Source organism: Dyadobacter sp. 22481 (assembly GCF_052044875.1).
GTDB lineage: Bacteria > Bacteroidota > Bacteroidia > Cytophagales > Spirosomataceae > Dyadobacter > Dyadobacter endophyticus.
The window spans coordinates 1,958,376-2,016,046 of sequence record NZ_JBQENV010000002.1 but is presented as its reverse complement, the minus strand read 5'-3'; the positions used below and the strand labels follow the sequence as shown (position 1 = coordinate 2,016,046).

Here is a 57,671-nt window from a genome sequence, read left to right as displayed (position 1 = left end):
TCATTTTTGATAATGGCCTTGCGGTGAATGGCTTCTAATCTGTAACCGGCCTTTTCGAGCACCCGCATCGAGGCAGGATTCGTTTCAAATACCCCTGCATAGAGACGGGTAATGGTCGTGTTTTCAAAAATCCAGTCGGTCATCTGCACTACGGCCTGGGTGGTAATGTTCAGGCCCCAGTAAGGTTCGCCGAGCCAGTAACCGATCTCAGCATTATTACGGTGGATATCCTCCTGCCGGAGCACGCCTATCCCGCCTGCAAATTCATCATTATAATAGATCGCGCGGTGAAAGCTCTCGCCACTATACCGACCGTTGCAGAAGTCAATCCAGTAGTGGGCGTCGGAGAGTGTATAAGGCGAGGGGAAATTGTCCCTCACCTGTGCTACCACCTTCTTGTTGTTGGCCAGCTGCGCCAGCCTTTCGGCAATATTTCTTGTGAACGGCCTGAGTGTTACCTGATGGTCCATACGAAACTACTGGTCTTCGAGCAGGAAGATCACCATACTGCGCGCTCCGTGCGCGCCGATGACCAGCGATTGCTCAATATCAGCAGTTTTTGACGGACCTGCAATAAAACAGCCCCAGCCCAATGTGTCCTGCAAGCGCACGTAAGCCTGATGCATGTTGTCCACGAGTGCATTACGCGGGATCACAAACGCGAGGTTTTGTGTAATGAACGGCAAAACCCGGTGCGGCAAATATTGGTCGGAAATCCAGACAGCCCCATTCTCGGCCACGCCAAACTCTGCTTGCACGATGGCTATTTCCACGGTTTCCAACTCATGCGGATCGGAAACGTTGAGGCTGAAATCGGCCCAGGCACTCAACGCGGGAATCGTCGTAGCCCGGTTAACTATGCCTTGATATAGTGCTTCCGCTTTCTGCGCAAGCTCTTCCAGGTTTTTAACTACGATTACCTCCGTGTAAATCGCGGCCAGCATTTCGCGGAATTTATCTTCCGTATTTGCAAAATTGCTGGCAAAAGTCGTAACCGCCGGCAAAGCGACTTCCTCCGGTTTGTTTTGCCTGATTTGGCTTAAAATGCTATCTCGTGAGCTCATCATCAATTTTTTCGGTTACGAACATACCAGTCGCGGAAACTTTCCTTTGGCGGCTCAGGGATATCGCGCTGTTTGTACCAGGGGTTCAATGCATTGTTGACCATGAATGGCATGGCGCGCATAACAGTCCGCCCCAGCCTGCCCGACCATTGATAAAACCGCGGCGCGGCAAGCACGGTCGACATCGCACGGATACCTATTTCCTTGCTTTTCGGAACATAGCCCTCCTTTGCAAGTACCTGCCGCCATTTGTAAAGCTGTTCGTGAATATCGATTTTCACAGGGCACACATTCGAGCAGCTACCGCACAATGTGCTTGCAAACGGTAAGTCCGCATTCTTGGTCATATCCAAATTCGGCGCCAGAATAGATCCGATCGGCCCGGCCACGGCATTATGATAACTATGCCCGCCGCTTCTTCTGTAAACCGGGCAGGTATTCATGCAAGCCCCGCAGCGAATACATTTCAATGAATTTCTGAAGTCCTTTCTCCCTAACTGCGTGCTCCGGCCATTATCAACGATTACAATATGCATTTCCTGCCCTTCGCGCGGTTTTTTGAAATGACTGCTGTAAGTGGTGATCGGCTGACCGGTGGCGCTTCTAGCGAGCAGGCGCAGGAAAACGCCCAAATGCTCTTGTTTTGGGATAATTTTCTCAAAACCCATGCAGGCAATATGAATATCGGCCAAATGCGCGCCCATATCAGCATTACCTTCGTTGGTCGATACGACAAAACCGCCCGTTTCGGCCACAGCAAAGTTTACGCCCGTCAGTGCGGCACGTCGGGTCAGGAACTTGTCGCGCAAATGCTGCCGGGCGGCTTCGGTGAGATATTGCGGGTCGGTGGCGCCGGCGTCGGTGCCGAGATGTTCGTGGAAAAGGTCGCCGATATCCTTCTTTTTCAAATGGATCGCCGGAAGTACAATATGGCTTGGCGGTTCGTTACGGAGCTGCACAATGCGTTCGCCGAGGTCGGTATCGATCACTTCGATGCCGTTTTTGCTCAGGAACTCGTTCATATGGCACTCCTCGGTGAGCATCGACTTGCTTTTCACCATCTTGTCGATCTTGTGCTTCTTCAAAAGTCCGAGCACGATCTCGTTATGCTCGGCCGCATTCGCAGCCCAATGCACCTGCACGCCGTTTTCTTTCGCTTTTTGCTCAAAAGAAATCAACAGCTCGTCCAGATGGGCGAGTACATAATGCTTGATTCCCGACGCGGCTTCGCGAAGCTCTTCCCATTCGGGGAGTTGTTTGGATGATTTATCGCGCTTCTGGCGCACGAACCACAGGGTTTCGTCGTGCCAGTTTACGTAAGGTTCGTCTCTGTTGAACACCTCGGAAGCCTCCGCGTGCTCCATTACTGTTTTGGACATAGCTGCCTTAACAATTAGATAATGGTATTTAAAGAAGAATAAGATTTGTACTTTTCACATTCGTTGCATTATTTCAAGTTTGCAGTTTGTTTAATAAACAACTTTTTACAAATCGAAAAAATGCTATTTTCTTGTATTGCAATATCTTATACTTTTGAATCAACAAAGTTTTTCGATCGGGGCATCGGAGTCTGAATTAAGTTCAGTTTAACTTTTTTTAGACATTTAAATATTAACTCCTATGAAAACCAAAAACACTCTTATTATCGCAGCCTTGACAGGCGTGCTACTATCAGGATCGGCATTTGCTGCAAATGCCCAGAACAACTTCGCTACCGCAGACAAAACGGAAAACGCTTCTACCAAGCTGACTGTTCTGCAGGTTAAACCATTGCAATTCCGCGTTTCTTATAATAATCCAATTTCAAAGAATGTAGTCGTTCGTATTCTGGACAACGAGAAGAATGTGCTTTTCTCAGAAAACCGTAAAGTTGAGAACAACTACCTGAAATACTTCGATTTATCAACCCTGATGGACGGTACTTATACGTTCGAAATCACGGATGGTAAAGAGAAGACTGCACAATCGTTTGATATTTTGACTACAACCAGCCGCGTTGTTTCTTCAATTAACTAACAACGGGCACTTCTCAGATTCCATCCCGCGTGACACGTTCTGCGTAGCGCGCATTCAATAAACTTTGTAAGAACCGGGGCTCAGTATGTGGGCTCCGGTTTTGTTTTTTTGATGCCTGCATTTAAAATTTCGGCGATGTGCATTACCTGCACATTGGAATTGCCGCGTTTGAGAATACCCCCCAAATGCATCAGACAACTCATGTCGGAGCCGGTAATGTACTCTGCATTGTGCCTGATATGATCGGCCACGCGATCCTTACCCATTTTCACCGACACCGCTTCCTCACTCACGCAGAACGTCCCGCCAAAACCGCAGCATTCGTCGGTCCGGTCCAGATCGATCAGTTCGATGCCTTTAACCTGTTTCAAAAGCGATACGGGCTTCGAGTACGGCGCCGCATTCAGCTCCGACATTTGGGACAAATACAGCCCGCGCTGCCCGTGGCAACCCTGGTGCAAGCCGACCCGGTGCGGGAACTCGGCTTCAATGCTTTCTATTTTTAAAACATCGGTCAGGAATTCGACCAGTTCGTACACTTTTTTTCTGAGGACTTTGGATTCGTCGGCCTTGTTATCGGCTTTCAAATGGTCCTTAATATGCAGCACACAGCTCCCCGAGGGCGATACTACGTAATCGCAATCTTTGAAAATATCATAAAAAAGATTGTCACACGAGCGAGAGAGGTGTTCGAATCCCGAGTTGGCCATCGGCTGGCCACAGCAGGTCTGGTTCAGCGGAAATGTAACGGTGCAGCCGAGTTTTTCGAGCAATTCGAGCGTAGCGACGCCCACTTGCGGATAAAACTGATCGACATAACAGGGAATAAATAATCCGATCTTCCAATTTGAGTAATTCATTTTCTACCAAAATTCAATGGTGGCCTGAATGGGATAGTGATCAGAAACGTCCGGATAATTCCTGATAACCTTGTAGTTTTTAATGCGAACTCTGTTATTGAGCAAGGCAAAAATGTAATCGAGCCGGTCGCCCGGTAAACCTTCGTTCCAGGTTTGCATTTGTGACCCGTGGGCAGCGTCCTGCCATTTTTTACGGAACGAGAAATAAGGCTGTTCATTCGGTCTCGCCCCCATATCCATTCCTAAAAGCACGGGCTGGACGCTGTTGACGAGCATTTGATTGATGTATGCGGCCTGCAACGCACGGTCCATCACGGAAGCATATTCGAGCCGGGAGTTGCAAAACCGGAAGGTAACCGACCTCGACAGCCTGATCAGCCCGCATTGGAGCACTTTCGGATCGGAGCCGGGCGTCCGCGGCAGGCTGATTATCTGCGTTTTCTCAAACGGCCAATTCGAAAGTATACCCACGCCCTGCGTCCCGTTTTCGGAGGTGTCGGCGACCGCATACGAGTAGTACATGCCCGTCTGCGCGGCGATCTGCCTCAACTGAAACTGCACCTTCCCCTTGTCCGTCAGGCTGTCGACCGCCTGCAATGCCACAAGATCGGGGTCATTTTCCTTAATTATCCTTAATATATCCCTCAGATTCGACTCGTCGTCTACATTAAGGCCATGCCGGATGTTGAAACTCATCAACTTCACTTCCACAGCCTGACGGGGCTGCGATGAAAGCAATGCAAATGATAAAATAAGGATGGATAATGCGTAAAGTAATCTGCTCAACCTGTTCGAATGCTAGTTCATACTACAACCTTTATTCTTAGAGGGCAAATATCTGGTCCATTAATACCCATTTTTCACCGGGTTTCGCAGTGGGTAAAGCCTGCTGGTATTTCCACATGAGCTGCTCCCATTCCTGTACTTTCGGATTGTCGGCATCCATCTGGGATTTTGTTTCAAAACTGAAATCGTCTTCCGTTTCCATGATCATGAAAAGGCGGTTACCTACGCGGTAAATGTCCATCACCGTAATGCCGGCACTGGTAATGCTCTTGTGAATTTCGGGCCGAATCTGTTTGTGATAGCCCTCATACTCCGCAATCATTTGTGGATCGTCAACCAAATCCACCGCAAGACAATATCTTTTCATATTCTTAATTAAATATCGAGGTTGTAAAATCGCCTCGCATTATTCCCCATTACATCGCGCACTTCGTCGTCGGAGAACATGCTCAGGTAATCGGTCAGAATGCCTTTTGCACCTTCGTACTCACCAGCCACGAGGCATACCGGCCAATCGGAGCCGTACATGATCCTCTCCGTACCGAAAGCTTCGAAAACCACATCCAGATAGGGCCTGAAATCGGCTTTTCCCCAATGCTGCCAGTTGGCTTCGGTGACCATACCCGAGACTTTGCAGTGCACATTCGGTAATTCGGCCAGCCGGCGTATGTCCTCGGCCCAGGGTTGCAATTCCTGCGCTTTGATCAAAGGTTTGGCAATATGGTCCAGCACAAAATGCACATTCGGCAACCGTACGGCAAAGTTGTAGGCTTCTTTTAGTTGATTTTGGTAAATCAGGATATCGTAGGTAAAGTCAAACGCTACCAGCTGGCCTACTCCTTTGATAAATTCAGGTTGCAGCAAAAAGCCTTCCGGCTGCCCTTGCGCTACGTGACGGAAACCCTTCAATTTTTCAAACTGAGAATACCTTTCGAGCTGATCGTAAAGATTCACAGTCCGGAGATCAACCCAGCCCACGACACCTCTGACAAAATCGTTGGCCTCCGCCAGATGAAGCAGGAACTCCGTTTCCGAATCCGTTTGGGAAGCCTGCACAGCTACACAGCCATCGACTTTATTGGCCTTCAAAACGGGCCACAGATCCTCGGGTAGAAAATTCCGCCGGATTATCTCCATTTCGGGCGTAATCCACGAATCACGTTCCTCGTCAAATATCCAGAAATGCTGGTGACTGTCGATTACCATATATTAAACCGCCTTCCAGGCAATAGCTTCTTGTTTCTGCGAACCTAGTTTTTCAATACCCAATTCTACCACATCACCTGGTTTCAGGTAAACAGGCGGCTTCATACCTAGTCCTACACCTGCTGGTGTACCGGTCGTGATCACGTCTCCCGGAAGCAAAGTCATGAACTGGCTCAGGTAGCTTACCAGGAAGGGGATCTGGAAAATCATGTCCGATGTATTACTATCCTGGATTTTCTTGCCGTTGAGCACGAGCCACAGGTCAAGGTCGTTGGCATTGCCAACTTCATCGGAAGTTACCAGGTAAGGTCCCAACGGCGCGAAAGTGTCGTTACTTTTACCTTTTACCCATTGTCCGCCACGCTCCATCTGGAACGCCCGTTCCGAATAATCGTTATGAACCGCGTAACCAGCTACGTAATCTAATGCATTAGCCTCGTCGACGTAACTCGTCTTTTTACCAATCACTACTGCCAACTCTACTTCCCAGTCGGTTTTCTCCGAATTTCTCGGGATAATTACCTGGTCGAACGGGCCGCACAATGCAGAAGTTGATTTGAAGAAAATGATCGGCTCCTTCGGAAGTTCCGTCGCACCCGACTCGTAGGCATGTTTGGCATAGTTCATACCAATGCAGACGATCTTAGAAGGACGCGCCACGCAGGAACCGTAGCGGAAACCGTCCTCCACTTTTGGCGCGGAGGCCGCGCTGGTTTCCAGCCAGCTTGCCAGACGGGTTATACCGTCGGTCGCGAAGAATTTCTCGTTATAATCTTCACCAAATGCCGAAACATCCAGCTTCGTACCGTCGGCCAATTCTACGCCCGGCTTTTCATTTTCAAATGCACCAAATCGGAAAAGTTTCATAATGTATCGTTTGGCTTCCGGCGCGCAGCTTTCGGCCTGATTAGGTTATAGGGTTGTATTAATTATTCAATTTTTCAAAACCACCATCGATCAGATAATCACAGCCGGTGATAAAACCTGCTTCGTCCGAGCAGAGGTACAACGCCAGTGCACCAATCTCCTCGGGCTTCGCCATACGGCCAATGGGCTGTGTTTTAGACAGTTTCTCAAACATTTCCTGCTCTTTGCCCGGATAGTTTTTGGATATGAAACCATCCACAAAAGGCGTATGCACGCGGGCAGGCGAAATGCTGTTGCAACGGATATTGTCGGCCAGATAATCGCGGGCGACAGACAATGTCATGGAATAAACCGCCCCTTTTGCAGTAGAATAAGCAAAGCGGTCGGGTATTCCTACTGTTGCTGCAATAGAGGCCATGTTCAAAATCACCCCTCCTCCATTGGATTTCAAGTGGGGAATGGTGGCTGCCAGGCAGTTGTAAACACCTTTTACATTGATATTGATGACCCTGTCAAAATCTATTTCGGCAGTCGTATCCGCCTTGCCGATGTGCGCGATCCCCGCATTGTTGACCAGGATATTGATTGGATGTTGCTCCGCGATGGCATTGATAATGTTGATGACATCCGCTTGCTTGGAGATGTCCAGTGCGTGTGCCTCAGCTTGTCCGCCATCCGCAGTGATTTCATTCACCACCTGATTGGCCAGATCAATATTGAGTTCGAGAATGTGCACGTAAGCACCCTGCTTCGCGAAAGTTTTAGAGATCGCCAATCCGATCCCGCTCGCGCCACCGGTTACCAGTGCTGTTTTTCCTGTTAGATTGAACATAGTTGGTTGGTCTAGCCCCAAGGCCGAAGCCTTGGGTTAATGATAGTTGTGCTTGTTGCTCTTGGACAAAAGATTTTGCTATTGCTCTTCCTTTGCTCTGGGTCCGGGGGATAAAGCCCCCGGCAATGGATTTGACTTCTTACCTGATGCAACGTTGGACCGCTTTTGATTTGCTTCGCAAATTGCCAGCAATCTTACTTTTGCTTTGGGTCCGGGGATAAAGCCCCCAGCAATAGGTTTTATTCCAATACCGTCGGTTTTAACCGACGGAAAAGAACTAGCCGCAGAGCCAGGAATAGCGCTATTATAGTGACACGCCCCTTTTCCAGGGGATAAAATCATCCTGCCCCAGTTGCTGTGCTTTGGTGAGTTCACCACTTGCCACCTTGATCACGTATTCAAGCAGTGCTTCGGCATTTTGCTCGATAGTTTGCGTGCCGTCTACCACCGCTCCGCAGTCGAAATCGATCACGTCGGGCATGCGTTGCGCGAGCGCCGAGTTGGTGGCAACTTTGGCAACCGGGCAAATCGGGTTACCTGTCGGGGTACCGAGGCCGGTGGTGAAAAGGATAATGTTGGCACCTGCTGCCGTCTGGCCGGTAGTTGCTTCCACGTCGTTTCCGGGTGTGCACACGAGGTGCAAACCGGATTCCGTCGCGCGTTCGGTGTAGTTCAAAACGTCGGAAACGTATGCATTACCGCCTTTCTTGGCTGCTCCGGCAGATTTGATCGCGTCGGTGATCAGGCCGTCCTTGATATTACCCGGCGAAGGGTTGAAGGCAAATGCGGAACCTACTGCCTCGGCTTTGCCTGCGTAGTCGCGCATCAATTTTTCAAATTTTGCCGCTTTTTCTTCGGTTACACAGCGGTTAAGGAGCTCCTGCTCTACTCCATTCAATTCCGGAAATTCCGCCAGAAGTGTTTGCCCGCCCAGACCAACGACCAGATCTGAAAGGTGACCAAGTACCGGGTTCGCCGAAATACCTGAGAAACCATCCGAACCACCGCATTTCAGACCTACTGAAAGTTTAGATAACGGCGCGTCGGAGCGTTCAAACTCGTTGATTTTAGTCAAACCCACGAAAGTTTCCTTGATCGCGCCCGACATCAATGAATATTCTGTTCCCTTCTGATGCTCGAATGCAAAGAATGGCTTATTGAAATGTGGGTCACGCTTACGGATTTCGTCTTCTAGTGTTTTCAGCTCCGAGTTCTGGCAGCCGAGGCTCAGCACTGTAATGCCGGCCACATTGGGATGCACTGCATAAGCCGCGAACAACGAGCATAATGTATTGGCATCCAGCCGTGTACCGCCGCAACCACCTTCATGTGTAAGGAATTTGACTCCATCCACGTTCTTGAACGGACGTTCTGGTTTCTTTTTCGCAGCTGCGGGAGCGTCTACAAAAGTTTCGAGGTTTTTAATGGTCCGCATATCGCCCTGCTGGTACAAATGCAGGAATTCCCGCACCTGGTCGCGGTACATATCGGTTTGCGCATAGCCGAGCTCTCGCTCGAATGCGTCCTTCATGATGAGCACGTTGCGGTTCTCGCAAAACACAAGCGGCACAACGAGCCAGTAGTTGTAGGTTCCTACACGGCCGTCTTCGCGGTGGTATCCTTTGAAAGTACGGTTTTGCCAGTGGCTTACGTCCGGCTGGGTGTAAGAATACGGTTTACGGTTCGCGGTACTGTAATCGTGCGCGTCGTGTTTCAGGTTGAATGTCGTGATCGGCTCGCCTTTTTTGATCGGCTGCGTGGCTCGTCCCACGAGCACGCCGTACATAATGATGGCGCCACCGGTGTCAATATCCTCCGTAACGAATTTGTGCTTGGCCGAAACGCCGTATTGAAGATTGTAGAGATTCCCCTCATACGTCACGTCCGCGCCTGCGGGCTGATCGCGCAAGGCCACGATGACATTGTCGGAAGGGTGAACTTTCAGGAATTGGGACGCCATATTAATGTTCAGGTGAATGGTAATCTGGTATATTTCAGTGGTTTTCGGTAAAGCCAAATAGAATATATCAGCAAAACAACAGAATTATTTGAATACTATGAACTCAGACATTAGCAAATTTTTCAACTATATTGGCATATATTTCTCTTTTACGGTTTTAATCATGTAATTATTTGTGAAACCGCAGCTACTTAAAGTACCGAAAGGGCTACAAAAGTCTTTCAGCATCCGCCGTGACGTTGTATTGTACTTCTACAACCGCTGGCATTACCATCCTGAATTAGAGCTTATTCACATTGAACAGGGCTCGGGGACCCAGTTCGTTGGCGATAACATCCGAAATTTCCAAAGCGGGGACCTCCTGCTGATCGGCCCCAACCTCCCGCATTACTGGCGCTGTGATGAAAAGTACTTCCATCGGGGCAGCCAGCTTTATGCACAGGCTACTGTCGTCCATTTTTCGGAAGATATTTTTGGAAAAACCTTCCTCGCACTGCCCGAAAACAAGGCCATTCACGATTTGCTCGTCAAAGCCCGGCTTGGCATGAAGATACTCGGCGAAGGGACCGACAAAGTAAAAACGCTGCTCCGCGAGCTCCTCAACCAGACCAACGGCAACCCGATCATCTCGTTAATGCAAATACTCGAAACACTGGCGCATTGCGAGGAGATCAACCTGCTTTCCAACACGCAGTACCAGAACGAGTACGACCAGTACGACACCGACCGCATCAACCATATCTACCAATACTCGATCTCCAATTTCCAGAAGAAGATCTCGATTGAAGAAATCGCCGAAGTCGCCAACATCAGCCCGCATTCATTTTGCAGGTATTTCAAAAGCCGTAGCCGCAAAACCTACTCGCAGTTTCTGCTGGAACTCAGGATCGGGCATGCTTGTAAACTGCTTTCCGAAAACCGCATTTCCGTTGCGCAGGTTTGTTTCGAAAGCGGCTTCAACAACTTTGCCAACTTCAACAAATATTTCAAACTCCACACCGGCAAGAGTCCGATGCAATACCAAAAGGAATTCCGGAAAATCCCTATTTCAGGCCATCTGCCCACTTTTAACACAGCATTATGAAAGCCAACCTGGTCAATATCTTCGAAAAGATCATCCACGAAGCTGAAATCCATATCACCGGAAAGCATATTTCAAAAATCGAGGTTACCGGTCCGGAGAACCCTGCATTACCTTATATATTACCGGGCTTCACGGATGCACACGTGCATGTGGAAAGCTCGATGCTCACGCCCGCGCAGTTTGCCAGACTGGCGGTGGTACATGGGACGATCGCGACGGTGTCCGACCCGCACGAAATTGCAAATGTGCTGGGCGTCGAAGGCGTGCATTTCATGATCGAAGACGGTAAGCGCGTTCCCTTCAAGTTCTGCTTCGGCGCTCCCTCGTGCGTACCCGCGACGGTTTTTGAAACCGCAGGTGCCACCGTGGACGCGGAGCAAGTGGGCCAGTTGCTTGCCAGTGATGATATAGGTTATCTGGCGGAAGTGATGAATTTTCCAGGGGTTTTGAACGAAGACCCCGACATGACAGCAAAGCTCAACTGGGCGAAACATTTCAATAAGGTAATAGATGGCCATGCCCCAGGCCTGCGCGGCGCGGCGGCAAAGCGATATGCCGGTTACGGAATTAGTACCGACCATGAATGCTTTACCTACGCGGAAGCGCGCGAAAAAATTGATTATGGTGTCAAAATCCTGATCCGCGAGGGTAGCGCAGCCCGGAATTTCGATGCGCTGATCCCGCTCGTAGACGAGTTTCCCGACCGCGTTATGTTCTGTTCCGACGACAAACATCCCAACAACCTCGTCGAAGGACATATTAATGTACTCGTGAAACGTGCGCTGGCGCTCGGTTACGACCTTTGGAATGTGCTCCAAGCTGCCTGCATTAATCCCGTGATCCATTACAGTCTGAATGTAGGGTTGCTGCGCGAAGGCGATGCTGCCGATTTTATCGTCGTCGATAATACAAGCTCATTCAACATTCTCGAAACCTGGATTGACGGCGGGCTGGTCGCGAAACGGGGCGCGTCATTCATAACTGATTTGCGCAGTGAACATCCCAACCATTTTGCATGCGGACTGAAAACCGCGGCGGATTTTAAATATCCTGTAAAAAAGTCCGAAACGCAGATCAGGGTGATCGAGACTTTGGATGGTCAATTGGTTACAAATGAATGGATAACGGACGCAAAAATTATTCACGGCGCAATAGTACCTGACCTCGATAAGGACGTATTAAAAATAGTGGTGGTAAATCGCTATTCGGCGGCTCCGGTGGCCGCCCGCCCGGCAGTTGCATTCATCCGCAATTTCGGATTGAAGCAGGGCGCGCTGGCCTCGTCGGTCGCGCACGATTCGCATAATATAATTGCTATCGGATGCGACGACGAGAGTATTGCCCGGGCTGTGAACCTGATCATCGGGGCGAAGGGGGGCGTGTCGGCCGTAGGTGGCGGAGAGGAGCACTTGCTGGAACTGCCCATCGCCGGATTAATGACCGATCAGGACGGTTACCAAGTGGCTGAAAGTTACATAAAAGTCGATCATTTTGTAAAAGAAGTGCTCGGATCGACCTTAAAATCACCATTTATGTCGCTGTCGTTCATGGCATTACTGGTGATACCCTCGCTGAAACTGAGCGATAAGGGGCTTTTTGACGGGGAAAATTTCAAGTTTACCATGCCAAGTTTATAAAACCCGGGTGTTTTCAGGAAATAGCATCATTAACCTTTGAAATATAATTTTATGACGAAAATATTTTTAAAATATGTTTTTTTATAAATATATTTACAAGTGTAATAATGACATTATTCACAATCATTCCTAACCCCAATTCCAAATCCTTTCCAAACAATGGCTCACCTACGCTACAAGCAAGAAGAAGAACTATGCTTTTGGGATCAGTTCAGAAAAGGCGATGAAAATGCCTACGCATGCCTCTACCGCTCTTACGTTCACATTCTTTACCAGTACTGTTCGCAATTCACGATCGACAAGCCTCTTATCAAGGATTGTATCCACGATTTGTTTGTAGAATTATGGAGAAACCGCATGACGCTCGGTGACACCACTTCGGTTCGCTTTTACCTGATGGCTTCCATCAAACGCAAATTGGTCCGCCATTTGAATGCACAGCAAAAGCATACCAGCAACGAGGATATCCCGGTTGAATACTGGCATATCAATACCCCTTCCCACGAGAACCATCTTATTTCTGAAGAAGAGTTCGAATCCACCAACCAGCACCTGAATGTGGCCATCAACGGCCTGCCACGCCGCCAGCGCGAGGCTATCTTCCTCAAATTTTACATGAACCTCAACAATCACGAGATCGCAGATTTGATGAAAATAAATATACAATCAGTCTATAACCTGGTTTTTGGCGCATTGGGCAACCTCAAAAAGCAAATGACGCTCGACAGGCTGACCTTTTGATAGCAACCTGTTTAAACGTTTAAATAATACCTTTGAAAGCGTGGCGAACTCTGCCACGCTTTTTTTGTGTTAAATTAATCTTACATTGACAAGCTAAATTCCGACACTTCACCCATGAACATGAATACCACGCCCCTCGCCGAACGTCTCCGCCCGCGGACACTCGACGATTTTGTGGGGCAGGAAAAACTACTCGGCCCGAAAGGGCCGCTGCGACGGGCCATATTGCAGAATGCTATTCCTTCGATGATCTTCTGGGGGCCGCCCGGCGTGGGCAAAACGACCCTCGCATTACTCATAGCGGAAACCACAAAACGGCAGTTCTACAACCTCAGCGCCATCAGCTCCGGCGTGAAAGATTTGCGTGAAGTGCTTGCGCGGCCTTCGGGCCTGTTTCCGGCAATCCTTTTCATAGACGAAATACACCGCTACAACAAAAGCCAGCAGGACGCATTGCTAGGCGCGGTGGAAAAAGGACAAGTAACACTGATTGGTGCAACGACCGAAAACCCTTCGTTTGAAATAAACTCCGCATTGCTTTCGCGCTGCCAGGTGTATATTCTGGAAGCATTTGGTGAAAAAGAGCTGAAAGACCTCATTGCCCGCGCATTGGAAAAAGATCCGTGGCTGAAAGAAAAGAATATCAAATTCAAATCCTATGATGCATTAATGCGCCTTTCCGGTGGCGATGGGCGCAAGTTGCTGAACCTGCTGGAACTGGTGGTACTGGGCAAAGGCGACGCTAAAAAGATTGAAATCACCGACGAATGGGTCACCGAGGTGGCGCAGCAGAACATTGCGCGGTACGACAAATCGGGTGAGCAGCATTATGATATTATTTCGGCATTCATCAAATCACTTCGTGGCAGCGACCCCAACGGGGCGGTTTACTGGATGGCGCGGATGATCGTAGCGGGGGAAGATCCCTCGTTCATTGCCCGCAGGATGCTGATCATGGCTTCTGAAGACATTGGGAATGCCAATCCGACGGCGATGATCATGGCGAATGCCTGCATGCAGGCGGTGAACGTAATTGGCTACCCCGAATGCCGCATTATTCTTTCGCAAACGGCCGTGTACCTCGCCACTTCGCCCAAAAGCAATGCGAGCTACATGGCGATCGGCGATGCCATCGAGGCCGCTACACGCACCGCGCACCTGCCCGTGCCGTTGCATCTGCGTAATGCGCCTACGAAGTTGATGAAGCAGATCGGTTATGGAAAAGACTACAAGTATTCACACGATTTTGAAGGCAATTTCGCAAAACAGGATTTTCTGCCCGACGAGTTGAAGGGTACCAGGTTCTTCGAGCCGGGAAGAAATGCGCGTGAAGAAGAGATTCGAAAAAAGATGCAATTTTGGTGGGGTGACTGGTACGGTTACTGATCGTCACGCTGTTTAAGTTTTTCCTTAAACTTCTCGAAAGAAAGGTCCGGCGTGGGAACGTCCGGCGTGGAAACGTCCCGCGTACCCTGTTCCTCGGTTCGGGCTATGCCTTTCAGGTCGACTTCCAGCTTTTTTGCGAGCTTTTTCAAATTTTCGGTCGTTTCCATCCGGTCCACATAATCAGACAGCGGCTCCTGGCTCTTGTGATCGTTATCCGGGACGGTTGAGTCAGCGTGTAACTGTTCCATAGGTTGAGTCGTGAAAGCATATTCGCCGGCGGTCGGTGACAAGCCGCGTAAGTTATGCGATTGTAAAAGAGCAAACTTTCCGGAACATTGCAAGGAAAGTCAACATAAAATGTACCTAATACCATTAACTTACCAAAAATGTCGAACCAACCTACTATGATTCCTGAAAGCATTCCTCTGATTGACAGACAACTGCTGATAAACCAGTGCAGGATCCTCTCCATCATTGGTGACGAAAAAGAACGCGATCTCTGCGAAAAACGGATTGAAATACTGGAAAAAGGCTATACAGGACTCTATCCCAAAGTATTTAACAACTTGTACGAGGAAGTACCGATGAGCGTCTACAACGAGATTTCCGATATCATGAAGATGTACAGCCGTATCAACGATTCCATTCGGCTGCTCCCGGAATCGGACAAAGAGTTACTTGATCTGGCTTCACTGGAATTCGAAGGATTCGATCAGGATAGCGGTATGCATTATTATATGATGTCGTACCTGGTCGACCGAATGGACGAGCACGGTGACTACAAAGGGCGTGAATTGAAGTCACACAAAAGTGATTCACTGATTAAATATAACCGGATGCTTTCGGTATATTTTGACTATGAAAATGCCCAAAAGCAGCAATATTCGGCGCTTGATTTGCAAAAATTTATCGACCAGGTAAGGACGATAGTGCTTGATACTCAACAGTAATACGCGATCGCTTACCGAATAGTAAGTACATGCTATCTAACGGCTACAAAAAATATTATTTCCTAAACAAAAAACAATGTTTTGAATAAAGAAATCATTAAGTTTGTATCGAAAACCCGTGAAAAGGTTTTCAATAACGTTGAGTAAAATCAGACATCCCGGTTACCTTGTAATTGGGATGTTTTTTTATGCCCCTACCTTAATGCAGATGTATTTTTCTAAGCCTGTTAGCGTTGCGTTTGAGAAACAAACGTTCGCTGATTGAATAGTGGGTATGCGCGCTCTTCCTGTTCAGATCCAGAACCAGCCAGAACCCGCCTGCCGCCGCGCCGAAAAGGGCTATGATAACCAGCATCGGTGCAATGTTGTAGATATTTTGAAGTAACTGTGCCATAGTATCCGCTGTTAGTCAGGTTTGGCGGATATACATAAATAATCGTACCAGCACAGTACATTCCCCAACCGCTACTTCCTAGCGCTGAGCACTTTCGCGTCACAGCCCACCACCGCATTGTTGACATAGCCGACGCTTAGACCTGAGACTTTCGTGGTTTTCCCTGCCGGGAGCGGCGTTTTGATGGTGACAATCTTCGAGGTTAAGACAGCCTGTACGTCATTGAGGTATTTAAACTCCACTTCCACACTTTTCACGGGCGTGGCCGAGGTGTTTTCGAGCTCCATCGTATGGATGGCGAGACCACCCACCGGATGCCATTCGTTGGTCGTGATATTTATTTTGGCTGCAAGCTCCTCACCCGATCTCCCCACTCCTGCTTGCAAAGAGTCCCCGGAACTCAGCACCTTTGTTTCCGTTTTCACCACTTCCTGCTTTTTCAGGAAGTCGAACTGTTTATAGTAGTAAAGAATGTAAATGAAGGCACAAACCGGAATAATCGCACTGGCCCATTTTAATACCGGAATAAGGACCTTTCTGAACTTGCTCTTTTTACCTCTTTTGCTGGGCATAATAAAACTAACGTTGGTAGTCGGGATACTTTAAAAGCTCAAATATACCGCTCTACCGTTTTAAAAAAAGTACTTGCCGCTCCTTTTTGAAGCACAACATATAAAAAACAAACCGCTGACTTTTGGCCAGCGGTTTGCCCGTGTATCGTGTGGACAGGACTACTGTCTTACAAATCTCTGAGAGCTTATAGTACCGTCGGTATGTGTCACCTGGACCACATATGCACCAGCTACAAGATTACGTGTGCTGATACCCGAGAGCAATGCGTTGGAAGCTTCGAAAACGACTTTACCAGAGGCATTTACCACCTTCACCAGACTCACTTTGCTCCAATCACCCACATTGAGTGTCAGGCTTTGCGAAGCGCTTACAGGGTTAGGGTAAGCCAATGCGAGCGCTTTGAAGTTCAGGTTTTCGATGCTGCTGTAAGAGTACGTTTCGTCGAGATCCACCATTTTCAGACGGTAGAGGTTCTGGCCTCTCAGCGGAGTTGCGTCCACGAATGAATAGTATTGATTCACGGTGCTCTCTTTGTGAGAAGCTAATGAACCGATCTTCGCCCAGTTTTTACCGTTCTGGCTGCGTTCGATATCAAAACGGTCGCTGTTGGTTTCTTCCGAAGTAGACCACGACAAAGAGGCTGTTTGGCCTTCCGCCAGGGCCTTGAAGCTAATCAGGGTTACTGGCAACGCTTTTTCGATCAACATTGTGAAAGATGCAACCGCGGTTTGGCCGAACTGGTTGGTGGCCTGTACGTCGAACGTATAAGTACCGTCTTGTCCGGTAGCAGGAGTACCTGCGAAATTACCGTCAGGATTAAGCGTAATAGTGTTTGGCAACGTACCGGCCAGAGTACGACCACCAGGTGCCGACACCTCGAACAAGGCATAAGTGAACTCCGTAGGCAAGCCGCACTGGATGCTGAAACTTGGTATATCGTTGGTTTCTGCTTCAAATAGATTGGATGCTACCGGATCGAGCACACGGCCAGCGCTTACTGTTCCACCTGTAAACGTTACAGGAGGGCGTGAGCTCAATTCGTGAATGCGCAAACCGTTAAATACCCCCGCAGTTGCAGTCGCCGTGATTACAATTCTGTCGAAGCTGCCACCCGGAACAAAGGACAACGTCACCAGATTGTTGTTCTCAAAAGGCGTGAGTAAGTTCAAACTCAACAGACCTCCACCTACGTTCTGCGTACTAACGAGCGTTGTGCCTAGATAGGCCCGGATATTAATGTTATTCAATAATGCCAAGTTTAAAAGTCCCCCTGGTCTGGAAATCGTCGCCAGAACCTGGTTCGTACCTGGCGATGGTGTGCCGAGGTAAACAGTTTGCGAAACTGACGATGCAACCCCTACGGTACCATTTTGCAAAAAGGCATAGTTGGTTGGCGTTACAACGCCGTCGATCGCCTTTTCAGGGTCTTGCAATGGATTGACCAACGAAAGATCGATACCCGTTGCATTCGGGTCGACGCCGGCAAAGGCGAATCCTGCCGCCTCGCATGGCGTGAACACCTGATTCGCATAAGTGGAAATAGCATCCACATCCATGTGAACCGTACCAATCGCTACCCCAAGGATTCCTGTAAAACCGGAGAAGTTCAGTCGGACGGTTACAGCATTATAACTTGCGGTCGACGTAACGGCCAGGTATAGATTGTTGTCCTTATCTTTCACTAATTCAGCCGATGCAGTACCCGCGTTGGTTGTCGTAACGATACCATCAGCTTGAAGAATTCCCAGCAAATTCACCAGACTTCCCAGATCCAGAGAAAGCCCTTCGGCAACTGGTGCTTTTATTTTCACATAAGATTTCTGGCCCGCCGCAACATTCGCAGGCAAGTTTAGCGTCACGCTGGCCCAGCTCGCATACGTTACAACTGCAATTTTCAATCCAGAAGCATTGAGCCTTCCGTATTTCCCGTCTGGGGCACCGGTAACGCTGTCGATTTTTGTTACGGAAGCGGGTGCGAGGTTACTGGAGGTAGCACTGCTTGCTGACGTGGCATGTTCTGCCGCAAACGATAGCTGCGAAGATAGCACTGTCGCGGCAAGCACAGCGGCGACCTTCAGCGCACTGAGTTTTCTAATTAAAGAGCCGATAGAACTTTTCATAATGATAGAAATTTTAGAATAGTAACAAATCGTTATGTGAATAAAGGAACATAAATACTTGACAATCAATTAGTTATAGTCAAACCAAAAATTCCGGAAACCCGCCGGCATGATTAATTCCTGAGTGGTGCCCCATTAGCGCGTTCGCTTACATATATACGCGAACACTCCCGACGGACTTCTGTGAAGGTTTCATTTAACGAATAACCGGGTGCCGGTCAAGAGAGATGAGTAAAAGTTTTTCTGTTACCGTACTATTAAAATTGGTTTAAATATGTTGATGAATGATGAAAGTACGTCAAATTTAGCAGGTTAACTAGTTATACTATTTTACTCAATGTAGATAGTACTTATTTGCAAATGTATTTATAAATGGATCAAAATAAACCCACATATTATTAGTATGAATATACCCCCCAAAAATTAGGGTAGTAAAATTAATTTTATCCACATAATAGTTGTAAATTCACCCAGGGTAGTCGCCGAAAAATAATCCATGCTTGACGTTTAATGGTAATTTTCAGCACTTTCCGAGTATTTAGCACAGCACGATCCACTCTATCACACAACGGCGCATATGCCCCTGTTCCTTTGTTCATTACCCTAAAAAGCATGCTGGTGTAATTGTACAAAACAGGGCTCTTAAACTAGCCGTACAACCGTAAAAGTAATTCTATGAACATAGTTTTAGTCGACGAACAACTTCTTTTAGCCGATGCCCTCCAAAGCCTTCTGAGAATGTTGCCTGAAGTGCAAGCCGTGGAAACCTACATTGACGGCAAGCATTTTCTGAGTGAAAGAAGCACTACTCCGCCTGATATCCTCGTCATGGATCTCGCCCTGAACGGGCTGAACGGACTCGAACTGCTGGACGTCTGCCGTTCGACGCTACCCAGGGAAATGAAAGTGATCGTGCTATCGACAGTGACCGACGTGCAAACAATCAAACACACGGTCAGGAGGGGCGCCAATGGCTTCCTTTCCAAATCTACGCCCTTCGAAGAATTCAAGGAATCCATTTTCCAGGTTGCGCTGGGCAAGCAGTATATTAGCCGAGGCATTCGCGACAGCTTGATTAACAGCGTATTTACAGAAGAAGAAGTTGTAATGCACCTTTCCCCTCGCGAAAAGGAAGTACTGCAAAAGGTTTGTGGCGGCCATACGATCAAGGAAATCGCCTACGAATTGAAACTGAGCGCCCATACCGTTCAGTATTACCACCGCAGCGTGATGGACAAACTCAAAGTCCGGCGCACCACCGACCTCATCGTATATGCTATGCAGCACGGCCTCTATATCCCGTAGGCCGGGCCTTACCCGGCCTACGGCCGCTATTTATGGACGGCCCGTGAGTCGTCCATAGAAGTCCGGAAGGGGATTTAGAGCGGTATTCTTCCGTTGGTGCCAGTAAGGATACACAGGTGATTTTTCACTCGCTTCATCCAAACGTTTTACCTGTTCCAAAGTCAGGTTCCAGCCAACCGCGCCCAGATTTTGCTTCAATTGCTCCTCATTGCGCGCGCCTATCACAATGTTACTCACCGTAGGCCGTTGCAAAAGCCAGTTCAGCGCCACCTGTGCAACGGTTTTTTCAGTCTCGGCCGCCACTTCGTCCAGCACGTCGATCAGGTTAAAGAAGAAGTCCTCGGGTATGGCAGGCCCCTCGCCGCCGCCTTGCGCAATACGCCCCTCGGGCGGAAGCGGCTGGTTTCTGCGGTATTTACCTCCCAGGCGGCCAGCCGATAGCGGGCTCCAAACGATCGTACCCACCTTCTGGTCGACGCCGAGAGGCATCAGTTCCCATTCGAACTCCCTGCTCAGCAACGAATAATGCGCCTGGTGGGCAATGTATTTCGCCCAGCCGTACCGTTCCGAAACTGAAAGAGACTTCATCAGATGCCAGCCCGAAAAGTTGGAACAGGCAATGTACCGCACCTTTCCGTCGCGAATCAGGTCGTTCAATGCACTGAGCGTTTCTTCAACGGGCGTCGTGCCGTCGAAGCCATGCATATGGTAAACGTCGATATAATCTGTTTGCAGCCTGCGCAAACTATCCTCGCAGGCCTTGATCAGGTGGAAACGGCCGGAGCCCGATTGGTTGGGCTTGTCGCCCATTCGGAACGTAGCTTTTGTGGAAAGAATGATCTTGTCACGCAGTCCGATAAGTGCTTTCCCCAGGATTTCTTCAGACAGGCCCTGCGAATATACATTAGCTGTATCGAAGAAATTGAGGCCCGCATCCATGCACAAGCCTACTAGCCTTGCCGCCTCGTCCACTTGTGTATTGCCCCAGGCCTTGAAGAAATCGCCGGTGCCGCCGAAAGTACCAGTTCCGAAACTAAGTACCGGCACCTTCAAGCCCGATCCTCCCAGTTGTCTGTATTCCATTTGCGTCTATGTTAAAAATGAACAGACCGAATTAAGGGATAAAATCCTCAAACATCAAGTCAGAAACGGTATTTGGGGCGCGGTCAGTACATAAAAAAGGCCGGACGTATCCGGCCCTTTGCCTCAATCGTACAATCAGGAATCCGCCAGTCTCCCCAAATTGCCACAATCTCCGCAGTTCGTCTAGTTAGGTTATCTATACACTATGAAATTGTACTTTCTCTTTCATGTTTAGCTTCAAAAAAATATCTTCCCTGAAATTTCAGGGAAGATATCTGCATTATTTACTCAACGTTCCTCTATTACTTAACCTTCAAACCGCGCAACAGAAGCTCTAAATTGCTGTTGACTAGCCCCCAGTTTAATAATATGATTCAAATATCATCACTAGCATCGGACCTCACGAAATCTGATGTGCAAATGGTATTTTTGAGTGAATATTCGGAAAAAAGGGGCTGTTTTGATGCCCAAATCCGCCGTCTTAATTATCTTTAAAAGATATTTTTTATAGCTATTTGAATTTCCTGACTTAATAACCTAACCATGAACCGTAGAGAAGCTGTTCAAAGAATAACCTTCCTGCTTGGCGGCGCGATTTCTGCCCCGCTAATGGCCGGCATTGCAGGCGAACGTCTGAATTTCGGCCCGTCCCTCGCCGTGTCCGATCAGCAGGAAGCCCTGCTCGCAGAAGTTGCTGATGTGATTATCCCTACTACCGGCACACCAGGCGCCAAAGCAGCCGGGGCCGAGAAATTTATCGTGCGCGTCATGCGCGATTGCTATGTGATGGAAGATCAGAAAAAATTCTACGATGGTCTTGCCAAAGTAGATGCACTCGCTAAAGAAACCTATTCCAAAGACTTCGCCGCCCTGGACGCCACTCAGAAGAACGACATCATTAAAAAGACCACTGTTTCCGATAAGCCTTTTTTCCTGCAAATGAAAGGACTGACCGTCACCGGCTATTTTACCTCTGAAATCGGGGCAACACAGGCACTCGACTACCTGCCGATCCCCGGCCGGTTCGAAGGCAGCTGGCCCATGCCCAAAGGACAAAAAAGCTGGGCACTTTAATCCGGAAACATTCATAGGGATAGCACCAGGCTATGCATGACCTCCTGGCTACTCCTGACAATACCAAACTCTTTAAGAAAAATGGCGAACCTTAATATTGACGCAAAAAAAGATATCACTTACGACGCCATCGTGATAGGCTCCGGAGTTTCCGGCGGCTGGGCGGCGAAAGAACTGACCGAAAAAGGCCTGAAAGTGCTTATGCTCGAAAAGGGCAAGAACCTCGAACACGTTACAGGCTATGAAAATGCATTGAAGGCTCCCTGGGAGACCCAATACAATGGCCGCCTGACGGTCAAACAAAAGGAAACACACCCGTTCCTGTCACGCGATTATCCGTACAACGAAATGACTGAGAAGTACTGGATGAACGACATGGACCAGCCTTACGAAGAAAAAAAGCGTTTCGACTGGTTCCGCCCCAATATCGTAGGCGGAAAATCCATCATGTGGGGACGGCAGTCATACCGTTTAAGCGACCTCGATTTTGAAGCCAACCTCAAAGACGGCATCGCAGTCGATTGGCCGATCCGCTACAAAGACATTGCCCCCTGGTATTCTTACGTTGAAAAACACGTAGGTATTTCCGGTGAAAAACTGGGACTGCCGCAGTTGCCCGACAGCGATTTCATCCCGCCGATGGAAATGTATCATGTTGAAAAAGAAGTGCGCAAGCGGCTTGAAAAGGAATTCCCTGGCCGCACCATGACCATCGGGCGCGTCGCTAACCTTTCGCAACCCACAAAAATCCAGCTCGACGGCGGCCGCGGACCTTGCCAGTACCGCAACCGTTGTTCTTATGGCTGCCCTTACGGCGCCTATTTCAGCACCCAGTCGTCGACATTGCCACCTGCAATGAAAACCGGCCGGCTCACGCTCCGTCCCGATTCGGTTGTTCGCGAGATTATTTACGACGGCAAGAAACAAGGCGGGCGTGCTACCGGCGTGCGCGTGATCGATTCGGTAACCTTGCAGGAACGCGAGTTTTTTGCAAACATCATATTCGTATGTGCGAGCGCATTGGCGTCGACGGCATTGCTCCTCAACTCTACTTCCGATCGTTTCCCGAACGGCATGGGCAACGACTCAGGCGAGCTGGGCCATAACCTGATGGACCATCACTTCCGCACGGGCGCAAGCGGTACCTGGGAAGGCGACCTCGACAAATACTACTTCGGCCGCCGCGCGAACGGAATATATGTACCACGTTATCGCAACATTGGCTCCGACAAACGTGATTACCTGCGCGGCTTCGGTTACCAGGGTGGTGGTGGCCGCCAGGGCTGGCAGCGTAATGTGGCCGAACTCGCATTCGGCGCGGATTTCAAAGAAGAACTGACAACGCCGGGCAACTGGACAATGGGGTTCGGAGGTTTCGGCGAGACATTGCCTTACCACGAAAACCGCATGTACCTCAATAAGGATAATAAGGACAAATTCGGAATACCGGCAGTGGTGTTCGACGCAGACCTTCGCGAAAACGAGAAGAAAATGCGTAAGGATATGATGAACGACGCGGCTGAAATGCTCGAAAAGTCGGGCGTCAAAAATGTCCGGACCTACGATAATGGCTCATACCTGGGTATGGCAATCCACGAAATGGGTACCGCGCGCATGGGACGCGATCCCAAAACGTCGGTATTGAACGGAAACAACCAGCTCCACGCGGTGAAAAACGTATTCGTTACGGACGGCGCGGCAATGACTTCGGCCTCGTGCGTGAACCCGTCGCTCACCTATATGGCGCTTACTGCGCGAGCCGTAGATTTCGCCGTCAAGGAATCAAAAAAGAAAAGCATCTGATGGTAATTACCGAGGCCAGGTCGCAAAACCTGGCCTCTCTTTTTTTAGAGCAAGCGCATAACAGTTTGCAAAAAAGCTTTGCTATTTTTTGCAATATTTTGCAATTTTCTGCAAAACTATATTTCTTTGCACAAAATTCACACCGACATTAATGGAAGAGAAACTGAGGATCAGCGCAGCCAGAAGGGCAACCTTATTGATATTTCTTGTTTGCGGCATCGGGCTGTCCTGCTGGGCACCTATGGTACCTTTTGCCAAAATCAAACTCGGCCTTAACGACGCCGACCTTGGCGTCGTGCTGCTTGCCTTGGGTGCGGGTGCCATTCTTACGATGCCGCTTACCGGCCTGCTGATCAATAAATATGGCAGCCGCACGGTAGCAATTGTTTCGGCGCTTGTGATTGCCTCTCTCCTGCCGCTTCTCCTGCTTGCCAGCTCGCCCTACCAACTCGCGGCGGCATTGTTCGTGTTTGGTGCAGGAATCGGGTCTATTGATGTCTCCATGAATGCGCAGGCCGTGGTGGTGCAGGAACGGCACGGGAGCCATATCATGTCTTCTTTCCACGGGATGTTCAGCCTGGGCGGGCTCATCGGTTCGATAGGCCTTGGCTTCCTGATCAAGGCAGGGCTTTCACCAACCTACGCCGCGGTGGCGATTTCTGCATTGCTGGTATTTATCACCGTAACGCAGTCGCGGTACCTGCTGCCGCATTCGGAAGAAGCGAAAATGGATGGAACCAGCTTCGTACTGCCCAAGGGACCGGTTATACTGCTGGGTATTATGTGCTTCATTCTTTTCCTAGCCGAAGGTTCACTGTTGGATTGGAGCGCAGTTTTCCTGCAATTTTCGCGCGGTTTCGACCCTTCATTCTCCGGACTCGGCTATGCGGCATTTTCAGTGGCAATGGCCATCATGCGGCTTACCGGCGACGGTATCATCCATCGGCTGGGACCTGCGAAAGTGGTGTTTTACGGCACCATGCTTGCCGGTGCCGGGTTCCTCGTTGCGGTCATGATCCCTTCCGCCATCGCAGCACTGGTTGGTTTCGTCATGGTGGGACTGGGCGCTGCCAATGTGGTACCTATATTTTTCACCGCCGCGGGGCGGATTCCGAATATTCCACCGTCCATCGCATTGTCGGCAGTGACCATTCTGGGTTATTCCGGCCAGCTCGCAGGGCCTGCGGTGATTGGCGTACTTGCCGAAATCACCTCGCTGTCGTGGGCCCTCGGATTAGTTGGCTTACTGCTGTTCTTCGTCGCATTCGGCTACAAGCACCGCGATTAGAATGCCTCGCCTGTAAAGAGGTAAAAGCCGGGTCCGTCCCTCGTAAAACCCACATCCAGCCGCAGATAAATGTCTTTTTTGCGAAATAACAAATAACGGAGTCCCACGCCGCCCGAAAGTCTCGCGCGTGCAGGTACGAGCGAACTGATTTTAGGCCCTACGACCGCCGCTCCCGCAAATACCACGCCACCAAACCGCTTGCTGAATCCGAAAGGCAACCAACGATGCTCCACCTGCGTGGCCAGCATATTCTTGTCGCGGTACCGGCCATAATAATAGCCGCGCATGATCATTTCGCCACCCATCAGTGCCATTTGATTGAATGGCACATTGCCCGTGAAAAAGTTACCGTAAATCTGCCAGGCGAGCACGTTACGCCGGGTCAGCGGGTGCGAACTGCGTACGTCCAGGTTAAACCCCTGGAAGTTGTAGTGGCTGCCTACCGATTGATTGTATTTCAAAAAAGACAATTCCCCGAAAAGGCCCTTACGGACATTGAGCACATTATGCCGGTTATCGTAAACCAGTGCGGCTCCCAGCCCGATGTTCCGGGTGCCGTCGCTCCCGGCTGGCTCGTCGTAAAAATGGTCATCGGGCTGCCTGAACTCCGCATTATAAAGTTGCTGATAATCGATTTCAGGTCCTATGAAAAAGTTGGGCATGACCCGCCGTAAAACCCGCTGCCGGAAGAGCAGATAATTGGCGTCGATCAACGCCGGTTCTTTATCCGGTGTGGTATGCCCTATTCCATAATATAACAATGGAAAACGCTGAAAACGCGTCCTTCCGAGGAAGAACCACTTGTCCTTATCACCATAGATCGCATTATCAAGCCAAATGCCGTACTGCCCTTCCAGTGTTACGAATGTAAATGCCGCTACCTCGCTCAGTCGGTTCAGGGTATCGCCTTTGGCCTGGAAAAGAAGGAGTGACGACAGCCCGATTTCAAGGCTGGTTTCCGGGGCATAACCCAATGTCGGGTATATGCGAAAACTGGACTTCCCTTCGCCGGTCGTGTCTGAAATCGTCTTTTGTACAAATCGTTTGAACCACCCGTTCTGCGCAGACACATGCGTAGCCCGCACGGTCACGATCAGGGCCAGCATGAAAACATATCTTCCGCTCAATATGCTACTGTGTTAGTTGAGAGTTTTATTTCAACCATTTATTAAAAAAATCAATCCGCGGGCATCAAGTAGATGCGGCGCAACCCGTCTCTTTTCCTTCAAACCATTAATTACGGAATGAGAACCCGCATTTTGCTCCTTTATCTTTTTTTTAATACCAGCTGTCTTCTGGCACAAAACAAACCGGAACTCTGGTGGAAGAGAAACAATCTGAGAGTTATCCAGATGAACCTTCCAGCCTACGAGGCCGCTACGATCAACGCCGATTCCATTGTGACCGACCTCGTTGCCTGCTCCGCTAACACACTACTGATCAATGCGGGGGGCATTATGGCTTTCTATCCTACCAAACTCGATTTTCATTACCGGAACCCATACCTCAAAGACAATAATGTACTAGCCGACGTAATCCGCAAGTGCCATGAGAAGGGGATTAAAGTAATCGTCCGCTTCGATTTCAGTCGCGTGAACGAGCGCATTTTTAAGGCACATCCCGACTGGTGCTACATTTCCCCAAAGGGCGAACGGATTATCAACACGGATATGTATGTCGTGTCAATCAACGCGCCATATGTCCAGGAAAAGGCGTTCAGGATCATCGAAGAAGTGATCGACACTTTTCCGATCGACGGAATTTTCCTGAATATGCCCGGTTACCAGGTTAATAATCCCTATGAAGGCAAATATCATGGGATAGATCAAAATGACTATGACAAAAAGCGTTTTGCGGAATTCAGCGGCGGCGACGCGCTACCTACCGAGGAGAACAAGGCTGACCCGCTTTTTCAGAAATACCTCGAATTTAAAAAGGTAACCGTCGAAGACTGGTCGGAGCGGCTTCACAAACTGGTGAAATCCAAAAATGAGCAGATCGCGATCTGTACTTACTCCGACAAGTTTGTGGACATCATCCGCCATGAATCGCAGAGCATGACTACCCTGCCCTATTGGCCTTATACTGCTTCGGACAACGTCGGCAATGCGGTCAATTCATTTCCGGAGCATATTATCAGCAATGCCAGCATTCAGCAAATCTCCTTCCAGTCACGATACAATGCCGTGGAGCCGGAAGAAACGCGGATCAGGCTATACGAGAATATCGCCAACGGATCGGGACTGGATATGAGCATGATGGGCGATATGCGCGGGTATGAGGACGAACGAAGCTACCCCGTTTTCAGGAAGGTTTATGGTTTTCATAAAAACAATGAGGCCTATTTTGGCAAATACAAATCGGTTGCGAAAGTGGCCGTAATTGCACCCGGAGCCTGGCCAAATGGCGAACCGATGCAGGAATACCGCGGCATTCAGCTAATGCTCCGCGAGGCACATATTCCGTTCGATATCGTAGAGGACGGTCAAATTGCCCATTTAGAACAAAAAGTGAAAGGATATAAACTGATCATTCTGCCCGAAATCACCTACCTGAAACCGGAAGCCCTTCGCGTGCTGAAAGAAGCCAGCCAGCAAGGCACCAACCTGATCGCCACCAACCGGACGTTTTTTGATAGCCCGGAGACATTGGAAACACTTTTCGGTGCAAAAATCGACAAGAAGGACAACGACGGCGCCGGTAACTACCTTGTGCCCGACGACCGGAGCGTTTTCAGGAGCTTTAAAGGGCAAAACATGCTTTTCTGGAAATTCAATCTTGGCCTTTACGACCTTTCTGGTGCCGACCGCCGACTCCTTCCCGTGCTCGCCAAAGGCCGTCCCGGTCCTCCCGAGATCATCGGCGGCCATGACGCCACCGGATATTATGCATTGGGCATCAAGAACCACCCGAAAAGTAAGGCAGCACTTTTTCCTGTTAACCTGGGGAGGATCTATTACATGCACGGTTATGAGGAACACAAGTACCTCTTGCTGGATGTGATCTACCACATGCTACCCGAAATCGCACAAGATTTCGAGACAAACGCGCCCGCCAGGGTCGAAACCGTATTAAAGGAATTCATCAGGAATACCCACGAAAACCGGGCCAAAAACACCTCTGACGGCCAAATTCTGCACCTGATCAACCTCACCGGTTTCAGCGGGAACACCTATTTCGAACCGCTGCCCGTCCACGATTTGCAATTCAAAATCAGGCTGGCGAAAAAACCGCAAAAAGTATTTACATTAACGAATCACAAGCCTTTGAATTTCACCTGGAAAGACGGCACAATCAGTGTCTCGCTCACGCGCCTCGCGGAGTTCGAAAGCATTGTGATGGAATGGTAAATTAATCAAACGCCCCCTTATGAAACCCAGACTCTTCCTGCGCATTGCTGCGCTTTGCATCCTTGTTCACTTGATCGGCCATTTTTTCGGCCATTTCTCGTGGAGAGAAACCCCCGATCCCGTTAAGCAGGAGGTCATCAGGCAGATGACCGGGCCGAAGTTCGAATTTATGGGCGTAATGCGAAGTATGGGCGACTATTTTGAAGGTTACGGCCTGATCCTCTTCATCGTATATGGTATGTCGATAGCGCTTATCCTGTCAGCTATGCGGTATGCCGACAGTAATCACGACATTGCCCGCAAAGTGCTCACACCTATCGGAATCGGCTTCGTCGCAATGGGCGCCATCGAATTTGTTTATTTCTTTCCATTCGCCGCATCGCTGAGCCTCGGCGCCGGCATATTTATCATCCTCGCCATATTTTTGAACGGATAGGCTATAACCTGGGAGCGTCTGGCTTGTTGGGCGCTTCTCCTGGATTTATGCCGCGGGTTTTCAGTCTGCGGCCATAACTTTTACCATTGACTTTCACGTATAACACGTCAAAATTGCTTCCGCCAAATGTTAATTTGGTAGGATTACCATTTGGTAAAGGCAAAATAGCATTCACGCGGCCAGTCTGATCAAGGACTTGTACACCCAAGTTCGTAGCAACATAAATCCGGCCATCACTGTCGCAGACAATGCCGGAGGCCCCCGCTTTATTTTCGGTATCAGACACATGCAACCATCCGAAGCGCTGCCTGTACGCCAATTTCCGATTCGATTGAATCTGGTAGGAATATACCCAATGTGAGGTCGAGTCAACGGTATAAACCAATGTCTGATCGGGAGAAAGCGCAGCGCCAACGGCTTTGAGTGTTTTCAAAGAATTCTCGCTTGACGGTGTCGGTTTTCCCTTAATTGGAAAAGCATCCGCTGCTTCCGTCCATTCCTCCCCCGGAATCAACAATGCCGACAGAAAAGCATTTTGCGATTGCCCTCTCTTGACTTCCCCGGGCCAGCCTTTCCACAAATAGCGCATCGCCTCAGGGAACAGCGAAGTGCCTTGTTTGCCATTATGGCCGCCCTCGCCCCATTGATGTTTCACCTCGTAACCGGCGAATGTCAAAGCACGAAGCATCGTTTGATTGGCCATCCACCAGTCGCCTGCGTAGATATTCAGATCGTTGGCGCCGTCCTGCATATAAATGCGGATGGGTTTGGGCTCATACTTCCTTATCAAAGTCGGGTAGCGATCTGCGCCGCGCAGGCCAACGTAAGTTCCTATGGCACTAAAAACGCGTGAGAATGCCTCAGGACGCTCCCATGCGGCAGTGAATGCGCATACGGCACCGCTGCTCGAACCACCGATGGCCCGGTCATTACCGTTTTTCGACAGCCGGATCTGCCGACCGTCGCTAGTTTTTTGCTTTTCCACCTCGGGCAGGATTTCATCCAGGATAAACCTTACATAAGCATCGCCCAGCCCGTCGTATTCAAAACTACGGTTGAAACGGTCATTTGCGACGCTGGGGTCAGCCGCTTTCACGCGGCCATGCATTACAAAAACACCGATCGTTACGGGCATTTCCTTCTGGTGGATAAGGTTATCGAAAACCGTTGGTGCCTTCCATTGAATGCCGTCCTGATTCACATATACGCACGCGGGCGCATCGGGTTTGTATTGCGCGGGTACATACACCCAGTACTCACGCCATGTGCCCGGGAATATGCTGGATTTATCAAAAACAAATTTCAATACCTCGCCCTTGGGTACATCCGCGTGCTCTTCCGAGGCCGGGTCGACCGGATAGGCCTCTTCCGGGCTTTGGGCTGCTGTAAAAAACGGTGCAAAAAGGCAAAGCAAGAGTAAAAAACGCTTCATACTGGTGTGTATTTTAATTAAGAACAATCATTTACAAATAACTCAACCACCACGTCCGCTTCCGCGCCCGATACTCGCCGTACCATTTGCAGGGCCAATAAAGTGCTATGACAATCAATATCCAGATAATGTAAGTCTGCCCCAGGGAGTATCCGAAATCGTTCGGCCTGAACTTAAAAAACAGGCTGTCGTCCGTTGCTTGTTGCCAGGTGTAGCCGGAAAGGAACACTGCCACGAGGGTCATGATGTGAATGAGGTAGAAATGCACGATAAAAAAGAAAAACGGCACCCGACCGTACACCGTGCAAATGCGGCTGAATGCGTTGTCTGTCTGCTCGGTGAAGGCCAGCAGAATGAGTATCGGGCCTTGCGTCATGCAAGTAAAAAAAAGCGACGGCGGGTATTTGGTCACATTAAGGAAGGACATAAAAGTTTTGATACCCGTATCCTGAGCCGACCAGGGGGCCGGATCGCCGTAGCCATTAATCAATCTCAAAACCACAAAAAGAACCGTAAGCACCGAGCCAATGAGCAACAACAGCTTCTTGCGCCGCGCCGGATCCGCATTGCGGTTAAAGAGCATGCCTAATCCGTAACCCGACATCATAATGCCCGCCCAGGGAAATAGCACATACAGGAAGATCACCGCCCCACCGTCGGGACGTGGCAGGAATGTTCCCCTACCGGTGAAGAATATGCGCAGCAGCGTGTCCGATAACGTGTTTTCCTGCAACTGCACATAATCCAGCAGGTTATGCCCTAGCACCAAGGCCAGTCCGAGGATCAGGATCGTTTTCGGCGAGACAAACCGCACGGCTATACCGAGCACGATCATCGCCCCACCCAAAGCCCAGAATACGGCAAAAAAGAGTGTTTTGTAATAAATATCAAATGTGAATGCGAACGTGATAAAGACCATCTCTACCAAAATAAGCCAGAAACCGCGCTTGATCAGGAAGGCCGACTTCTCGACTGCGGTTTTGTTCACTCCGGACAAATAGGCCGATAAACCCGACAGCATCATGAACGACGGCGCGCAGTAATGCGTGATCCATCGCGTGAAAAACAATGCAGGTGTGGTGGTAGCAAGGTCGGTAGGATCGCCGGTGGCACCTGCGATATGGAAAAAATCACGCACATGGTCGAGCGCCATGATAATGATAATCAAACCGCGAACGGTATCGATCGACCGGATGCGGCTGGTGAGGGTGGTGGTGGTCGTGTACATGACTAATAAGAGTTGAAAACAACTGACCTAAGAAGCCACATAAATTACTGATTTACTGCCTATATCCCTCAAACAAAGGGCAACAAAAATCCCGGCAATTTTCAACAAAACGCTGAGAAATACCGGGACCTAAAAGCGGAAAGCGGATTATAGCAATGCGGCACCGAAAACGCCGGCGCTGTCGCCCAGCTTCGGCTTCACGATCGGTGTAGTAACGATTCCTTTATTGAAAATATACTTGCGGATGCGCTCGTAACCCGCGGTATAAAGCAGGTCGATGTTGCCGACGCCGCCCCCGATCACGATCAGATTCGGATCGATCACGTTGATAAGCGTAGAGATTGCCCGGCCGTAGTATTCCAGCAGGCGTTCGATCGTCGCTTTGGCATGCTCGTCGTTCCCTTCGTGGTAACGTTCCAGCACGACTTTCATCGACACCTTTTCTCCACTCAGTTTTTCGTAATGGCGTTCCAATGCGGGGCCGGCGATCACCTGCTCTACGCAGCCTGCTTTACCGCAATAGCATGCCTCACCGCCTTCTTCAAGGATATTGTGACCCCACTCGCCGCCAATACCTTGGTGCCCGCCGATGATCTTGTTGTTCACGACCAGTCCGCCGCCTACACCGGTACCCATAATCACCCCGAAAACTACTTCGGCGCCGTGGTAATCCTTACCCGCACCCATCAACGCCTCAGCCAACGCAAAACAGTTCGCGTCGTTGGCCAACTGGCAGGGCACGCCTAGTATTCTTTCCAGATCGGCCTTCAACGGCATTCCGTTGAGGCAGGTCGTGTTAGAATTTTTCATTAATTGAGAATCCGGTTCGAGCACGCCCGGCGTGGCAAAACCAACCTTACGGGGTTGCTCTCCCACCTGCTCCGCCACCATGTCGATCAGCTTCTTGATTTGCGACAGAATGTGGTCATAGCCATTCACTGATTCCGTCGGCACGCGCATACGCACCACCACTTCCAGATTCCTTTCCGAATCCAGTACAGCACATTCTATTTTGGTACCTCCTAAGTCGATTCCCCAGAGTTTCATTATTGGTTTTTTGAACTTTGTTTTTAATTGTTAAAATGACGGCCGACCATGGACCGCCGACCGCCGATTTGTTGTCACTGCCGATCGCTGACGCTAATTGCCGATATTCTCAATGTGATTAATAAAATTTATAACCCAAAAAAACACGGCGGTCAGCGGTCGGTGGTCAATCAATGCGCCTTGTAAAATTTGTAGCCGAACAGGAAGATCACCGTGTAGCAAATGATCGGCAGGTAATAGGCGTGCGCTACGTTGGTTTCTGCCACCGCGCCCATCAGGAACGGGAAGAATGCACCACCGGCAACCCCCATCGCGATGAACGACGAGCCCTGCTGCGTATGAGGGCCCAGGTTTTTAAGACCGAGACTGAAAATCGTCGGGAACATGATGCTGAAAAAGAAGTTGAGCATCATGAGTGCGATGAATGAGGGCCATCCCCATGCCTGTGCCACGATAAGGCACATGATGATGTTGCTGAATGCAAAGATTGCCAGCAATGTATGCGGAGCGATGAAGCGCATCAGGAAAGTACCAACGAAACGTCCGGCCAGCATGAGTGCCATAAAGGCGATCATATAGTTAGCTGCCACCGCGTCGGTAAAGCCCATTTTTTCGTGTCCGTAGTTAATGAAAAATGCCCAGGTGCCGCCTTGCGCTGCTACGTTGAACGTCTGCGCTAGGACCGCCCAAACGAAATGGCGATGCTGGAACAATGTCTTTCCGGGCTCCGAATCCACGTTTACCGCGTCGGGGTCCACATCAGCGGCATGCGGGTCAATAAGTGCCGGTACTTTCACAAAGGAAAATGCCAGGGCGATCAACGCAATCACCGAACCAATGGCGATATAGAGGTTCTTCACGGATGTAAGGTCGGTACTGCCTTCTGTATGGCCGCGGAACAGGAAATAGCCGCCAATTGCAGGCCCCAAAATCGCGCCCAATGCATTAAATGCCTGTGCGAAGTTGATGCGCTGATCACTGGTACGCTGATCACCCAGCGACGCTACAAATGGGTGCGCTACGGTTTCAAGCGTAGCCAGTCCACAACCCAGGATAAAGAGTGCCACACCGAAAAAAGGAAAAGAGGCTGTACTTGCCGCCGGAACGAAGAGGAATGCGCCCAATGCAAACAGCGACAAGCCGAGTAATACACCGTTTTTATATCCGAAGCGCTTCATGAACAAACCCGCCGGGATACCCATGATGAAGTAAGCGCCGAAAATCGCAAACTGTACGAATGCGGATTGTGTCTTAGTCAGGCTCAGTACGTGTTGGAAATGTTTGTTGAGCACGTCACCCATCGTAATAGCGATCCCCCAGCACATGAAAAGGGATGTTACGAAGACCAGGGTAACAAGGTATTTTTTGTCAGTAAACTTAGGCGGGGAGGCGTGGGTGGTGCCGGCAGACGGATGGTTGCTCATTTAGCTGAATAGTAAAATTAAATATTGGGTTCGGTCTATTTTTGCAAATGTATATCAGAGAAATTTAAAAACTGTATCCAGTCGAACATTTTAACGTCGTGCCCGCCCGGCCGGATATGAAAGCCTATTTGGCCCATCAGAGGCCGATTCAGTGCTGGGAAAGGCACATCGGGAAAACCGTTTGTCCCTAAAAACCGGTACACTGCATCCACAGCTCGCGCGGTAGCAAACTCGCCCTGCGGATCCGCATTCTTGTCGTCCTCGGCCGTTGCCAGGTACACCGGTCGCGGGGCGATCAGCGCCAGGACGAAATGCTGGTCGAATGGCAGTTCCGTGTCTTTTCCCTTGTATTTGGCCAGACTGTGTGCATACCAGTGCGGAAATACCGTACAAAGCCGGTTAATATCCTCTCCGACCCCGCGCCGGAACTGCTTCCCGCCACCCGCACCCGATTCATTGCTCAGTACGGCAGCAAACCGGCGATCTGTTGCACCAGCCCAAAGCGCCGCCTTTCCCAGCCTCGAAAAACCGAATACCGCTACGCGCCCGGCATCGATATCCTTGTCGGTTTCGAGGTAATCCATCCCGCGACTCAAAGCCCAGGCCCAGGCTGCGATGGTGCTAAAATTATCCTCACGCTGTTGCAATTCCGGGTACAAAGTGTGAACACCCGTTCGGAATGCCTGAGCCTTGCGGTCCGAGGCAATTTCTTCTCGGTAAAGCGTTACAAGTGCATACCCGCGTGCGAGAATGCTGTCCACCGCCCATTGCGAAGCGTTCACGCCCCGGCATGCATCGCCTGCTTTGCCGTCGGCCGAGCACGGAAACATCCCGCTGTTCTCAACCCAGGCGGTCGTGAGTTTAATGCCCGGGTCAGCATGGATGGCCTGGTTACCAATGAAATTAATCCCGATAATGGCCGGCACCGGATGCTTGGCCTGATTTGGAATATAAATCAACAGGTCAAACCGGGCTTCCTTGCCTTTTTCGGAGATGTGAACCGTTACCTGCTTGCGCGTCGCCTTGCCGGCCAATGCATTCTTATCCAAGTCAAAAACTTCGAAACGCATATTCTGAGGGCGCTCCGGAGCCGTGCCATACATTTCGCGCGTCATCGTTTCAAGTATCTCCTTCCGTCTGCGTTCCCATTCCTTTACCGAGTTCACCTTTTGCCCGCTGTTAAAGGTAAATGGATCGGGCAATGCCTGATTACCCTCCTGGGCATGTATTATTTGCGGCAAAACAGCCAGGCAAAACGTCAGCACGAAAAGAAAACACCTCATAATGAGCCGCATCATACAGGTTTTATTTATTTTTTATTGAAATAAGTATTCATAAAAAGCAGTTGGTGCTGCACTGCATTCTCCCAATACTGCCAGTTATGGGCACCCGGGCGGGCAATGTAATCGTGCGGGATCTTGCGGTATTCAAGCTGCTTGTGCAGGTTCTCGTTTACGCCGTAGAAGAAGTCTTCGGTACCACAATCGATAATGAGTGAAAGTGTATTGGGAGTTAGCAAATGGAGCATATTAATGACCGTATTCTTCTCCCATCTTTCGGGCTGGTCTGCATAACTACCCAGGCGTTTGGCCATGTCCCAGTTGTTGGGGAAAGGGCGAATATCCACGCCACCGCTCATGCTTCCGGCTGTGCCGTATACATCCTGGTGCTTTAACGCGAGGTACAATGCGCCGTGCCCACCCATGCTCAGCCCGGTAATGCCACGTCCCTTCCGGTCCTTGATGGTTTTATAGTTTTTATCGACGTAGGAGACCAGTTCTTTGGATACATAGGTCTCGAACTGCGACTGCGGGTCAACCGGACTATCCCAATACCAACTGCTGAAACCGCCGTCGGGGCAAACGATAATCATATTATACAAGTCGGCGGCTTGCTGTATACCGGGAGCTTTCGTGACCCAGTTGGAATGGTTGCCGCTGTAACCGTGCAGCAGGTACACTACCGGGAACTCCTTCCCCGAACTATACCCCGCAGGCCGTACCACGACCACTTTGAGGTTCCTTTTCATAACCGCGCTGTTGACCTCCACGGTATCGACCTGTGCGGCGGCAACTTGCGTAGCATTTACCTGACAGAGTGCAAACAGCGCAAATGCCAGTAGTGATAAAAATGACTTTTTCATTCTAAGAAACTCAAAACAGATTAGGAAAATGACGATAAAGAAGCAGCTCTTACCGTAGCTTTTGAGAAAATTTTCTACAACTGCACGGGGGAAAAGCCTTGAACCCCGCAAATATTGTGGAAACCGGGGAAATATCTCGTTTTAGCGCATGATAATATGCCTGGCATCTAAATTGATATACTCATAATATATCTAAAATAACTCTAACTCAAAATTTTACAACAATGGGAAATCTCCTGTATACCATAGCCGTGATCCTGGTGATTCTGTGGCTGATCGGCTATTTCGGCTTTGCAAGTTTTGGATTAGGAAATATCATTCATATTCTGCTGGTGATCGCCGTGGTCGCCATCATTCTCCGCCTGATACGTGGAGACAGGGTGGTGTAGCGCAAACTCCATCAGATGTACGAGGCCCGGTGCGTTTGTAAAACAACGTCCCGGGCTTTTGTTTGCCCGGCTCCGGGCACAGTTATTTCTGATCTCGCGCAAAGATTTTTAACCAAAACACGATTTCATGGAAACGGCAATTGAATATAACTACCCATCGCTAGTCAATGCAGCATTTACCAGCCGTGTTGATGCCCAAAAAGCCTACGACGAGCTGATTTACCGGGGTTACAAACCCGAAGACATCAACGTGATCGTCTCGGATGAAACGCATCGGGTGCATCATGAAGAGTCGGCAAACGAAAAACCGGCCCACTCTACAATGGAAAACGCCGGCATAGGCTCGGCCATTGGCGGCACGGCCGGCGCGATTGCCGGGGCGATCATTGCGATTGGCACAACCGTTGCAATCCCCGGACTTGGGATCGCGGTGGCCGGTCCGTTGCTTGCGGCTCTTACTGGCGCGGGAGCGGGCGGGCTTACGGGCGGCATTGTAGGCGCTTTACATCACCGCGGCGTACCCAAAGAGCATGCGGAAATATTCGAATCCAGTATTCGCGAGGGCGGAGTCATCATCTCATTCACACCCCGCACCATTGAGGACCGGATGGAGATTATAGAGGCCTGGAACCGCTACGGCGCCCGGCAGCTGCACGGCAATGAAACATACTCGGCCTGAAACAAAAAGAACCCGCCATCGAGCGGGTTCTTTCATTACAATAAGTCTTTAATCCTTATCCAGACGTTCTCGGCGAGGATTTTATGCCCTTCGGCAGTGGGGTGGATGCCATCTGCCTGGTTCAGTCGGGATTCCCCCCCTACCCCTTCGAGCAGGAACGGAATGAGTGTCACACCATTCTTTTTAGCCAGATCGGCGTAAACGTCCTTGAATTCGGTAGCGTATTTCCGACCCATATTCGGCGGGATTTGCATTCCTGCGAGCACCCGCTTGGCATCCGGGTATTTGGCTTTCACCTTATCGAGAATTTCTTGCAGGTTCTTTCTGGTTTCGGAAACAGGAATGCCCCGCAGGCCGTCGTTTCCGCCCAATTCGAGGACAAAAACATCGAGCGGTTGTTTGAGCAACCAATCGATACGGCTGTTACCGCCCGAGGTGGTCTCGCCGCTCACCCCCGCGTTGACGACCTTGTAGCTAAGCCCCAGCGAATCGATCCGCTTCTGAATAAGCCCCGCAAAGCCCTGCGATGGGTCGTCGAGGCCGTAAGCCGCGGTAAGGCTGTTGCCGAAAAACACGATGATCTTCTTTTGAGCAGCGGGTTCTTTGGCTTCTTTATGTGTAGAATCGGCTTTTTGCCCCGATTCTTCCTTTTTCCCGCCGCTGCACGAGAACAGCGCGGCTGCCAGAAAGGACAATGTTAAAAATGTCTTGAAACAACGCATATCAATCATAATCAATATCGAAAGGGAACGAATTTTATGGTTATAAAACGCATACCGGGCCTTTCATTCTCATTTAAAAACCGTTTAAACTATATTTATGAGAAACAATAGCCGAAAAGAGCCAAATTAGGTCTTTCGCGATTGCCTGCACGGCACCACGCAAACATAAAAGAAAAACGATTGATGAATACCATACTCGATCTGCACGACGTCAGTAAAATATATAAAAGCGGCGACCGCACACTGAAAGTCCTCGACAATATCAGCTTTTCCATCGAAACAGGCTCCACAGTCTCGATCGTGGGCCCTTCCGGCAGCGGCAAAACGACGCTCCTCGGCCTCTGCGCCGGGCTCGACCGTTCGACGACCGGTACTGTGGAGCTGCACAGCACCCGGCTGAACGGCCTCACCGAAGATCAGCTCGCCGCTGTTCGCAATCAATACGTAGGCTTTATTTTCCAAAACTTCCAACTCCTGCCGACGCTCACCGCATTGGAAAATGTGATGGTACCTATGGAACTGCGTGGTGAAAAGAACGTAAAGTCCCGCGCGCTCGACCTGCTCGACAAAGTGGGCCTCGCCGAACGCAGCCACCACTACCCTACTCAGCTCAGCGGCGGCGAACAGCAGCGCGTATCACTGGCACGCGCGTTTTCCAACCAGCCCCAGATCCTGTTTGCCGACGAGCCAACCGGTAACCTCGACGCCGAAACGAGCGAGAAAGTTGTAAAACTGCTTTTCGACCTCAACCGCGAGGCAGGTACAACGCTTGTGGTCGTTACCCACGACCTTGAACTCGCTGCCAAAACCCAGCGCATTATCCGCATCAAAGGCGGCAAAATTGTGGAGGCCAGCTAACCATGAATTCCTGATGAACCCCAATACTTTCAATCTTTCGTGGTTACTGCAAATGGCCTGGCGCGACAGTCGCAAAAACCGCGCGCGGCTGGCCCTATTTATATCATCTATTATCCTGGGTATCGCCGCCCTTGTAGCCATTTACTCGCTCGGCGACAACCTGCGCGACAATATCGATAACCAGGCGGCCACGCTCATCGGCGCGGACCTCTCCATTTACAGCGGAAAAAAAATCGAAGGGAAAGCGATGACGTTCGTCGATTCGCTGGGCAAAGTGCGCTCCGAGGAGCGGGCATTTGCTTCGATGGTTTACTTTAACAAAGGAGGGGGCAGCCGCCTGACGCAGGTAAAAGCACTCTCCGGCGATTTTCCCTATTACGGAAAGCTGGAAACCATTCCTGTTTCGGCTGAAAAGACATTCCGGGTCCGGCAGGAAGCGTTGGTCGATCAGACGCTCATGCTGCAATACCGCGCGCAGGTCGGGGATTCGATCAGGATCGGTGAAGTAACCTTTGCCATAGCGGGTGTGCTCGAAAAAGCACCGGGCGCAACAGGCATCGCCGCTTCGGTGGCGCCGGTTGTGTACATTCCAATGCGTTTTCTGGATCGGACGGGCCTCATGCAAAAAGGCAGCCGTGTCGGTTACAGGTACTATTTCAAATATCCCGCGAAAACGGATGTCGAAAAAATGGTTAAAACGCTGGAACCGAAGTTCGAGCGCTACGACCTCGATTATAACACCGTTCAAAGCCAGAAAGAGGATACCGGCCGGGAGTTCCGCGACCTTACGCGCTTCATGTCGCTGGTAGGTTTCGTCGCGCTCCTGCTCGGGTGCATTGGCGTGGCGAGCGCCATACATATATATGTGCGCGAAAAGCTGAATTCCATCGCGATACTCCGCTGCCTGGGGGTAAAAGCGTCGCAGGCGTTTTTGATTTATCTTATCCAGATAGCAGGCATAGGGCTGATCGGCACCGTGCTCGGGACCATTCTTGGAACAATAATCCAGCAGTTTTTACCGGTGGTATTGAAAGACCTACTGCCATTTGAACTTAATACAGACATTTCCTGGCAGGCTATCGGGCAAGGGCTGGCCATCGGGGTACTTATTTCCATACTTTTTGCTTTACCTCCACTCGTATCGATCCGCAAGGTGTCGCCGCTGAATGTGCTCCGTTCGGCCTCGGACGCTTCCCACCCCGAGCGCGACGCCGTAAGCTGGGCCTTATACGGGCTGATTGTTCTGTTCATTTTCGGCTTCTCGTTCCTGCAAATGCAAACCTGGCTGCAGGCATTGATTTTTACCGTCAGCATTTTGGCCTCATTCCTGATCCTGTACGGCATTGCCACCCTGCTGATGTGGCTCGTGCGCCGGTTCTTCCCTACTTCATGGAGTTACCTCTGGCGGCAGGGACTGGCGAATTTGTACCGACCCAATAATCAGACTACCATACTCATTGTATCTGTCGGCCTGGGTACTTCGCTGATCTGCACGCTCTTTTTTATACAAACCATCTTGCTCACCCGCGTCAAGTTGTCGAGCAGCGGCAACCAGCCCAATATGGTGCTTTTCGATATTCAAAGCCATCAAAAAGACGGTGTGCTGGCGATCGCGAAGGCGCAAAACGTGCCTATTAACCAGAGCGTACCCATTGTGAATATGCGTCTGGAAGAAATTAACGGTAAAACTGCCTCCGATTTCGAAGGCGACACGACAGCCGAGCAGTCGCGCCGCGTTTTCGGGCGGGAATACCGCGTTACATTCCGCGACTCGCTTACCTCTTCCGAGAAGATCACCAAAGGCAAATGGCAGGGCAAATACGACAAATCGGCCCAGCTGATCCCCGTTTCACTGGAACAGGGCTTTGCTGAAAGAAGCCGACTGGAACTGGGCGACACGCTCGTTTTCAACGTACAGGGCACCATTATGCCAACTACTATCACGAGTTTCCGGGAGGTAAACTGGAGTGAAGTGCGCACCAACTTCCTGGTCGTATTCCCTACCGGCGTACTCGAAGAAGCCCCGCAGTTCCACGCAATGCTCACGCACGTGCCCAACCCGGCCGTTTCGGCCCGGTTTCAGCAGGCATTGGTTAGGCAATATCCCAATATTTCCATCATCGACCTGGCACTCGTGCTGCGCGTATTGGATGATATTTTCAACAAAATAGGCTTCGTAATTCGCTTCATGGCCGGTTTCAGCATTCTCACCGGGCTGATCGTCCTTATTGCGTCCGTCATGATCAGCAAATACCAGCGCATCCAGGAGAGCGTGCTCCTGCGGACTTTGGGCGCAAGCCGGAAACAGATATTTGTCATCACCGCTTTGGAATACTTCTTCCTCGGCGCGTTCGCCGCATTCACCGGCATCCTTATTGCCATGATCGGAAGCTTTTGCCTCGCAAAATTCAACTTCGAATCCGAATTCAACCCGGAGCCCGGGCCGGTAGTGCTGATTTTCCTTTTTGTCTCTTTGCTAACTGTAATCATCGGTTTGCTCAACAGCCGCGGCATCCTGTCCCGGCCGCCATTAGAGGTATTGAGGCAGGATGTTTAGCGTTTTATTTTTGGTATATTTAAACTAAAAATAAAACCGCACACGGGAAATTGACTTTCCACGAGACTATCAGCGAAATCGCAAGACAGTAGTAGATGAGTATTTTGTAAAACAATATCCGGAAACGCACCGAAAGGACGCCTTCTATCACACAGATTTAGCCCATTGGCGCAATACATTCTCCACTTCGCGCGCCCGAAAATCAAAAGGCTTTATACAAATAAATTTTTAGATCATGGATACTAAAACATCAGCAGAACTCCACGAACTTCTGAAAGCCTATGGCTTAACCGTCAAACTTATGCCGGAAGAGAGCGTAGCCTGACCGGCCATGCATTTCACTTTCTTTCTTTTCGCCCCGTTTCCCTCTTCGGACCACTCCTCCGATCCTGCCCCTATCGCAATCCAACGCTACCTCGCCAATCGAGGATTTAACAATTCCTTAAAACCCATTCCTTCATTTATTCTTCTTCACAATGCCATTTTTGGCATGAAATGTCGCTTTAATGCAACTTTCCAGATCCCAATTAGACTTTGGGACGATTTAGAATCACTATTCCTACACCACAGAAAGCAATATTAATTTCATCCAATTTAATCTTCATATTTTTTCAAACGTTTGCACAGAATTTCAAACGTTTGCATTGTCTATAAAGTTATTGCTATTAATTATTTTAAAAATACAACTGTAATCTTGTAACTTATTACTATCAAATTTTCCTCTATGATTAAAATTCCTTTCTGCTCCAACATTCTATTCACTGTAAAATCCAATAATCCACGACTATGAGAAAGACTTCGACTCTATCAGTCAGGACCGGGATAATCCGAAACTGCCTTATGCAGGTTACGGCCGTTTGCGGCCTTCATACCATTGCCGCAGCCGAAATACCGGTTCCCAAAGACCAGCCCAGAAAGCATGTTGAAACCAACATGAACACCATGCAGGAAGTTACCCTCACCGGAAAAGTCACCACAGAAGGTTCGTCCGAGGGGTTACCCGGTGTTACCGTCGTTATTTCCGATGCCAACGGCAATAACAAGCAAGGCGCAACTACCAATGAATCAGGATCATTCAGTTTCGCAAACTTGCAAACCGGCCAGCGGTACAATCTTGAATTCAGCTACATCGGCTTTGAAAAGCAATCGTTAAAAGACTTTCTTTTGACTGAAAGCAATGCCAGTTCAATCCAAATTAAGTTAAAAGAATCGGCATCCAACCTCAGCGAAGTGGTGGTTGTCGGTTACGGCAGCACTACCAAAAAGGACATTACAGGTTCGGTGAAGTCGCTGAAAAGTGCGGAATTCAACCAGGGGATCATCAACTCCCCCGAGCAATTGCTGCAAGGAAAGGTTTCCGGTGTGAATATTACGTCGGCAACAGGTGAGCCGGGCGGTAAGACCAACATTACTGTTCGCGGTCCGGGCGGTGTGCGTACTGGCAGTACACCATTGTTCGTCGTGGATGGTATGGCGCTCGATAACAGCGGTACCGGTGGCGACGCCAACCCGCTCAACTTCCTGAACCCGCAGGATATCGAGTCTATCGATGTTTTGAAAGACGCCTCTGCAACAGCCATTTACGGTGCACGGGGTGCAAACGGGGTCATTCTGATTACCACTAAAAAAGGCAAATCGGGCCAGGCCAGCGTTACGTACTCGGGAAGCCTGGGTATTTCTAACGTGGCCCGCCCGCTGGATGTGCTCTCCGGGCCAGAGTTTTTGACGGAGGCTGCCAAACTCGGCGCTACTGTGGCCGACGGCAAAGCCAACACAGACTGGCAAAAAGAAATCTTCCGGACCGCCACTACGCACAACCATAATGTATCGATTGGCGGCGGTAGCGAAAAAATGACCTATTACGCGTCGTTTGGTTCGCAGAAACAGCAAGGTATCCTGAAAAACAGTCAGCAGAACCGTTATACCGGTCGTGTAAACCTTTCTCAGAAATTATTTGAGGACCGCGTGACACTGGATTTCAACCTGAATGCTACGAATACCAAGAACCAACGCCCGAATATCCAGGGAGTGATCGGCAGTGCCCTGACAATCAACCCTACCTATGCGCCTTACGACGCAAACGGGAAACTGGTTCAATACCAGGATTTCACGAACCCGCTGTTCACTTTGCAGCAATACAAAGAAATCCTCACCACCAACAGGGTACTGGCAAGCATATCGCCATCGGTGAAGATTATCGACGGGCTCGTTTATAAGCTGAACTTCGGCATTGATAATTCAACGGCTACCCAGGATAAACAAACCTTGCCTAGCACTATTCCAGCCGAGGTAGGACGTTTGGAAAACTATGGCCTGCGCAATACCAACCGGCTGATCGAAAATTACCTGACCTACACGTTGAACACGAAAGTGCACAGCCTCAATGCGTTGCTCGGTCATTCCTACCAGCGCATTTTCATTCAGAGCCGCAATTTCAGCATCAACAAATTCCCGATCTCTGACATCGAGCCGATTTACAATCCCGGCCTCGGACAAGATCTTTCGCTCGTGCTGAACCAGCCAGGCGGTTTCGCGACGATCAATGAGCTGCAATCGTTCTTCGGCCGCGCGAGCTACGGTTTCAAAGACAAGTACCTGCTCACCGCGACATTGCGTATCGACGGTTCTTCGAAATTCGGTTCTAACAACAAATACGGATCTTTCCCTTCATTCTCGGCAGGTTGGAGGATTTCCGAAGAACCTTTCATGAAGTCGTCGCCTTTCTCGGAGCTGAAACTTCGCGCAGGCTGGGGATTGACGGGTAACCAGGAGATCCCTTCGAAAATTACCCAGGCACGGTTTACGTCGGTCGTTTCAGGAACAGCCAGCTACCCCCTCGACGGCGGGACCACCTACCCGGGCGGAACTACCTATACGCGTCTGGCCAACCCCAACATTCAATGGGAGGTTTCCAAACAGACCGACTTAGGGCTTGATTTCGGTTTGTTCAAAGGCGCTTTGAGCGGGGAAATCGACTATTTCAGAAAGGTATCTGAAAAGATGCTGCTCGAAGTGATCCCCGCCGACCCCGTTCAGCCGGCCGGTACTTTCTGGACGAATGTTCCTGATATGCAGATCGTTAACCAAGGCCTGGAATTTGACCTAAATTACCGCAAGACGCTCGAAAACGGTTTGAGATACGCGGTAGGCGGAAATATCACATTCATCAAGAACCGCGTGGAGCACTCGCCTTACACGGTAATCCCGTCGGGTTCGGCGCAAGGATCGGGTTTGACCTCGGCGACGATCAACGGTTATATCAATGGCGAAGCCATCGGCTCGTTCTATCTGAAAGAGTTCATCGGTTTTGACGAGAATGGCATCAGCAAGTTCCGCGACGTGGACGGCAATGGCATTGTCAACGACGCCGACCGCATCGTGGCCGGTACAGCATTGCCAACCCGCATGTACAACTTCAACGGAAACATCAGTTTCAAAGGCTTTGACCTAAGCGCCAACTTCAATGGGGTCGCTGGTAACAAGGTGTACGACAACACGGCGAACTCGAACTTCTACAAGCTGAAATTATCGAAAGGCGTGAACGTAACGCCGGAAGCACTTGAAGCGCCTTCGGAATCTGTGAACAACGCGGCGGGTGTATCCACGAGGTATCTCAAAAGCGGTGCTTATCTGAGGTTGAACAACCTGGTTTTAGGCTATAATCTCAATACGACGAAGTTGGGCATCAACAGATGGGTACCGACAGCCCGCATTTCGGTAACCGGCCAGAATCTGGCATTGTGGACCAAGTACAATGGCTACGACCCGGAAGTTAACAACGACCGTTCGATCGCCGGCATTACCTCTTACGGTATCGATTACCTGAGCTATCCGAAAGCGAAAACTGTCATTTTCTCGATCAATCTTGGCTTTTAATTATTGACCCATGAAGAAGAAACTATCAACCATATTTACGGTCGCAGGCTTGCTCATGCTCAGCAACGCTTGTACCGACCTGAAAGAACAAGTGCTGGACGAAACGCTCACCGCAAATCTTTCGGAAGAAGAGACCGTCAACGGGCTACTGGCACCTACTTATGCCTTGCTGCCCAACCTTTTCCAGCATACCACGTATTTTGCATTGCAGGAAATTTCTACTGACGAGGCGATTCTGCCGTACCGCGGCGGAACCGACTGGGGCGATAACGGCATTTACCTGGCGTTACACGCACACAACACCACCAGCACCGATCCGAACGTGAACAACACCTGGAACCAGCTGGTGCAGTCTATTTCGAGGTGTATCACGGCGATTGAAGGCCTGAAAAGCGCTAAGTCGCCCAACGCGGCACTTTACACCGCTGAGGCCCGCGGTATGCGCGCCTATTACAATATGGTGATGCTCGACCTGTTCGGTATTGTATTTGTAAAGGACGATCCGGGGACTACTTCGACGATCATCCGTGGCGACGAAGCTGTAAAATACATCGAAAGCGAACTGCTGGCTGTTGAACCAACTTTGCAGCCGAAGTCGGTAGTTGGCCCTGGCCGTCTTAACCAGGCTGCTGTATGGAGCTTGCTGGCCCGGCTGAACCTGAATGCCGCCGTGTATCGCAACATTTACGGTACTACATTCGATTTCAAAGCCGAGGATATGGATAAAGTGATCCAGTACACCGACAAAGTGATCAACTCAGGCCAGGCGAAGCTGTCGGCGGACTATTTCGCGATCTTCGGCAACGCCAACCATACCAACGAAGAAATCATTTTCGCGGTAGATCAGCGCGCCGAATTGAACGGGCATAACCGTATGGCCTACTTCTCGATCTCCGGCGACCAGTTCCCACTGGCCGAATTCCCTACGGCGAACGGCACCGACGGTCCTGGTATCACTTCCGATTTTTACCAGAGCTGGGTACAAGCCTACGGCGCTGTCGACCCATCGCGTGACCCGCGTTTTTATCAGCAGAACCTGTCTATTTACTCGAATGCGGCCGATACCTGCGTAGCTGACGCCGATTACAAAATCAACCGCGGTATCCTCAGAGGTCAGCAATATGGCGCATTGCGTGTGAATGGCGCATTCCTCCGCTGTCCCGACGGCAAGTTGAAAGTAGGAAAACTGAGTTACGTGACACGCAACCGCGCCGATTTGCCCGTAAGTTTCTCCGAACTGATCGACTTCACCACTGCGGGAAGCAACTACAACACGGGCTACCGTGTGGAAAAATACGAGTTCAGCAGCAAGTCGAACACGGGCCGTAACCGTGGCGAGGCGGATATCGTTATCGCACGTCTGGCGGACATTTACCTTATGCGCGCAGAAGCGAAACTCCGCAAAAGCAACGATGCCGCCGGTGCCCTCGCCGATGTAAACCTTGTGCGTGCTTCACGCACGAAAACGCTCGCGCCTCCCGCATTGAACAGCATCACCCTCGACCTGTTGTTCCGTGAGCGCGGCTTCGAATTCTACTGGGAAATGCTCCGTCGCCCGGACATGATCCGTTTCGGCAAGTACGAAGGCAAATGGACCGAAAAAACCAATTCCGACGTGAAGAAACGCATCTTCCCTATCCCGCAAACCGCCATCGACGGCGCATCGAACCTCCCGGGATATTTGAAGCAGAATGATGGATATTGATTTTTGAAATTTTAGATAAAAAAAGCCGGTCGGAGCATGTTCCGACCGGCTTTTTTACATCCACACACAACCTAAATCCGCAGCGACGACTCCCTGATCACCAGCTCGGATGGCAGCACAATGCTCTCGGGCGCGAAATCGCCCGAGCCATTCAACTGATTGAGAAACAAACGAGAAGCTTCCATACCGATCTTCCGGCCGGGTCGGTGGACGGTGGTGAGCGACGGGAATGTGTAAGCCGAAATAGGCGAGTTGTCAAACCCCACAAGCCCGATATCCTGGGGAATACGAAGGCCTTTATCCTTGGCCACGCGCATGGCACCGATGGCAACCTGGTCGTTCACGCCGAAGATCGCGTCGGGCGGCGATGCCAGTTCGAGCAGGCGCTTGGTAGGAAGAATGGCGCTTTCTACATTGAAATTGGTATTCAGAATCAGGTCCTCACGAATAGGCATATTGTATTTTTTGAGACAATTGATATACCCTTTGAAACGCTGTTCGGAAACGGTGAGGCCGTTAGGACCTTTCAAATGCGCTATTTGCTTATAACCTATTGAAATCAAATGCTCTACCGCCGCGAATGCCCCGTGGTAATCGTCGACCGTGGCGCGGCTTGTTTCAAAATCCTCATATTCGCGATCGATGAAGATCAGCGGCGTTTTACGCTGGATCACGTTTTCCAAATGCTCGTAGTAACCTGCGTCGTATGTCTCTTGCGAAACGGACAGAAATATCCCTTCTGTGCGGTTGGATAGGAGCTTTGAGAGCGATTCCTTTTCAAGCAGGTAACTTTCATTCGTCACGCAGATATTGAGCGTGTAACCCATTGGCTGTAACACCGTGTGAAGGCCTTCGATCACCGCGGTTTCGTAGTAATTGCTGATTGTCGGTACCACCACACCCAGCGACGCGGTCTTTTTGTTCAGCAGGCTCAGCGACACTTCGTTACGCTGGTAACCTACCTCTTTGGCATATTCCTGGATGTTTTTCCGGGTATCTTCATTGATGGCCGGATGGTCGTTCAGCGCGCGGGAAACCGTGGATGGAGAGCACCGGAAACGGCGTGCAATGTCTTTGATCGTAACAGGACGTGAGGAATTCATGAGTTGGAATATGGCAATTAAATCTTTGAAATTTTTTCAAACGTTTGCATTCAATATTAACATATTTACATTTTGTGTTTAATTTATACAACACTATCATTGTGCAAATGTAATGGATTTACCACAATGAGTGACCTGCTGATCAAGCCCCGAACACACGACAAGACCTATCATTCCCTCACCGCCGAACAGGCAGGCTGGACGTACCTGAACTTCGAAGCTAAAATACTGGAAGCGGGCGAACAAATCGTGGGTGATACGGGCGATTATGAATATTGCTTCGCATTACTGGGCGGAAATTTCAAGGTGGAGGCTGCCGGGCAGGTCTGGGAAACGGGTAATGGCCGCAAGGACGTGTTCAGCGGGATAGGCCATGCGATGTACCTCTCGCGCCGGACGCCGTTTATACTCACGGCCCAGTCGCCTGGTACCGACATTGCAATTTGCAAAGTGCTGTCCGACGAAGACCATCCGCCGCGCATGAAGCGCCCTGAGGAAGCTGCTATAGAATACCGCGGCGGAGATAACGCCAACCGCCAGATCAACAGCCTGCTGGAACCAGGCTTTGGCTGTCACAAGATCGTTTGCGTGGAAGTCTATACTCCTTCCGGAAATTGGAGCTCATTCCCCGCGCACAAGCACGACGAGCGCAAGGTAGATGCGGAAGGCAACCTGCTCGAAGCGAATCTAGAAGAAATCTATTTCTATAAAATCGACAAACCACAAGGCTACGCGATCCAGCAAGTTTATACAGAAGACCATTCGCTGGATGAAATTGTTCGGGTGAAAAACAATGAGGCGGTATTGGTCCCCAAGGGCTATCACCCGGTGGTGGCCGGCCATGGTTACAATGTATATTACCTCAATTTCCTTGCCGGTAGCGACCAGTCGCTCGCCAACACATCCGATCCCGACCACGACTGGATTTACGGAAGCTGGAAAGGCACCGATCCCAGATTACCGATCGTCACCGCTGAAATGAACGGATAGGCGTTTCAAATAACCATTAACATGCGCAAATACGATCTTCTAACCCTTGGCCGCTCGTCCATTGACCTCTATTCGGCCAACGTGGGTAGCCCTTTTGAAAAAATCGAGGCATTCAATGCTTTTGTGGGCGGCTGTCCGCTCAATATCGCCACGGGTAGTCGGCGGCTTGGCCTGGAAACGGCTATCCTGACCGGCATAGGAAATGACCAGGTCGGAAATTTCATCAAACATTTCCTCGACAATGAAGGCATTGCTACCGAATGGGTTCCGGTCATCGAAGGCACCCGCAGCTCGGCCGTGGTGCTGGGAATCGAGCCACCCGACCGCTTCCCGCTCGTTTATTACCGCGAAAACTGCGCGGATATCAACCTGAATATCGATCACGTATCCGCGATACCGTTCCAGGATTTCAAAGCCGCGGCGTTTTCGGGAACCGCATTCAGCAAAGATCCAAGCCGGACGGCCATGTTCTATGCGCTGGAATTAGCGAAAAAGAGCGGTGTTACCCGGCTGCTGGACATCGATTTTCGCGCCGACCAGTGGTTCGACCCCCGTGCATTCGGGGTTACGATCCGCGCGGCTTTGGGAAGCTTCAATATCGTGGTAGGAACGGAGGAAGAAATTCTCGCCACATTCCTGACCGATAAGGAGCAGCTTTTAATCAAACACCAGCAAATATCAGCGCCGGAAATCCGGGGGAATATTGAGAATGCGATTAGCGAAATCCTGCATTCTGGGGTAGAAACGCTGGTCGTGAAACGGGGCAAGGACGGCGCATCCATTTTCCAACCCGGTAAGGAGGAAGTAAAAGTGCCCGGTTTCCCGGTCGAGGTTTTGAATGTATTGGGGGCGGGCGATGCATTCTGCGCCGGCTTTTCGTTCGGGCTGCTGCGTGGCTGGGATTTGTACCAGAGTGTGAGAATGGGCAATGCATGCGGTGCAATCATCGTCACCCGCGAAGGTTGCGCGAATTTCATGCCTACCTATGATGAAGTAATGGAGTTCGTGAAAGGATACGGAGGATTATAAGTTTAAAATACAAATGGAAAAATTACAGAATTACATCAACGGCCGCTGGGTCGACAGCCATTCCGACAACTACGTGGATGTGCTGAACCCTGCTAATCAGGAAGTGTTGGCGAAAGTACCGTATGGCACCGCACAAGACGTTGCCGATGCCGCAGCGGCTGCCCAGGAAGGTTTTCAAGAGTGGAGAAATACGCCCGTTTCGAAGCGCGTGCAATATTTGTTTAAGCTAAAAACAATCCTCGAAGACAACGCCGACGATATTGCACGAACTATCGTGCTGGAATCCGGAAAAACGTTCATCGAGGCGAGAGCTGAAATGGTACGCGCGATCGAGAACGTGGAGAATGCCTGCGGTATGCCCACGCTGATCCAGGGTGAATTTTCGGAGGATATTGCCAAAGGTATCGACGAATATATGATCCGCCAGCCGCTGGGCCCGTGCGCGTGCATTGCGCCGTTCAACTTCCCGGGCATGATTACGTTCTGGTTCCTCCCCTACGCACTCGCTTGCGGAAATAGCTACATTATCAAACCGTCGGAAAAAGTGCCGCTAACAATGACCAAGATCGTCGGATTGATGGAGCAGCTTGACCTTCCCAAAGGCGTGCTGAACCTCGTGCAAGGCGCTCGCGAGACGGTGGATGCCATTCTCGAACACCCGGTAATCAAGGGGATCAGCTTTGTAGGATCTTCCAATGTGGCCCGTTATGTGTATGCCAAAGGCTCGGCCAACGGCAAGCGCGTGCAAGCGCAGGGTGGTGCTAAAAACCCCGTGATCGTGCTCCCGGATGCGGATATCGATATGACTTCACAAATCGTGATCGACAGCGTTTACGGCTGCGCGGGACAGCGCTGCCTCGCCGCTTCAACCATCATCACCGTGGGCGAGCACAAAGACATTACCGAAAGCCTGGTAGAATCAGCTAAAAATCGCAAAACCGGCTTCGGGCTCGACTCTGATGTGCTGATGGGGCCAGTAATCACCGCCGAAAGCAAAAATCGCGTCAATAGCCTGATTGAAAAGGGTTTGCACGAAGGAGGCCGCCTACTGGTGGATGGTAGAAACACCCAAGTCAGTGGCTACGAAAACGGTAACTTCATCGCCCCGACTATCATTGAAGATATTCCGCTTGACGGCGAACTGGCAGCGACCGAAATTTTCGGACCTGTATTAAGTCTGGTGCATATCAATACGATCGACGAGGCGATCCGCTTTATCAATTCGGGGAGATACGGCAATATGGCCTGCATTTTCACAAACAGCGGTTTGAATGCGCGTCGCTTCCGTCACGAAGCCGAGGCTGGTAATATTGGTATTAACATCGGTGTAGCCGCCCCTGTGGCGCAGTTTCCATTCTCGGGCTGGAAGGATAGCTTCTATGGCGACCTCCACGGCCAGGGCAAGCACGCAGTCGAATTCTTCACCCAAACGAAAGTGGTGATCGAGCGCTGGCTGAAAGAATGGAACAGGAAGTTTTAAAACTCAATATTTAATAATCTTTTCCCGTCGACTTAAGTCGACGGCTAGAAATTTAATCTTTTCTAAATCTTTTACCGTCGACTTGAGTCGACGGATGCAACTCGCTCGCAATACTATAAGATGACAAAAAAACTTAAAACCGGTGTGATCGGACTGGGCCGGATTGGCCAGATCCACCTTAGCAACCTTGTGCACCATATGCCTGACGCGGAAGTAATCATCGCCTCCGACCTCTCGCCTGCCGCACATGCATTCGCTCGTGACCTGGGAGTTCCGGAGGTCGTTACGGATGCTTATGACGTGATCAACCACCCCGATGTGGAAGCGGTGATCATTTGCTCTCCTACCCCTGTTCACGTGCCTTATACCGTGGCGGCCGCTGAAAAAGGGAAGCATATTTTCTGTGAAAAACCCCTTGATGTAACCCTGGAAGCCATCCAGGCAGCGGAAAAGGCGGTTTCTGACAACAATGTGAAGCTAATGCTCGGCTTTAATCGCCGGTTCGATGCCAACTTCAACAATGTAAGGCATCTGGTCGCAAACGATAAGATCGGTGAGCCTCATATCCTGCGCATTACCAGCCGCGACCCGGCGCCGCCGCCAGTGGAATACCTGAAAGTTTCGGGCGGAATTTTCCTCGACATGTCCATTCACGACTTCGACATGGCACGCTACATCGTAGGCAGCGAAGTGAAAGAGGTATTTGTGAAAGGCGATGCGCTTATTCACCCGGAGATTAAGGAATTCGGCGATATCGATACAGCTGTAATCGTGTTAACCTTCGAAAACGGTGCAATAGGCGTCATCGACAACAGCCGCAAGGCGGTGTACGGCTACGACCAGCGCCTGGAAATCTTTGGTTCGAAAGGAATGGCGAAAGCGGAAAACAATACAACGGACACCCTCATCCATTTCGACAGCAGTGGAGGCCACAGCTCGCTGCCACTGCATTTCTTCCTCGAAAGGTACGAAACAGCCTACCGCGTCTGCCTTAAAACGTTCATCGATTGCGTGTTGAAAGACACTCCGTCGCCTGTGGATGCGCATGACGGCCTGATGGCAACCGCTATCGGTATCGCGGCCATGAAGTCACTGACCGAAGGCAGGAACGTAAAGCTGGACGAGGTGCTGCAATATGCGACCGTTCAGGTGTAAGCAGGAACTGTTTAAAAATTCATAAGTTTGAGCCTTCTACAAACAGTTCGAATCCCGATCTAACCAACTAACCCTTTTTCAAGAATGTCCACAACCGGTCTGCAATCGCTGGATTATGTAGTTTTTTTCATCTATCTGATAGGCGTTTCCGCTTACGGTTACTGGATTTATAAAAAGAAAAGCTCGAAAGAGGTCAGTTCAACTGATTACTTCCTCGCAGAAGGCTCGCTGACGTTCTGGGCGATCGGAGCTTCGATCATCGCCTCGAACATTTCTGCCGAGCACTTTATCGGGATGTCGGGGTCGGGATTTGCGATTGGCCTGGCCATTTCTTCGTACGAATGGATGGCTGCGGCTTCGCTCATCGTCGTGGCGTTGTTTATTCTGCCGGTGTATCTGAAAAACAAGATCTACACCATGCCGCAATTCTTGCGGCAGCGGTACAACCCGACGGTCGCGACGATCATGGCGGTTTTCTGGCTCTTATTATATGTTTTTGTGAACCTGACATCGATCCTGTACCTCGGTGCGCTCGCACTGGAAGTGACGGCGGGGCTGGATTTCAATTACGGTATCGTGGGCCTGGGGATTTTCGCGGTTGTGATTACGATCGGCGGGATGAAAGTGATCGGATATACGGATGTCGTACAGGTAATTGTGCTTGTGCTCGGGGGCTTGGCGACTACTTACCTTGCATTGGACCTCGTATCACAGCATTTCAACCGGCCGGGCCTTTTTAACGCGCTCGCATTGCTGAAAGAGCAAGCCGATTCGCATTTCCATATGATCTTGCCGAAAGAGAACCCGTTCTATAAAGACCTGCCGGGGTTATCAGTGATCATCGGCGCAATGTGGATCAATAACCTGGCCTATTTCGGTTGTAACCAGTATATTATCCAGCGCAGCCTCGGAGCCAGTTTGCCCACCGCCCGGAAAGGCATTCTTTTCGCTGCATTGCTCAAACTGCTCATCCCGATTATCGTGGTTATTCCGGGCATTGCCGCATTTGTTTTATACCAAAATGGCATGTTCCAACAGGAAATGCTCGACGGCGGTGTAGTGAAACCTGATCACGCTTATCCGGTTCTGCTCAATTTATTACCTGCCGGATTAAAAGGAATGGCATTTGCGGCGCTTACAGCTGCCATAGTTGCCTCGCTTGCTGGTAAAGCAAACAGTATCTCAACGATATTTACATTAGACATTTATAAACAGTACATTGCCCCGCACGCCTCAGAACGCCAGCTCGTACGGGTGGGCCGCTACACGATCTACGTCGCGATGGGTATCGGTATACTCATCGCCCCGCAGCTCCGCGTGCTCGACCAGGCCTACCAGTTCATTCAGGAATACAGCAGCTTTATTACCCCGGGTGTATTTGCGATATTCATTCTCGGTATGTTCTGGAAAAGGACCACATCGGCCGCTGCATTAACGGCTGCATTGCTGACGATCCCACTCTCGACGGCCGGCAAGTTTTTGTATCCCGAAATCCCGTTCCTCGACCGGATGGGCTACATTTTCCTGATCCTCTGTGCCGTTATCGCCGCCATTTCCCTTGCCGATCCAAAAAGCGGGAACAATCCGAAGAGTCTCGATATCGAGGCTTCGATGTTCCAGCCCGGCAAGAGCTTTGTGGTAGGCTCGGTGCTGATATGCGGTGTGCTGGCAGCTTTATACACGATATTCTGGTAACCATTCCAATGCTACTGACAACTCGCCAACTCTTTGATAAATGCTATGGCCGCTATGCGATACCGGCTGTGAATGTGTTTTTCATGGAAGAAATCCATGGACTTTTCGCTGCTGCGCAAGAAGCTGATGCGCCATTTATCGTACAAACAACGCCCTTTGCACGCGATTATGCCAACGCAGACATGCTCCTGTCCATGATAGGCGCTGCGGCGCGCATTTACCCGCGGGTTACGTATGCGATCCATATGGACCATGGTTACGAAGAACATATTTTCGACGCCATCGGAAAAGGCGGCTATACTTCCGTGATGATCGATGCCTCGCACGACAGTTTTGAAAAAAATGTAGCCCGTACCAAAGCCGTGGTGACTGCCGCGCATGCCAAAGGGATGAGCGTGGAAGCCGAGCTCGGCGTACTGGCCGGAGTGGAAGACGACCTGACGGTGGATGCGGCTCATTCATTTTATACCAATCCACAGCAAGTCGAGGATTTTGTGAAAGCCACAGATTGCGACAGCCTGGCCATTGCGGTAGGAACCAGCCACGGAGCCTATAAATTTTCGGGCGGGCAAGGGTTACAATTTCATATTCTCGAAGAAATCCAGCAGCGCCTGCCAGGCTTCCCGCTCGTACTGCATGGTGGCTCGAATGTGGTTCCCGAAGTGATCGAACGCATTAACGCAGCCGGCGGCCAATTGAAAACCGATGCCAAAGGCGTACAGGAAGAAGAGGTAAAGAGAGCGATCCCGCTGGGTATTTGCAAGATCAACATTGCTACCGACACCCGGCTGCTTTGGACGATGGTGAACCGGGAGTTCTTTCGCGACCGCCCCGACGAATTTGCCCCAACAACCCCGGGGAAGATTTTTATGGAGGAATACAAAAAATTTATGCTGAAAAAGTTCGAACTGTTTGGTTGCACGGGCAAGGCGATCGACTTCAGCACCTTATCAGCTGACTCTGTTTCGAACAGTAAATAATCAAAGACATGACAAGACGACTCACGGTGGCGCAGGCTACCATCATGTTTCTAAAAAATCAATACATCGAGCGCGACGGCGTTGAGGAGCCCTATTTTGGCGGTTGCTTCGGCATTTTCGGGCACGGTAATGTGGCAGGACTTGGCCAGGCGTTGCAAGAAAACCCGGATTTCCGGTATTACCAATGCCGAAACGAGCAATCGATGGTGCATACTGCGGTGGCTTATGCCAAGGTCAAAAACCGGCTGGGCGCATTCGTTTGTACGACGTCGATCGGTCCGGGTGCTACCAATATGATCACCGGCGCCGCATTGGCGACCATTAACCGGTTACCTGTGCTGCTTCTGCCGGGCGATATCTTCGCTACCCGTGAGCCTAACCCGGTTTTGCAGCAGCTCGAAAGTGCTTCTACACAAGATATTTCAGTAAATGACTGTTTCAAACCGGTTTCCAAATACTGGGACCGTATTAACCGGCCGGAACAACTCATTTACTCGCTCCCCGAAGTTATGCGCGTACTCACCTCACAGGCGGAGATGGGCGCTGTAACGCTTTCGATGCCGCAGGATGTGCAGACGCACGCCTACGATTTTCCTGAATCATTATTCCAAAAACGTGTGTGGCACGTAGGCCGCCCCCGCCCGGATCTTGTAACATTACAAAAAGCGGCGGAGTGGATCAAAGCAGCTAAAAATCCCGTAATCGTGGCAGGCGGCGGGGCAATTTACAGCGGCGCATCCGAAACGCTCCACGAATTCGCTTCAAAAACGGGCATTCCGGTCGGCGAAACTTTCGCCGGCAAAGGAGCGGTGCGCTATGATGCGCCTTACAGCATTGGCGGTCTCGGGGCGACCGGTACAAAATATGCGATTGATGTTGCCAACCAGGCCGACCTCGTCATCGGAATCGGAACGCGATACAGCGATTTTACAACGGCCTCCAAATCGATCTTCAAAAACCCGGATGTCCGTTTTGTTAATATTAATATCAGCGAATTTGATGCCTTCAAACACGCTGCCTTGCCGGTGATCGGGGATGCGAAGGCAGTATTGGAGGAACTGGCCGGACTTTTGGATAACCATGAAGTTGCGCCGGACTACCGCCAGCATATTGCCGGCATCAACAAGGCCTGGGACGACGAGGTAACGCAAATCTACGCAGAAGGCAACAGCACAGTCCCTCCGATCGACCAGGCGGTGGTGATCGGTACGCTAAACAGCTTTATGGACGACCGGGATGTGATGATCAATGCATCGGGCAGTGCTCCCGGCGATCTGCACAAACTCTGGCGTGCCACCGACCCGAAAAACTTCCACCTCGAATACGGCTTCTCCTGCATGGGCTACGAGATTGCCGCGGGCCTTGGTGCCAAAATTGCCGATCCAACGCGTGAAGTATATGTGCTCTGCGGTGACGGCGGTTATTTAATGAATAACCATGAGATCGTCACTGCGATCCAGGAGGGCGTCCGCTTTACGATCCTGCTTTTAAACAACAACGGCTACGCGAGTATCGGCGGGCTATCTGAAAGCATTGGTAGCGAGCGATTTGGTACCATGTACAAATACCGGGAAAATGAAACGGGCCAGCTATCGGGTGGATTCCTACCGGTGGACCTTGCCAAAAATGCCGAAAGCCTCGGCGCAAACGTCATTCGCGCTACCGACCGCCAATCGCTGGAAAATGCATTGGCACAAGCCAAAACTGCTGATCGCACCACCGTCATTTACATCGAAACAAGCCTTTACCGCACCGTGAAGGGCTACCACGCATGGTGGGAGGTGCCTGTGGCAGAGGTGTCGACCTCCGCATCAGTGCAAAAAGCATTTGAAACTTATCGCGAGAACAAAAAAACACAACGTATTTTCTTATAGGGATGAAAGGGAGGAAGGAGAGAAGGGAGGAAAGGAAAAAGTTTAGCCCCCTTCCTCCCTCCTCCCCTTCTTCCCTTTCCCCCCCTTCAATCCCTTTCAAAAAAATGAACTTCGAAAACATCAAACTGGGCGTTGCTCCTATTAACTGGACCAACGACGATATGCCGGAGCTCGGCGGCGAGAATACATTTGAGCAATGCGTGAGCGAAATGGCACTGGCCGGATTTACGGGTTGCGAGGTGGGCAACAAGTTTCCCCGCGATACCAATGTGTTGAAAAAAGCATTGGAACTTCGCGGGTTGCAGATTTGCAACCAGTGGAACAGCTATGAACTGACGACCAAATCCTTCGCCGAAAACCGCGAAAATTTCAGCAAACTGCTCGATTTCCTGGAAATTATGGGTGCGAAAGTCATTGGCGGCGGTGAAACCGGGAATAGCTGCCAGGGAAAAATGGATGTACCTGTATTTGAAGGCAAAGGAATGCTGAA

At 50.3% G+C, this 57,671-nt stretch carries 50 protein-coding genes (2 of these 50 cut by a window edge); 26 read left to right on the top strand and 24 right to left on the bottom strand.

What is annotated here, in order from left to right:
- The 3 genes in view from ACTJJJ_RS18535 to ACTJJJ_RS18525 are tightly spaced (at most 6 nt apart) and all read right to left on the bottom strand, a layout consistent with a single transcriptional unit that may run on beyond the window.
- Positions 1–470: the 5' portion of a GNAT family N-acetyltransferase gene (locus ACTJJJ_RS18535; protein WP_440702630.1), read on the bottom strand. The gene continues 46 nt to the left of window position 1, outside the view; the window shows 470 of its 516 coding nt (coding positions 1–470); it begins with the start codon at positions 468–470; its stop codon lies off the left edge, out of view.
- 6 nt (positions 471–476) lie between these two features.
- Positions 477–1,067, bottom strand: a complete 591-nt coding sequence (locus ACTJJJ_RS18530; protein ID WP_426293623.1) for a LutC/YkgG family protein — start codon at positions 1,065–1,067, stop codon at positions 477–479.
- A complete protein-coding gene (locus ACTJJJ_RS18525; RefSeq protein ID WP_440702629.1) occupies positions 1,067–2,443 on the bottom strand; it encodes a lactate utilization protein B in 1,377 nt (458 codons plus the stop codon). Before ACTJJJ_RS18525 ends, ACTJJJ_RS18530 begins: the two co-directional genes overlap by 1 nt.
- 241 nt (positions 2,444–2,684) lie before the next feature.
- Between ACTJJJ_RS18525 and ACTJJJ_RS18520 the strand changes: the two genes are divergently transcribed.
- Positions 2,685–3,080 (top strand): hypothetical protein, encoded by a 396-nt coding sequence (locus tag ACTJJJ_RS18520; RefSeq protein WP_188932531.1) that lies wholly within the window; start codon positions 2,685–2,687, stop codon positions 3,078–3,080.
- An 80-nt stretch (positions 3,081–3,160) separates the two neighbouring features.
- Here ACTJJJ_RS18520 and ACTJJJ_RS18515 read toward each other — a convergent pair whose 3' ends face one another.
- The 7 genes from ACTJJJ_RS18515 to ACTJJJ_RS18485 form a co-directional block, all read right to left on the bottom strand.
- The gene (locus ACTJJJ_RS18515) at positions 3,161–3,940 is read right to left on the bottom strand and encodes a (Fe-S)-binding protein (protein WP_440702628.1); all 780 of its coding nucleotides are present in this window, start codon (positions 3,938–3,940) and stop codon (positions 3,161–3,163) included.
- A gap of 3 nt (positions 3,941–3,943) precedes the next feature.
- Positions 3,944–4,726 (bottom strand): endonuclease/exonuclease/phosphatase family protein, encoded by a 783-nt coding sequence (locus ACTJJJ_RS18510; protein WP_229222188.1) that lies wholly within the window; start codon positions 4,724–4,726, stop codon positions 3,944–3,946.
- A 37-nt stretch (positions 4,727–4,763) separates the two neighbouring features.
- Positions 4,764–5,093, bottom strand: a complete 330-nt coding sequence (locus ACTJJJ_RS18505) for an L-rhamnose mutarotase (RefSeq protein ID WP_440702627.1) — start codon at positions 5,091–5,093, stop codon at positions 4,764–4,766.
- Between the two features lie 8 nt (positions 5,094–5,101).
- Positions 5,102–5,932 carry an amidohydrolase family protein gene (locus ACTJJJ_RS18500; RefSeq protein WP_440702626.1) on the bottom strand — a complete coding sequence of 277 codons (831 nt, stop codon included), beginning with the start codon at positions 5,930–5,932 and terminating at the stop codon, positions 5,102–5,104.
- 3 nt (positions 5,933–5,935) lie between these two features.
- Positions 5,936–6,799 (bottom strand): fumarylacetoacetate hydrolase family protein, encoded by an 864-nt coding sequence (locus ACTJJJ_RS18495; protein WP_188932540.1) that lies wholly within the window; start codon positions 6,797–6,799, stop codon positions 5,936–5,938.
- A gap of 58 nt (positions 6,800–6,857) precedes the next feature.
- On the bottom strand, positions 6,858–7,631 hold the full coding sequence (locus tag ACTJJJ_RS18490; protein WP_188932542.1) for an SDR family NAD(P)-dependent oxidoreductase: 774 nt from the start codon (positions 7,629–7,631) through the stop codon (positions 6,858–6,860).
- Between the two features lie 304 nt (positions 7,632–7,935).
- On the bottom strand, positions 7,936–9,591 hold the full coding sequence (locus ACTJJJ_RS18485; RefSeq protein WP_188932544.1) for a UxaA family hydrolase: 1,656 nt from the start codon (positions 9,589–9,591) through the stop codon (positions 7,936–7,938).
- A 175-nt stretch (positions 9,592–9,766) separates the two neighbouring features.
- Between ACTJJJ_RS18485 and ACTJJJ_RS18480 the strand changes: the two genes are divergently transcribed.
- The 4 genes from ACTJJJ_RS18480 (at position 9,767) to ACTJJJ_RS18465 (ending at position 14,439) form a co-directional block, all read left to right on the top strand.
- Positions 9,767–10,675 (top strand): AraC family transcriptional regulator, encoded by a 909-nt coding sequence (locus ACTJJJ_RS18480; protein ID WP_188932546.1) that lies wholly within the window; start codon positions 9,767–9,769, stop codon positions 10,673–10,675.
- Positions 10,672–12,312 (top strand): adenine deaminase, encoded by a 1,641-nt coding sequence (gene ade, locus ACTJJJ_RS18475; RefSeq protein ID WP_440702625.1) that lies wholly within the window; start codon positions 10,672–10,674, stop codon positions 12,310–12,312. The genes ACTJJJ_RS18480 and ade overlap by 4 nt, the downstream gene beginning before the upstream one ends.
- Positions 12,313–12,471: 159 nt before the next feature.
- Entirely contained in the window at positions 12,472–13,053 is a 582-nt protein-coding gene (locus tag ACTJJJ_RS18470; protein WP_015815162.1) for an RNA polymerase sigma factor, read from the top strand.
- Positions 13,054–13,167: 114 nt separating this feature from the next.
- Positions 13,168–14,439, top strand: coding sequence for a replication-associated recombination protein A (locus ACTJJJ_RS18465; RefSeq protein ID WP_188932550.1), 1,272 nt, complete (start codon positions 13,168–13,170; stop codon positions 14,437–14,439).
- Here ACTJJJ_RS18465 and ACTJJJ_RS18460 read toward each other — a convergent pair.
- Positions 14,433–14,687, bottom strand: a complete 255-nt coding sequence (locus ACTJJJ_RS18460; protein ID WP_440702624.1) for a hypothetical protein — start codon at positions 14,685–14,687, stop codon at positions 14,433–14,435. The genes ACTJJJ_RS18465 and ACTJJJ_RS18460 overlap by 7 nt on opposite strands.
- A gap of 138 nt (positions 14,688–14,825) precedes the next feature.
- On the opposite strand from ACTJJJ_RS18460, the gene ACTJJJ_RS18455 reads away from it, so the two are divergent.
- On the top strand, positions 14,826–15,389 hold the full coding sequence (locus ACTJJJ_RS18455) for a YfbU family protein (RefSeq protein WP_188932554.1): 564 nt from the start codon (positions 14,826–14,828) through the stop codon (positions 15,387–15,389).
- 199 nt (positions 15,390–15,588) lie between these two features.
- Here ACTJJJ_RS18455 and ACTJJJ_RS18450 read toward each other — a convergent pair whose 3' ends face one another.
- The 3 genes from ACTJJJ_RS18450 to ACTJJJ_RS18440 all read right to left on the bottom strand — a co-directional run bounded on the left by ACTJJJ_RS18450 (position 15,589) and on the right by ACTJJJ_RS18440 (position 18,476).
- Positions 15,589–15,783, bottom strand: a complete 195-nt coding sequence (locus tag ACTJJJ_RS18450; RefSeq protein ID WP_188932557.1) for a hypothetical protein — start codon at positions 15,781–15,783, stop codon at positions 15,589–15,591.
- Between the two features lie 71 nt (positions 15,784–15,854).
- Positions 15,855–16,355, bottom strand: coding sequence for a hypothetical protein (locus ACTJJJ_RS18445; protein ID WP_188932560.1), 501 nt, complete (start codon positions 16,353–16,355; stop codon positions 15,855–15,857).
- Between the two features lie 159 nt (positions 16,356–16,514).
- On the bottom strand, positions 16,515–18,476 hold the full coding sequence (locus ACTJJJ_RS18440) for a T9SS type A sorting domain-containing protein (protein WP_440702623.1): 1,962 nt from the start codon (positions 18,474–18,476) through the stop codon (positions 16,515–16,517).
- 675 nt (positions 18,477–19,151) lie between these two features.
- Here ACTJJJ_RS18440 and ACTJJJ_RS18435 point away from each other — a divergent pair.
- Positions 19,152–19,781, top strand: a complete 630-nt coding sequence (locus ACTJJJ_RS18435) for a LuxR C-terminal-related transcriptional regulator (RefSeq protein ID WP_188932564.1) — start codon at positions 19,152–19,154, stop codon at positions 19,779–19,781.
- 30 nt (positions 19,782–19,811) lie between these two features.
- Here the strand turns inward: ACTJJJ_RS18435 and ACTJJJ_RS18430 are convergent, their stop codons facing one another.
- On the bottom strand, positions 19,812–20,864 hold the full coding sequence (locus ACTJJJ_RS18430) for an aldo/keto reductase (RefSeq protein WP_440702622.1): 1,053 nt from the start codon (positions 20,862–20,864) through the stop codon (positions 19,812–19,814).
- 543 nt (positions 20,865–21,407) lie between these two features.
- Here ACTJJJ_RS18430 and ACTJJJ_RS18425 point away from each other — a divergent pair.
- The 3 genes from ACTJJJ_RS18425 to ACTJJJ_RS18415 all read left to right on the top strand — a co-directional run bounded on the left by ACTJJJ_RS18425 (position 21,408) and on the right by ACTJJJ_RS18415 (position 25,029).
- Positions 21,408–21,938: a gluconate 2-dehydrogenase subunit 3 family protein gene (locus ACTJJJ_RS18425; protein ID WP_188932568.1), complete on the top strand. Its 531-nt coding sequence runs from the start codon at positions 21,408–21,410 to the stop codon at positions 21,936–21,938.
- 81 nt (positions 21,939–22,019) lie between these two features.
- On the top strand, positions 22,020–23,741 hold the full coding sequence (locus tag ACTJJJ_RS18420; protein ID WP_188932570.1) for a GMC oxidoreductase: 1,722 nt from the start codon (positions 22,020–22,022) through the stop codon (positions 23,739–23,741).
- Between the two features lie 151 nt (positions 23,742–23,892).
- On the top strand, positions 23,893–25,029 hold the full coding sequence (locus ACTJJJ_RS18415) for an MFS transporter (protein ID WP_440702621.1): 1,137 nt from the start codon (positions 23,893–23,895) through the stop codon (positions 25,027–25,029).
- On the opposite strand, the gene ACTJJJ_RS18410 is transcribed toward ACTJJJ_RS18415, so the two are convergent.
- The gene (locus tag ACTJJJ_RS18410) at positions 25,026–26,135 is read right to left on the bottom strand and encodes a BamA/TamA family outer membrane protein (RefSeq protein WP_440702655.1); all 1,110 of its coding nucleotides are present in this window, start codon (positions 26,133–26,135) and stop codon (positions 25,026–25,028) included. The two genes, ACTJJJ_RS18415 and ACTJJJ_RS18410, sit on opposite strands and share 4 nt — an antisense overlap.
- Positions 26,136–26,273: 138 nt before the next feature.
- On the opposite strand from ACTJJJ_RS18410, the gene ACTJJJ_RS18405 reads away from it, so the two are divergent.
- Positions 26,274–28,379, top strand: coding sequence for an alpha-amylase family protein (locus ACTJJJ_RS18405; protein ID WP_440702620.1), 2,106 nt, complete (start codon positions 26,274–26,276; stop codon positions 28,377–28,379).
- A gap of 19 nt (positions 28,380–28,398) precedes the next feature.
- A complete protein-coding gene (locus tag ACTJJJ_RS18400) occupies positions 28,399–28,815 on the top strand; it encodes an LIC_13387 family protein (RefSeq protein ID WP_188932576.1) in 417 nt (138 codons plus the stop codon).
- A gap of 1 nt (position 28,816) precedes the next feature.
- Here the strand turns inward: ACTJJJ_RS18400 and ACTJJJ_RS18395 are convergent, their stop codons facing one another.
- The 6 genes from ACTJJJ_RS18395 to ACTJJJ_RS18370 all read right to left on the bottom strand — a co-directional run bounded on the left by ACTJJJ_RS18395 (position 28,817) and on the right by ACTJJJ_RS18370 (position 36,089).
- Positions 28,817–30,247, bottom strand: coding sequence for an SMP-30/gluconolactonase/LRE family protein (locus tag ACTJJJ_RS18395; protein ID WP_440702619.1), 1,431 nt, complete (start codon positions 30,245–30,247; stop codon positions 28,817–28,819).
- Between the two features lie 31 nt (positions 30,248–30,278).
- Positions 30,279–31,475, bottom strand: a complete 1,197-nt coding sequence (locus ACTJJJ_RS18390) for a DUF1624 domain-containing protein (RefSeq protein WP_440702618.1) — start codon at positions 31,473–31,475, stop codon at positions 30,279–30,281.
- 147 nt (positions 31,476–31,622) lie between these two features.
- Positions 31,623–32,522: an ROK family protein gene (locus tag ACTJJJ_RS18385; RefSeq protein ID WP_440702617.1), complete on the bottom strand. Its 900-nt coding sequence runs from the start codon at positions 32,520–32,522 to the stop codon at positions 31,623–31,625.
- Between the two features lie 170 nt (positions 32,523–32,692).
- Entirely contained in the window at positions 32,693–33,946 is a 1,254-nt protein-coding gene (locus ACTJJJ_RS18380) for a sugar MFS transporter (RefSeq protein WP_188932582.1), read from the bottom strand.
- A gap of 35 nt (positions 33,947–33,981) precedes the next feature.
- A complete protein-coding gene (locus ACTJJJ_RS18375) occupies positions 33,982–35,244 on the bottom strand; it encodes a glucuronyl esterase domain-containing protein (protein WP_440702616.1) in 1,263 nt (420 codons plus the stop codon).
- 11 nt (positions 35,245–35,255) lie between these two features.
- Positions 35,256–36,089, bottom strand: a complete 834-nt coding sequence (locus ACTJJJ_RS18370; RefSeq protein ID WP_188932584.1) for an alpha/beta hydrolase — start codon at positions 36,087–36,089, stop codon at positions 35,256–35,258.
- A gap of 224 nt (positions 36,090–36,313) precedes the next feature.
- Here ACTJJJ_RS18370 and ACTJJJ_RS18365 point away from each other — a divergent pair, with 224 nt between their 5' ends.
- A complete protein-coding gene (locus ACTJJJ_RS18365) occupies positions 36,314–36,478 on the top strand; it encodes a lmo0937 family membrane protein (protein ID WP_082489155.1) in 165 nt (54 codons plus the stop codon).
- A gap of 127 nt (positions 36,479–36,605) precedes the next feature.
- Positions 36,606–37,157 carry a hypothetical protein gene (locus ACTJJJ_RS18360; protein ID WP_440702615.1) on the top strand — a complete coding sequence of 184 codons (552 nt, stop codon included), beginning with the start codon at positions 36,606–36,608 and terminating at the stop codon, positions 37,155–37,157.
- Between the two features lie 35 nt (positions 37,158–37,192).
- Here the strand turns inward: ACTJJJ_RS18360 and ACTJJJ_RS18355 are convergent, their stop codons facing one another.
- The gene (locus ACTJJJ_RS18355) at positions 37,193–37,888 is read right to left on the bottom strand and encodes a GDSL-type esterase/lipase family protein (protein ID WP_440702614.1); all 696 of its coding nucleotides are present in this window, start codon (positions 37,886–37,888) and stop codon (positions 37,193–37,195) included.
- Between the two features lie 174 nt (positions 37,889–38,062).
- On the opposite strand from ACTJJJ_RS18355, the gene ACTJJJ_RS18350 reads away from it, so the two are divergent.
- The 4 genes from ACTJJJ_RS18350 to ACTJJJ_RS18335 all read left to right on the top strand — a co-directional run bounded on the left by ACTJJJ_RS18350 (position 38,063) and on the right by ACTJJJ_RS18335 (position 46,875).
- Positions 38,063–38,737, top strand: a complete 675-nt coding sequence (locus ACTJJJ_RS18350) for an ABC transporter ATP-binding protein (protein WP_188932590.1) — start codon at positions 38,063–38,065, stop codon at positions 38,735–38,737.
- Positions 38,738–38,750: 13 nt separating this feature from the next.
- Positions 38,751–41,294 (top strand): ABC transporter permease, encoded by a 2,544-nt coding sequence (locus ACTJJJ_RS18345; RefSeq protein WP_440702613.1) that lies wholly within the window; start codon positions 38,751–38,753, stop codon positions 41,292–41,294.
- 840 nt (positions 41,295–42,134) lie between these two features.
- Positions 42,135–45,170 (top strand): SusC/RagA family TonB-linked outer membrane protein, encoded by a 3,036-nt coding sequence (locus tag ACTJJJ_RS18340; protein WP_440702654.1) that lies wholly within the window; start codon positions 42,135–42,137, stop codon positions 45,168–45,170.
- A gap of 10 nt (positions 45,171–45,180) precedes the next feature.
- Positions 45,181–46,875, top strand: a complete 1,695-nt coding sequence (locus ACTJJJ_RS18335; RefSeq protein WP_188932597.1) for a RagB/SusD family nutrient uptake outer membrane protein — start codon at positions 45,181–45,183, stop codon at positions 46,873–46,875.
- A gap of 71 nt (positions 46,876–46,946) precedes the next feature.
- Here the strand turns inward: ACTJJJ_RS18335 and ACTJJJ_RS18330 are convergent, their stop codons facing one another.
- Positions 46,947–47,978 (bottom strand): LacI family DNA-binding transcriptional regulator, encoded by a 1,032-nt coding sequence (locus ACTJJJ_RS18330; protein ID WP_188932599.1) that lies wholly within the window; start codon positions 47,976–47,978, stop codon positions 46,947–46,949.
- A 126-nt stretch (positions 47,979–48,104) separates the two neighbouring features.
- Here ACTJJJ_RS18330 and iolB point away from each other — a divergent pair, with 126 nt between their 5' ends.
- The 8 genes from iolB to iolE all read left to right on the top strand — a co-directional run.
- Positions 48,105–48,968 carry a 5-deoxy-glucuronate isomerase gene (iolB, locus tag ACTJJJ_RS18325; protein ID WP_440702612.1) on the top strand — a complete coding sequence of 288 codons (864 nt, stop codon included), beginning with the start codon at positions 48,105–48,107 and terminating at the stop codon, positions 48,966–48,968.
- A 21-nt stretch (positions 48,969–48,989) separates the two neighbouring features.
- On the top strand, positions 48,990–49,997 hold the full coding sequence (gene iolC / locus ACTJJJ_RS18320; RefSeq protein WP_188932605.1) for a 5-dehydro-2-deoxygluconokinase: 1,008 nt from the start codon (positions 48,990–48,992) through the stop codon (positions 49,995–49,997).
- Positions 49,998–50,010: 13 nt separating this feature from the next.
- Entirely contained in the window at positions 50,011–51,477 is a 1,467-nt protein-coding gene (locus tag ACTJJJ_RS18315; protein ID WP_440702611.1) for a CoA-acylating methylmalonate-semialdehyde dehydrogenase, read from the top strand.
- Between the two features lie 120 nt (positions 51,478–51,597).
- Positions 51,598–52,632 (top strand): inositol 2-dehydrogenase, encoded by a 1,035-nt coding sequence (iolG, locus tag ACTJJJ_RS18310; RefSeq protein WP_440702610.1) that lies wholly within the window; start codon positions 51,598–51,600, stop codon positions 52,630–52,632.
- Between the two features lie 84 nt (positions 52,633–52,716).
- A complete protein-coding gene (locus ACTJJJ_RS18305) occupies positions 52,717–54,327 on the top strand; it encodes a sodium:solute symporter family transporter (protein ID WP_426293608.1) in 1,611 nt (536 codons plus the stop codon).
- An 8-nt stretch (positions 54,328–54,335) separates the two neighbouring features.
- Positions 54,336–55,307, top strand: coding sequence for a class II fructose-bisphosphate aldolase (locus tag ACTJJJ_RS18300; protein ID WP_188932609.1), 972 nt, complete (start codon positions 54,336–54,338; stop codon positions 55,305–55,307).
- 8 nt (positions 55,308–55,315) lie between these two features.
- The gene (gene iolD, locus ACTJJJ_RS18295; RefSeq protein WP_440702609.1) at positions 55,316–57,181 is read left to right on the top strand and encodes a 3D-(3,5/4)-trihydroxycyclohexane-1,2-dione acylhydrolase (decyclizing); all 1,866 of its coding nucleotides are present in this window, start codon (positions 55,316–55,318) and stop codon (positions 57,179–57,181) included.
- Positions 57,182–57,285: 104 nt separating this feature from the next.
- A protein-coding gene (gene iolE / locus ACTJJJ_RS18290; protein ID WP_188932612.1) for a myo-inosose-2 dehydratase crosses the window boundary here: on the top strand, positions 57,286–57,671 show its 5' end (the start). It continues 517 nt past the right edge of the window; the window shows 386 of its 903 coding nt (coding positions 1–386); it begins with the start codon at positions 57,286–57,288; its stop codon lies off the right edge, out of view.

Bases quoted from the DNA above. Each gene is read 5' to 3' on its own strand.
- ACTJJJ_RS18495 (WP_188932540.1), bottom strand. From the start codon at position 6,799: ATGAAACTTTTCCGATTTGGTGCATTTGAAAATGAAAAGCCGGGCGTA.
- ACTJJJ_RS18350 (WP_188932590.1), top strand. From the start codon at position 38,063: ATGAATACCATACTCGATCTGCACGACGTCAGTAAAATATATAAAAGC.
- ACTJJJ_RS18470 (WP_015815162.1), top strand. From the start codon at position 12,472: ATGGCTCACCTACGCTACAAGCAAGAAGAAGAACTATGCTTTTGGGAT.
- iolC (WP_188932605.1), top strand. From the start codon at position 48,990: ATGCGCAAATACGATCTTCTAACCCTTGGCCGCTCGTCCATTGACCTC.
- ACTJJJ_RS18315 (WP_440702611.1), top strand. From the start codon at position 50,011: ATGGAAAAATTACAGAATTACATCAACGGCCGCTGGGTCGACAGCCAT.
- ACTJJJ_RS18390 (WP_440702618.1), bottom strand. From the start codon at position 31,475: ATGTACACGACCACCACCACCCTCACCAGCCGCATCCGGTCGATCGAT.
- ACTJJJ_RS18365 (WP_082489155.1), top strand. From the start codon at position 36,314: ATGGGAAATCTCCTGTATACCATAGCCGTGATCCTGGTGATTCTGTGG.
- ACTJJJ_RS18530 (WP_426293623.1), bottom strand. From the start codon at position 1,067: ATGATGAGCTCACGAGATAGCATTTTAAGCCAAATCAGGCAAAACAAA.
- ACTJJJ_RS18400 (WP_188932576.1), top strand. From the start codon at position 28,399: ATGAAACCCAGACTCTTCCTGCGCATTGCTGCGCTTTGCATCCTTGTT.
- ACTJJJ_RS18430 (WP_440702622.1), bottom strand. From the start codon at position 20,864: ATGGAATACAGACAACTGGGAGGATCGGGCTTGAAGGTGCCGGTACTT.
- ACTJJJ_RS18445 (WP_188932560.1), bottom strand. From the start codon at position 16,355: ATGCCCAGCAAAAGAGGTAAAAAGAGCAAGTTCAGAAAGGTCCTTATT.
- ACTJJJ_RS18405 (WP_440702620.1), top strand. From the start codon at position 26,274: ATGAGAACCCGCATTTTGCTCCTTTATCTTTTTTTTAATACCAGCTGT.
- ACTJJJ_RS18420 (WP_188932570.1), top strand. From the start codon at position 22,020: ATGGCGAACCTTAATATTGACGCAAAAAAAGATATCACTTACGACGCC.
- ACTJJJ_RS18305 (WP_426293608.1), top strand. From the start codon at position 52,717: ATGTCCACAACCGGTCTGCAATCGCTGGATTATGTAGTTTTTTTCATC.
- ACTJJJ_RS18525 (WP_440702629.1), bottom strand. From the start codon at position 2,443: ATGTCCAAAACAGTAATGGAGCACGCGGAGGCTTCCGAGGTGTTCAAC.
- ACTJJJ_RS18515 (WP_440702628.1), bottom strand. From the start codon at position 3,940: ATGAATTACTCAAATTGGAAGATCGGATTATTTATTCCCTGTTATGTC.
- ACTJJJ_RS18450 (WP_188932557.1), bottom strand. From the start codon at position 15,783: ATGGCACAGTTACTTCAAAATATCTACAACATTGCACCGATGCTGGTT.
- ACTJJJ_RS18335 (WP_188932597.1), top strand. From the start codon at position 45,181: ATGAAGAAGAAACTATCAACCATATTTACGGTCGCAGGCTTGCTCATG.
- ACTJJJ_RS18465 (WP_188932550.1), top strand. From the start codon at position 13,168: ATGAACATGAATACCACGCCCCTCGCCGAACGTCTCCGCCCGCGGACA.
- ACTJJJ_RS18485 (WP_188932544.1), bottom strand. From the start codon at position 9,591: ATGGCGTCCCAATTCCTGAAAGTTCACCCTTCCGACAATGTCATCGTG.
- ACTJJJ_RS18300 (WP_188932609.1), top strand. From the start codon at position 54,336: ATGCTACTGACAACTCGCCAACTCTTTGATAAATGCTATGGCCGCTAT.
- ACTJJJ_RS18435 (WP_188932564.1), top strand. From the start codon at position 19,152: ATGAACATAGTTTTAGTCGACGAACAACTTCTTTTAGCCGATGCCCTC.
- ACTJJJ_RS18330 (WP_188932599.1), bottom strand. From the start codon at position 47,978: ATGAATTCCTCACGTCCTGTTACGATCAAAGACATTGCACGCCGTTTC.
- ACTJJJ_RS18360 (WP_440702615.1), top strand. From the start codon at position 36,606: ATGGAAACGGCAATTGAATATAACTACCCATCGCTAGTCAATGCAGCA.
- ACTJJJ_RS18455 (WP_188932554.1), top strand. From the start codon at position 14,826: ATGTCGAACCAACCTACTATGATTCCTGAAAGCATTCCTCTGATTGAC.
- ACTJJJ_RS18460 (WP_440702624.1), bottom strand. From the start codon at position 14,687: ATGGAACAGTTACACGCTGACTCAACCGTCCCGGATAACGATCACAAG.
- ACTJJJ_RS18385 (WP_440702617.1), bottom strand. From the start codon at position 32,522: ATGAAACTCTGGGGAATCGACTTAGGAGGTACCAAAATAGAATGTGCT.
- iolB (WP_440702612.1), top strand. From the start codon at position 48,105: ATGAGTGACCTGCTGATCAAGCCCCGAACACACGACAAGACCTATCAT.
- ACTJJJ_RS18410 (WP_440702655.1), bottom strand. From the start codon at position 26,135: ATGCTGGCCCTGATCGTGACCGTGCGGGCTACGCATGTGTCTGCGCAG.
- ACTJJJ_RS18345 (WP_440702613.1), top strand. From the start codon at position 38,751: ATGAACCCCAATACTTTCAATCTTTCGTGGTTACTGCAAATGGCCTGG.
- ACTJJJ_RS18505 (WP_440702627.1), bottom strand. From the start codon at position 5,093: ATGAAAAGATATTGTCTTGCGGTGGATTTGGTTGACGATCCACAAATG.
- ACTJJJ_RS18440 (WP_440702623.1), bottom strand. From the start codon at position 18,476: ATGAAAAGTTCTATCGGCTCTTTAATTAGAAAACTCAGTGCGCTGAAG.
- ACTJJJ_RS18425 (WP_188932568.1), top strand. From the start codon at position 21,408: ATGAACCGTAGAGAAGCTGTTCAAAGAATAACCTTCCTGCTTGGCGGC.
- iolD (WP_440702609.1), top strand. From the start codon at position 55,316: ATGACAAGACGACTCACGGTGGCGCAGGCTACCATCATGTTTCTAAAA.
- ACTJJJ_RS18395 (WP_440702619.1), bottom strand. From the start codon at position 30,247: ATGAAGCGTTTTTTACTCTTGCTTTGCCTTTTTGCACCGTTTTTTACA.
- ade (WP_440702625.1), top strand. From the start codon at position 10,672: ATGAAAGCCAACCTGGTCAATATCTTCGAAAAGATCATCCACGAAGCT.
- ACTJJJ_RS18415 (WP_440702621.1), top strand. From the start codon at position 23,893: ATGGAAGAGAAACTGAGGATCAGCGCAGCCAGAAGGGCAACCTTATTG.
- ACTJJJ_RS18375 (WP_440702616.1), bottom strand. From the start codon at position 35,244: ATGATGCGGCTCATTATGAGGTGTTTTCTTTTCGTGCTGACGTTTTGC.
- ACTJJJ_RS18340 (WP_440702654.1), top strand. From the start codon at position 42,135: ATGCAGGTTACGGCCGTTTGCGGCCTTCATACCATTGCCGCAGCCGAA.
- ACTJJJ_RS18520 (WP_188932531.1), top strand. From the start codon at position 2,685: ATGAAAACCAAAAACACTCTTATTATCGCAGCCTTGACAGGCGTGCTA.
- ACTJJJ_RS18500 (WP_440702626.1), bottom strand. From the start codon at position 5,932: ATGGTAATCGACAGTCACCAGCATTTCTGGATATTTGACGAGGAACGT.
- iolG (WP_440702610.1), top strand. From the start codon at position 51,598: ATGACAAAAAAACTTAAAACCGGTGTGATCGGACTGGGCCGGATTGGC.
- ACTJJJ_RS18490 (WP_188932542.1), bottom strand. From the start codon at position 7,631: ATGTTCAATCTAACAGGAAAAACAGCACTGGTAACCGGTGGCGCGAGC.
- ACTJJJ_RS18380 (WP_188932582.1), bottom strand. From the start codon at position 33,946: ATGAGCAACCATCCGTCTGCCGGCACCACCCACGCCTCCCCGCCTAAG.
- ACTJJJ_RS18355 (WP_440702614.1), bottom strand. From the start codon at position 37,888: ATGATTGATATGCGTTGTTTCAAGACATTTTTAACATTGTCCTTTCTG.
- ACTJJJ_RS18370 (WP_188932584.1), bottom strand. From the start codon at position 36,089: ATGAAAAAGTCATTTTTATCACTACTGGCATTTGCGCTGTTTGCACTC.